Below are 45204 nucleotides of genomic sequence, written 5' to 3' on the forward strand. Positions count from 1 at the left end.
AGACTGTTGGAGGGAGGGGGTCCGGTGGGGGAGGGAGGGGACAGAGAACAGGACGTGCGAGCACTACACACGAACACGACGCACAGATACTCATTGATGCAGCCTGCTCAGTGGGAGGGATGCCGATTCAAGTCGAGGAACCAAGCATCGACCTACTGACCGTTGCCAGACACGAGATCTACCCTTTGAAAGGATGGTTGCTCGTCGTCCCTGCGGACGGGATGAACAGTGCTTCCCTCATCCGCACCCCACTCGTGGTCAAGAACGACCTGCCAGTGAAGACAAGCTCAGGGTGCTCTCTCACGACCATTATTCTCAGAGGACAGGAATACTCGGATCTCAGCATATGCAGAACCTCTGCTACCACTTCAGTCGACTCCTCTTCGACCTCGCTCGGAGGTAGAGTAACAGTCTTCAACAGTCGTTTCCTGTTCCTCGCGTACTGGTAGAGTATCGGGGGCAGCATGAGAGCGAACAACAGGAGAAACAGCACTCCGAAAGGAAAAAGGCCCGATACAAGCGACGAAGAGGCACCCATGAATCCGATCACTAGTAGGAGAAAAGGAAAGAATGCCCGCACCATGCTGTTCTCCAACTCCAGATACTGCCGCTCGATGCTTGGGGAAGGCCGCAGTGTCGTCGCTCTCTGCAGCTTCCGGAGGAGGGCTCTCGACGCGGAGATTCCACCCCACGAAAGAAGGGCGAACTGCCCGGGAGGCCTTGGGACTGGCACGAATGGGCCGAGGTTGCTGTGTCCAGATTCCACTGCATCCAGATACGACAGAGCAAGAGAGAGCCGGCTCCGCCATACTCCCCGGAACATCGCCCGCCTAACCAACGAGTACGACCACCACGCACCGGCTATGACGAATGATACCACTCCAAGGACAGACAGCAAGAGGAACACATCAAGAACATTCTGATGGTGGAGCGCAGACAGGACCATCGCCGGAAAACTGAGCCCGAGAATTACCACCAACGCGGCATACAGGAACCGCTCGGGGCGCACACTCTCCTCGTAGACCTCGTCCTCTCCTTTAGCAACGCGGGTCAGGAAGAAGCGCAATGAGTGGGGCTGCCGCTCGATGGAGTCCGGAGAGAGCAGTGTAGGTGCCCACGAGTCTTCAAGAACCCCCTCGGTTGCATCCGCTGGGGAGACGGGTGAAACAGGTTCCCTCTCAGTCAGGACTGACACGTCTGTTTCAAATCCCTCCAGCGGAGCCAAGAGCAGGAGCGTGGCGGTTGTCGCATCCATACGTTGTCCACTAAACAGGGGGTCGAATGGCGCGAGGAGCACTGCGACCAAGAGTAGTCCTGACAGGAGAGTGAGGCTCCACTGGCTCGCGTATGACAGGGGGGCAGAGGAGATGAGGAGGCACGACACAGCGAGCAGGAGTCCCGAGATGAGGAATAGAACCCGATTCACCAATACCCGTCTGCGGAACTGCCCCTCTTTCATCCTCCAGTCACCATCAGGCAGGAGCTGCCTCATCTCGGATGGAGAAGCACGGAGTCGTCTGCTGTCGGACGATAATCCTGTCCGCGACCTCGCCTCCGTGGCCCTGATAAACTCGCCAATCGGTCCGCTCGCGCCCAGGAACCCCTCGAGGGTCTTTTCAGCCAGCGCATCACTCCCTGATGTGCTCCTAGACCTGAGCGTGTGAATGACCTCGATGACGTAGATGGAGGCAACCTGCCAGAGGAACTCGGACTTGGTCTGATCTGAGGGCTCCTCCACTCGGAATACCCTCTGCATAAACTGCCCCTGACACCCGGACCAGAAGAGCACAGGGAAGAGAATGAAGCCATCTGAAGAGTCCAGCATGGTACCGAGTGCAGAGGCCGAAACGCCGAACTGCAGGGTGAGAAGAGAGGGGATGCACATAAGGGAGGCCAAGACCATCAAGGTGGACACGTTATAGTAGCCATAAGCAACAGCGAGTAGAACGCCGGCCACAATACCGACGAGCAGACACATGACGCCATGGAGTACGTACTTGAAGAAGAAGAACCAGTAACCAGCAACCACCTCGTTCGCCAAGAAGACGAGCAGGACACTCCCAAACATGCAGAGGTAGGGGACGACCACGGCGAGCTGGATGCACCTTACGACCTGCTTGCGAGTTATGGGCAGGGGTATTGGATTGGGCTTCATCCGGCGATGTCTGAGGACCAGCAGAATGACGAAGGTGAGTGCTGCTGGGATGAGCACTAGGAGCGGGAACAACCCCACGATAAGAGGATGTGTATCAGTGGACTGGATGGCAGAATCCCCCTGTTGCTGAGTGTAGGCGTGGTCCATGACAGATAAATGTTTTTCAGAGTCCAAGGGTTGACGTTCAGGCACCGTCAATCGGACAGGTATCGCCGCTTGAGGTCAGCTGCACCTGCGGCTTATTATGGCAGGTCCACCAGTGGCTTCAAGGTGAGATTGGGCTTCCTGCATAGGTAGGTCATATTCATAGAGGGGTCGTCGATACTGTGCCCTATCACCTTGTCATCGTAGTCCCTGATCTTGCGGCATATGTCGAGCACATCGGCCGCTGTAAGGCACAGGGTCTCTGACAAGAGCCTGAGGTCGGTCCGTGGTCTGCCTCTTACGATGTCGGTCACCAGCTGTTCCCATCGCTTCTTGAACGACAGTCGAAGGCTGGACAATGCCACGAAGTCAAGCAGCCACCTGTTGGCAGGCTGTCCAATCGGGGTTGGTCTTCCGTCCCGTGCCCCATTCACAGTCGGCACGTTCAACTGGCGCGAAGAGGCGACCCGGTCCACAAACGTAGAGGTGTCAGTCCTCTTCGAATACCAGTCCGCATTTATCACCTTCCGAATCCTGCTGTCGTATCCCGGGTAGCCCTCGTCCTTCCAGAACGGCACGGAGAACTCTGGACTGGTCGCCCAACGACCCCACTTGATATACTTCGACTCGTCAAGCTTCAACATCCTCTCCCGAGCCAACTCCGCATCGGGGGCCAGTGGTCCGTCCTGCAGTCCAGCCAACAACACTTCTGCCAGGTTCTCCGCTCCTGCCACCAAGTCTTCCTCTGCCCTCTTGACAAGACTCTCTGCATACCTCAGTGATTCTACGTAGTCCATCAAAACCACCATCATCTGTAACCCTGTAATGGGCACGCAGAATCACATAAGACTACTGCTTGAGGGGCGCTATCAGCTCACAACGTAGCACCGGTCAGTCCACAGAACGCCAAGTGATAAGCACTGTGGGCAGCACCTGACAATTCCGTCAGCACCTTCCAGAGAGTAAATGATTTGCAGTACCTGCCCAAATACCGAGATGCTTGGACTCTTGCACAAGGATTCAGCCTCAACCGACAGAGTAATCGTACGGGTCCTTCGCAGTGCCATGCAGACACGGCTGGGTGAGGTGGAACTCGACAGGGGAGTGGTACCAAATCAACAGATTGACTTATGTTAGAGCCGCTAGTGTTTCATAAGAAGAACATGGACGTATCTACCATGCCGCGACCCATTGTCAAGTGGGCCGGAGGAAAAGGTCAGCTGTTGCAGGATATAGACAGCGTCCTGCCACCCTCCTTCAGAGATTACTACGAGCCATTTGTTGGTGGAGGCGCCCTGTTCTTTCACCTGTACCGCAAGGGACTCATAAGGAAGGCAGTACTATCCGATGCAAACGCCGAGCTGATATCGCTTTACGTGACAGTGCGCGACAGGGTCGAGGACATCGTCGATGAGCTTCAAAGCGGAAGATATGTCAATGACAGCCAGACCTACTACTCAATCCGCAAGATGGTACCATCGGACCCGGTCATCCGGGCGGCCAGACTCATATACCTCAATCGGACTTGTTTCAATGGCCTATATCGAGTGAACTCCAGAGGCCAATTCAACGTCCCCTTCGGCAGGTATGAGAACCCTATGATTCTTGACGAGGCCAACCTCAGAGCAGCAAGCACTGCTTTCTCAGGAGTGGAGTTTCGCGTCGGGGACTTTGAAGAGGCCGTGAGAGATGCTGAAACAGGCGACTTTGTGTATATGGACCCGCCATATGTGCCCATAAGCGACACCGCTGCCTTCACGTCGTACACAAAGGACGGGTTTGGACCCGAAGAGCAAGAACGGCTCGCCCATGTCTTTTCGGAACTGGACGAGAGAGGATGCTACGTCCTTGAGAGCAATTCAGCGACAAGCGTGATTAGGAATCTCTACACCAGATTCACAGTGACAGAAGTCTATGCAGCGAGGGCAATCAGTTCAGACGGTTCTACGCGAGGAAGAATACCGGAGCTCCTCATTAGGAATTACGAACCGAAGTCCTTGCAACTTCGCTTGGACCAGTTCTAGACATGCCGGCAGAACCAGAGGTACTCGTGAGCGGCTTTCGGGACGTTTCTATCTTTCCACGTAGTGGTCTGCTGTGGCCTATATGGACAACCAGCCACATTCTCGAATACTGAACTGCTTGCTGGCCATGAACGAATTGTAGTGAAGCTGCGGCGCCGGGTCATTCTGTGTGTTCTGTCCGTAGGCCCCGAATGGTCTACCTTAGCAATGGTGCCCCAACAACGTAAAAGCAGCGTGGTAATTGCTACTTCCGTCGAGTCATGCCCAATACCCTGCTTGCACAAACAAGCGGCTTCAAAGTGAGTGTTCATACTGTCCTGAACACTAATCGGAGTCTGTCATGGTGGTCACTCCAGTGTTGCGAACTCGGTACCGCTCATCTACACGTGGCTAGATCGAACGACCCGGTGGCAACAGCCTCAAGACTCGATGTACTGCTGCCTGTCCACCTGCGTTGTTCTCCTGCACGCGATTTCCATCTCGAACCCAAGCGGTTTGCTGCATAGCTTGACCGGCAGCAATACAGCAATTCTGTCCCTGCCGCCACGAGGCTTCCTTCGTCCTTTCGAAAGGGAGGTTGGCATTCCTCAGTGCCTTCGCAGAACTTATGAATCCACGTCAATCCATTGTGATCTCGGCTCATGTGGCACTCTTGAGTGGTGTTCACGGGTAAGAGAACATGATACTGCAGGACTCGGTCACAGTTCTGGGCCAGTAAGACAAGGACATAAGTGCCAAGAGCCTTGGTCAGTTCCTTGTGAGATTATGCCCAACTCTGGAGTATTCGTCACACTCTATGACACTGATACTTTGTCACTCTATCTTAGCAGGGGTGTATACGGAACTCTCATGCATCCCGCTGAAGATCTCAGGCGTAGCATGCATTTCCATACACTGGGCGATTACGCCTGCACGAGAGGGGAAACTCATGTGTTCTTCTTCCTCAAACGGTACATTGTCTATGGAGGACAGGTAGTCGGTCCGAAGAATCAAGGAGCATTCTTTCTTAACGGAACAACCAGCCCGATGGGCGAAAAGCAACGCGCACCACTTGTCTGGGATGAGTCAAAAAGGACACCGCGGTACAGTCCATGTGCTGAACCGGGAGTATTCCAAGTGGGCGATAAGGGAAGATACAGCCAACCATATCTGATTCTATTCGAGGACTCAAGCGGCCTGAAGGGGAGGGCGATAGCGTCAGACCAGCTGTACTTCAGACTGGGAAGGTACCCATATCCTCTGCCGACAAACTCAATTCAGGACATGAGCTTCTGTACGATGACACCGGGAGAGGTGTCTGTTGCCCTAGAACTGCTGAAGAGGGACTGCAAGAAACAGTATCCAGTTGAGTCGAAGGAATCTGTTGAGCTGGATGGGCACCCCATGCCGTTCAAACCTGATTATGGTATCGGAAGTGTGTGTGAGGCGTACAGAAAGTCGGAGCTACTCAATGAGGCACATCTTGAAGCAAGCGTGTTATCGAATCCGGAGCTGCTACCCAAATCCATGAGACCAGGGACGGCAACGGTATGCCGACAGGTGCCCATATCACCCTTCAAGCCCTACCAGATGGACAGGGCTGACATCTGCTACTATTCAGACCCATTGATCAGAGATGGAACACTCCCATCGAAGGTGATAGAGCTCAAGAACAAACCTGCAGGTACTCGTGAGATCGAACAAGTCACACGTTACTTTGACTGGCTGCAGCTTGTTGGCGAGAATGCTGTGAAAGACACCGAGCTGATTCTCTACGCACCTTCATTCCGAAGGACAGCAAGACTCGGGCAGGAATACAGGGACAACATCCATTTGGTATCGTTTGACTCCAGTAGCCATGAACAAGAACAGCTCTGATTATGAGATCCAGTATAGCTGACATGCTGCAAGATCCCGAAACTCACTTGGGCATATCCTTCTGGAAGACCAAGAGATACTCGTGTGCAATGGCCAACTCTTCAGGTCTTGTAGACGACAGGTCGGGATCGCTACAAACCACAACAATCAGCTCTCGTATTCTGAACGTGGGACCCAGAAGCTGCCAGACCTCCAAAGCAGGGCACACGGTCAAGTCGCCGACTCGATAATCTGATGCCCGAATTACAACGTGGCCGAATTGCCGAACGCAGTTCTCAATACGCCTGAGAAGCTCCACGACGTATGCATCAACTTGATGCCTCACGGGAAGTCGAATGTACACCATGTCGAACTGCTCCGGATCGGCTGCATCCGCACCATGACAGGATGTGTCATAACACGAGTGTGCAGCGTCTATTGCCAGTGTGTGGAGCCCACCATATCTGGCGACGATGTTTCCAAGCAACAGGCGTTCGTAGTTGGCTGAATCGAACACCCACGTTGTCTTGCACTCTAGTGCGGCCGGGTGCTCCAGCTCATCTAGGGAGAGTCGTCTGCAGGTGCATTCAGCTGTTTCCGTAGACATCATTGGCGTTGTCTTGTCATCAGGTTTGAGGAAGATGGGGAGGTACTCCTGGGCGAGGAGAAGAAAGTTGTACCTCACACTGGATGAATACCAATACCCTGTTGTTCTGCAGTTGTGTTGACGCTTGATTATTAGGTCCCTCAGAACAAAGCCCTGTTCAAGGAACCTTTGGATAGTCATGAAGCCTAGAGGCACAACTCGCTTGTTCTTTCTCATGTCACCAATTAGAATGGCACAGTGTTTTCCGGGCTTCAGAACACGAAAACACTCCTTGGCAACGCATTCCATGTCGACTAGGAAAGAGTCCAAAGGATGGAAGGATATGTCTCCCTCGATACCATCACTATAATGGACAATGTCGGAATAGGGAGGATGGGTACACACAAGGTCGACAGAAGAGTCAGCAATTCCGGTCAGTTCTCTTGCGTCACCCACCTGTACAACTGGCTCATAGATCCGCAGTGAATCATGACCCAAAGCCATTTGGGGAGGTACACTGAAACTCAGGTTGCGTAAGGTGGTTTCCACAGCAGCGGGCACGATGTCCCGAGCTATACACCGTCGTCCCAGCAATTTGGCTTCGACGGGTGTTGTGCCTCCTCCACAGAACGGGTCCAGAACTAGGTCGCCCGGATTGCTGTATCGAAGTAACAGATTGCGAGGTATGAAGGGGGACCAGTTACCTCTGTAGTCGCCTGAGTGTGTTGCCCAACCACCTCGACTCTTGAAACTCCACACAGTCGTCCGCTCGGGAGTGAAATCTCTTGGCTCAAGTTCGAAGTTCCGCCGTACACTGGAGAAGAGATTTCGATTCGTACCTGTCTTTCTGACCACTGCTCGTTCGATGTCTCTAAGAGTAACAGAATACCGCTTCATGATTGATTCGTCCGAATCACCATTCGCCTTAGCGGCGAACAGTGCATCGAGTTCCTCTTCGTCAACCACAGAACTGACCTCTCGACAATGCAATGCGTGGACTCGATGGTTGTTGACCGTTCATTCCTGATTCGACAGGTTGGACACAGGAGTTTTGTCGCTCCCAATTAACGGCACTTGGTCACTCCTCATGGTCTGATGGGGTGTCTAACTGACCTCAGTTTCTCAGTCTCCGCAAGGGGTATATAAGCACCACTTGGTCTCTGAGGTTGTCCAACTCATGGGCAGCTGTTGGAAACCACACAAGCCAGACACATGGAAGGGCGGCCTACTGGGAAGAACGACTGGTCGTCCGTACTCATGGCTTTTGCATCACAACGATTGACTCATACCTTATGTTCCCACGAAGTGTCTTCTCCAGATACCTGTTGATTACCATGCGGGGCCTGAATCCTAACATGGCACCCAGCAGCAGTATTACTCGCTCGTTTTCCACCTCGACGTATACTCCACCATTGGAGTCATCAGCGGAACCCCCAGAGATCCATACCTTGACTGGGAGGTTCTCGGCATAGCGCAGAGCTAGTTCATCACCAGTTATGGGTGAGAGTTGCAACGCCTTCATGTTGTTTCGCACATTGTGTACTTCCACAGCACAAGTAGTGCACCCCATTGCGATGTGCCCCGGTTCCACTTCCTCAAGAGTGTCTGTCAGCTTGAAGTGATTGTTGCCAATCACAGTGGCGATCTGCGCATTTCGTTCTAACACGCGCATCTGCTCCGCAAGTGACTGCTTCATCAGGCAGTAGAAGTCGTAAAGGCGGTATGCATGGTCCTTCTTGCCATGGTACTCAAGAAGCCGAATCAGAGTGATTGCATAGCCGGGGAGACCTGCAGTGTTTTCCTTGACTCGCAGCCTCATCTCTTCATTATCATGCTTGGCCCGCGGGTTACCGCCCATCCTATCCTCAAGCTTCCTCAGCTCCTCGGGACTTCTCACCAGTCCCAATAGGGCGAGTTGAGAGATGTCATTGCCAATGTAGTCCAACGCAGTGGAATACGGAGGCGAGTTCACATTCCCGTGAATGACCCTTATGGCCTCGACGCTACTGAGATCAGCCGCATCGGCCTGATACACGACTCCTCGACCAATCTTGAGTTGCAACACCTCCTTCAATTGATTGAATAGAGCACACCTGCGGTATATGTCCTCCAGTATAGTAGCGATCCGCTCACAGAAGTCCTTGTGCTTCTTCCCCTTCAGGTCACTGATACACATGGCCAAGCCGAGCATCAACAGGTTTCGGATGTCGCCAGTGTATCGCTCTTCGACTATCCGGCGCGCAAGCACTATCTCCTCAAGGACATGATTCGGTTCGAATTCATGATATACGTCCGGAGCCACAGCGCGTATCTGCTCGTAGATGTCCGGATCTGGTGGATAGGATGAAGATTCCAGAGTGACCTGCCCTTGATGCTGCACACGTAACAGGTTTAGCTCAGAGTGAAACACCTCCAGAAACTCGGCTATGGATGCGTCCAGTTGCGCGGGGCTCACATGCATCAGTGCGCATTTTGCATTTGACATCAGCACGGACATGGGATTGATCTCTACACCACAGCTGTCAAATCCCATTAGACAAGACTCAACCAAGAGAGTCCCGCTGCCTGCGAAGTTGTCCATTATGGTTCCCTCTTCACCGGGCCAGACAATATTGACAAGCGCTCTTGCCATCTTCGGATGGAACTTGCCCTTGTAAGGATGAAGACCGTGTGACAGATAGAGCGAGTTTTCGCCTCGTTCCGCGAGGTAATCTAGGAACCTCTTTCCCACCCGGGCCTTTGCGGAAGCAGGGATTCGGTAGATGTGACGCATGAGATTGTCAAACATACTGTCCACAAACTCGTCCACCCGCTCTCTCCCAAGAGAGGGTGTAACCTTCGTGATATACTCCGAATTCTCCAAGAAGTACTGACTCGTAATGATGCGGACTGCTGCTACGCCATTGGCGAAGAAGACGTTGCAGTTCTTTCCCACGCGGCCTTGCGGAAAGACACTCCTGAGAAATGTGTCCCAGGACTCTGTCTCGTCTGCAATGTAGATCTCCCTTGTGTATCCCAGGCGATGAACCAACCTGGGTACATCGTATGGCCGCACCCTCAGGCTCTCAAACCCTTGAATCTGCCCATATGCGGTCTCATGACAAAGGTAGTCTTGGAAGCGTACGATGTCACTCTCGTCACCTCTCAGTGTTGCCTGTGTGGCATCAATGAGCAGATCCATGGGTCTGCTTCTTAGTACATCAACAGGACTGCGTACAGGCTCAACCGAACCAACCAGGCTCTCAATCTCAAGACGGGCTAATTCCACCTCATGCTCATCCTTGATGCTGTTGAATAGCTTGAAGTAGGCGTACACGGGCGCACCTGCCATCTGTCAACAGATGACAGTCATGACCAGCATTGATAAACATGCCCCAGAACCGCACCTCTTCGCCTCCGCGCTTATTCACACAACCTCATAATACTACATTCTAAAGATGTAGGTAGTCGCTCGCTTCATCATGTCGGACTTCGCCAAGGACAAGAAGACAGGAGAGCTGGCGGTCAAGAAGGTATATGCGCTCTTGAAGAAAAAGGGGTATGGACCAAGGCTGCCTTTGGAACCTCAGAAGGACCATGACATAGTACTTGGCGACGGAAGGAAAGTCGAAGTGAAGTTCGATGTGGTCATGGACACCACTCATAACCTCGGAGTGGAATGGTGGAGTGACAGAGATGAGCATCTGGAAGGATGGGGGCAGTACTGCGAGGCCGACATCCTCATACAGTTCTACAACATGGATAACGCGGTCGTAGTGGATTGGCACAAGTTCAAGGAGTGGATTCGGGAGAATATGGATGAGTTGGAAATGAAACAGTCGAACTACAGCTCTGCAGATGTCATCCTCGTTCCCATTGAGAAGATCCCTGAGCACGTCAAGATCCCAGAACTCGCTCAGATGTTCTCGCTAGAATACGACCTCGAGCAATGGGAGATAGATGCCATCACAGGTAAACGACCGAGGATAGCAGCTGCAAGAAGCGGCAGGTCGATATGCGGTTCTTGTGGAGAGGCCATACCACGGAATGAACTGAGGATTCAGACGAGTGGATACTGGATGCATCTCGAGTGTGCCATAGACAGCAGGGTAGTTTCCGTTGGATCACTCGAAAGGCTTTCGGGCTATGACATGCTTACTGAGCAGCAGGTCCAGCACATTAGAGATCTTCTGGAGCACAAGAGCAACAGGACTGGCGGTACGCGTTGTGGCAAACAGACAGACCGAACCGACAACTGAATGGCATACCAATGTGCACACATCTCGATTCGATTGTCAGAGCCGTTTCCTTGAGAGATTCGACCGGAAAAAGATAGGGCTCGCCGGCAGTGTGCAACTACGCCTTTTCTTGGGTGAATCGATCGTGGAGGATAGAGCCTTGACATGATAGAGAACATTATGCCGGTTCAGTCCGACCGACAATTCAAATCGTTTCTCGGGGGACCGGTCTTCTTTAATGTGCGTCGGGTGGGATTTCGAGGGGGTTTCCTATCGGGGTCGTGGACTTATGGTCGCGTGTGCAACGGGTCGGAGCACGGTCGAGGAAGAGATAGCGGAAACAAAGGCAGGAGTGGATGAGATGTAGAGGAAAACGCGCCATGCTGTCAAGTATGGAACAATCTGTCAAGGCACTGTACCATTAGAAGTCGAATGGTGGACCACACTCACCTTACACCTGAGCAGAACTTGCCACAATGCTTCAGGGCACGTGGCGCTTGGCTTTCGGTGAGGTATGCGGGGGTACTGGCAAGAGTCTGTTGTCAGGAAGACGGAGTAGGACGCAAGGAACTTGTCACATCTGGGAAACGGCGCGGTAGTCATTGCACATGTCGAAATCTACCAGAGTGTCAAGTTGACCTCAGTTGAGATGCTTGTGAAACGGGGCAGCAGGGTCCGATACCGTGCAGACTCACTAGCGTTCTCTCCATTGCAGTGACTCTGCTGCAGGAAACCAAACAAGCTTCGCAGACGTCCGCTTTCAGCACTCTGCTTGGCTCAGTCACCTCGAAAGGCTCCGTGCTTGTCGATTCGCTTCGGTTCAAGAGAACTATGATATGGTCCATATCTTGGTAGCAATCCTTGCGAAGGCCTTTTGGCGATCTTCTATCTGTTCGGGACCCCAGGTATCATAGGCATCAATCTCCCTTGTGATTTCAATCTTGGACTTCTGGTATGTCTTCTTCTTCAAGTCAAATCCCTTATTCTGGATAGACCTGTTGAAACCTCGGTCAATGAGGGTCAGATTCCCGATACGATAGACCCACTCCTCATAGCTCACGTCGCCTAGATTCTTCGTCCACTCCTCACTAGGATTCTTAGGCAGGACGTGCTCTAGATCAACAGATTCCTGCACATCCAGTTCCCTAGTATCACGCTTCGCCCGTTCAAGTTCCTTCAGGATATACTTCGCTGCTCTTTGTGATCTTATGGAGCATTCGGCGAAGTCCCTACGGAATGCAGCATCGTCTGGAGCGTTCTTCTTTAGTTCACTGATGACCTCAGCGATATCAGTGCGGGAAGCATTCACCTTCCTGGCAAGCTCTCCGGCCTCAGACTCAAAGGATCCCGGTCGTTCGCCGCCAATCACAAACTTGCGTATCACGAAGTCAACACTCGCCTTTGCCATTTGAGCGAACTCCTTGGACTCTCGACCGAATCTATCAGCGGTGGCAAGCAACAAGGGGTGGACTTGGGTTGCTCCGATGGACCTTAGTGCCGACAGGCATCTCCTCACTTCGTCGGTCCAGTTACCGCTCACACGGATAACATCCAGATAGGTGTTGGACAGATTATCCAATTGGTCTACGACGTCCTTTGATTTCAATCCTAAACTGATTGCCTGCTTGACCTTTCGGTATAAGTCAAACTTCCTGAGTAGTCCATGCTTGGACATCCAATAGTACCTAAAGAAGCGAAGATACTCGCCTTCTTTGAACTTACTGGACAATTCTGCCAGCTTCGATGACAGATGGGGACGGTCCGCTTCATCGGCTGCCGCTAGGAAGAAGCTCTTCAGGAGCTGCATATGCGAGAGCTCGGTTCCTCTAGCATTCACACTCTCAAACACATGATAAGCGTCCGTGTCAACCGTGGTCTTGATAGACATCATGTAGACATTCTCTGTCAGATACTTATAGAACTGAGCTAACCATTCATTTCCCTTATCTACCTCCTGAGATCTCTGGATGTGCTTACAGAAGAACAAATACGCATTGAGTATCCGTTTATTTGATTCAGTTCTTGCGTCATTCCGTTTCTGCTCATCTGTGGTGTTGCCTTTCAGTATATGACTTGAGAAAAACGGCTGATCCTCCCGTCCTAGCTTGACTCTGTCGTAACGCATTTTAGTAGCAACATCGTAGTAGCACAGACTGTCCTTTATCCTATCTAGCAGATAATCGCCATCGCCGCATCGCTTGTTGCGGCCTGTTCCTTTCTTCCATGACTGAGTAGTTACATCTCGCATTGCAGCCATCAGAATGCACAATGTTGCCAGCCTCTGCTGACCATCGACAATTTCAAAGTGCGGAAGCCTGTCAAGAGTCCTACTAATGACTATCGTTGTTCCAAGAAAGTATTGCCTGATTCCCGAGTTCTTGGCTTCAAGTATGTCTTCCCAGAACGCCTCAATCACAGCTCTGTCCCAAGAGTAGCATCGCTGATATTCGGGCACTATATAAATGTCAGGCCCATTGAAGATATCAAGTACTCTGACCATAGACCAATTCAGGTTCTGACTCAGGCTGCACCGCCTCCGCGCAATCGCAACGCTTTCGGTGCTGTTGAAACATAAAAGCATTTAGTGATTGAATACTCCTGTGAAATCACAGGAGATGGAGGACACTGTAACACCACATTTGGGACACCACCTCTCACTTGAACCTCTCTGAGTCTTCGAGGTGTCATGTACAGCTGTGCAGGAGTACTGTCCTGTCTCCAAGCGAAGCATGGGGGCGTGTGTGGTTGTAGTACTCCATGTGCTCGTCCAGTTCCAGCCCCATACGACCGCTCTCCTCGTCAATCGTGCAATGCAACCGCTCCACCTTCCCGATGGCATGGGTGGTTCCTTCTCGTACGCACATGCTGCACTCTATTCTTGATGCACCACTTCTGTCTGGAGCGCACTGACCCCTCTGCCTCTGAATGACGGGCACGAACACCGACCCGTTGATCGTCAGCACCTGCAATGGCTGTCCATACCTCGTCACAGAGGCCCGGAGCGCCTCAAGGACCACCCTCGAGGATGAGCTCTCCCACTCCACGCTTGAGATGAGGTAACGGCAGGCATCGTCTATCACGTCGAGGCGACAGATAGACGCTTCGGCCATCTCTGCCATAAGGCCACATGAAGTCGAGCTGCCACAACTCGTTGGGATGTTCTCCCGATTGACCACGGACGATAGTGCTTCTTCCTCCACCTATGAGTACGGATTAGGCCCAGTCGTCGCATCACCCTGTGGACGGTCATGTGACTGACACAGATGCCCTCTCGTCCCGTCTGACGATGGCTGCTGTCTTGACTGCGCCCATCCCTGTCACTCGCAACAGGCGCACTTTGTCAACCAGATGCTGAGTGACCACTGTATTCCGGCGCCTAGGTGCCGTCGACTTCGGCTCGAGTTTCTCAAGACAGTAGAGTTCATACGCCTTGCGCCACCTGTAGACCGTGGAGCGGGACACACCGAACACCATGGCGGCCGCCCTAACGCTGTGTTCATACGAGTACTTCACAACTCGTTCTATTTGTGTCACCGGGGAGATCATTGTCATCACCAATTACAGTGATGATCTCTCCTGTGACGCACTCATGTCTTAACGTTGTGTTAACACACAAGAACTGAACTCCAGAGGATGCATATCGCCAAAGACCCGGCAACAGCCGCTCAGAAGCTGGACACTTAGTGACATGTCATAAGAGAACCCAAAGGATGTGTACGGAAGAGCTACACCAAAAGGCAATGGGATATGTGCAATTGTGAATAGGGGGGATTTCGGGGCGATGGTCAGGCTCTTCTTCTACGAGAAGATGCACCCTATGCTTGAGTGGACACCATAGTCTACGAATTGTACCGCAGAAGAACCGTGCAAGAACGAAGGCAAGGGGCACCACAGAGCTCCCACTGAGAGAGAGAAGGGGTGGACGGCAAGATTAAGTCGGGACAACCATCGACAGTAGGGCTCAGACTATTCTACCTCTCCGAACCTGCACCTTTGAGAGGAATAGTTTCACTTAATGACACCCGTCTCACACTCTCTGGAAGGCTCCAGCAGCCGCCTCGAAGTTGCACCGTCCTGAGCATGCACGGAGTGGTGCCCATGTATGCCCATGTGAACTGGAGCATACGAGGTCAACTCGACACCTCAACTGGCCTCGAGAAGACACTCTCAAGTGCTGCTTTCTGGGAGTGACGGCACTCCGGTGTTTAACTCCGTCCGATCAAGAACAGATGGTGCGGGCAGCGTGTCTAGTGTCACACGGCCGCGCTGCACGCACGCACGCGCTGGGCACGTTGCTGTGCTAGCAGAGACTATGGAAGCACGACGAGGAAGTAATAGTAATAGAGGCCGATGAGTCCGAACCCAATCAGGGCGAGGAAAGCTGCATTACCGACCAGCCAGCCCTTGGCACGTTTCTTCGGGACTTTGAATGGTCCGAACGTCTTCAGACCCACAGGAGCCTCATCAAGTGGGCTGACCACTCGCCAGAGTATCTCCCACGGGTTTGCCTTGGAGGGGAGTACATCGAGTGCCAGATGAGATGCATAACCGAGCATGAAGAATCCCAAGATGTAGAGCTCAGTTGGCTCAATGTAGTTGACCAGCTGACCAACAGTGCTGAAGACTATCATCATCAGGATTCTGCCAAGTGTCGGGAGAAGCACGATCACAGGTAGGAGAAACGAGTGGAACACGATGTTCCGGTGCCGCTCAATGCCCAGGAAGGGGATGTCCCAGTCAGGCATCAGCGCACCGACAAGCACACTGATGGACCCAACGAAGATGGACATGTTCCCTGCGATGTGCACGTCATATATCCACTGGTGGATTACACAGCCGCCCAGGCCACCGATGAAGAACGTGATGAAGAGCAGAGCCGCTCCGGATGCCGCATTGGTGGTGGTCCGGTCGCCCATGCTCTTGTTAGGTGCTTTGTAGTAGAGTATGGGGGTTGCGACGACCGCCAGCAACAGGCCCCCACCGAGGTAGTACAGGATGAGAACATCGACAGAGAGATTCTCAAACCAGACTGTGAAGGCGTAGATTCCGGTGTACAGCGCAACGAAGAAGGAGAATGCGAATATCATGTGTGACAACTGATTCATAGAGGAGACCCCTGCATAATTGTGATAGATGTGGCCCGTTTCACTTATCTCTTTCTGAGACGTCTTATTGGGCACACGTTGTCTATGTGCAATCGAGCAACTGTTATTAGCCACCTGCAGCCAGTATTGTCTACTCCAAGGGGACCAGTTTCAGTGATGCGCTCAAGGGACGTGATATCAATTCTCATCGCTGGCGAAGGAGGAGTCGGCAAGAGCACGCTCGTGAAGAACCTCATCACTGGGAGCTACCATCCTCAGACGCTCACAGTGGGACTCAATGTGGAAACATGGACGTACGAACACGGAGGGCGGAAACGTACGGTCACCATCATGGACGCTGGCGGTGAGGAACGGTTCCAGTTTCTCCTTCCCAGCTGGGCACGAGGCACAAGTGGCTGCATTCTGGCATTCGATCTCGGGCGCTTCATCAGCTTTCTCCACTTGCCGGACTGGCTTGGAATAGTCCTTGGAGCGATGAAGCCTGACAGGGTACTGCTGGTTGGAACGAAGGCAGATCTCGGAAATGATAGAGAGGTCCCAGGAGAACACGCTGAGGCATTCGCACGCGACAACGGTCTCATCGGCTATGTCGAGACAAGTGCAAAGATGAGCATGAACGTCGTGGAGGCATTCCAGATTCTTCTCGAGCGGATCAACATTGACAACTGAGCATCAGCTGAGTCAATCCACACCCGTTCGGCACCAGTGAGCCACAAGTACGTTGATAAAGCGGAACTCCATTACTGATGACGAGTGGACTCGACCATGTCCAAAGGTGCAGTACGGGTCTTCTGTACGAGATGCCAAAAGTGGTATCCGACCCCAGTTGACTTGAGTAAGCTGAAGACCAGCCGAGCAGGTCTTTGGTCATTGGCGCTTCAGCACGGTGACCACGTTCTCACCATATACATTGACAAGGAACTGAAAGTGAGAGGAGAGGCGATTGCGGACTCCGTCTCCACAGAAAGGGAAGACAACACTTCGGACAAGGCGATCGACTTTTTCGAGAAGATGTGAGCGTGTATCCTGATGGTCCTGAACCCAAATACGACAGTCATAGCGGCATCAGCAAACGCCATAACGGCACTCCTGTTCTTGTATGTGGCATACAGGCTGCTCAAGTTCTGGCAAAAGGGCAGAGACCCGCTTAGTGCGGCTCTGGCTACTTCAATTCTCCTCCTAGGATTGGGCCTCGCCGTCGAAGTGGCATCAGAGGTGGTGACCATCACTGTTGGGGTCAACGCGCTTGGTAACGCCCTGACGTACGCCTTCTTTGCACTCTTCATACTGTCATACCCTGTCCTAGCATACTTCTCTGTGGGTCTCTTCTACCCCAGGAACAGGTGGTATCTTCCGACCATCTCGTTTTCCGGTGGCTTTGCATTGGCCATAATACTCACGCAGGACATCGGGTACGGTCCGCCCCCAATCGCAATGGCACCATTCGCAGCACTGACGCTGGGCCTATATGTCCCCCTCTACATGGCCTGCAGACGAACTGCCCCAAAGGCACCCATGAAGGTCACGCAGATGAAGTTCGTTCTCGTAGGACGTTTCGCAGTGCTGTACATAGTCACATTCATACTATTCGGCCTGACTCCATTCTTTGGCGGCGAAGGGCAGGAGTTCATCGGAAACCTCTTCTTCCTTCTTGTAGCAGCTGTCATGATGATCACCGTGATTCACGCATGGTTTGGATGGGCCATGCCGGACTTCCTTCGGAGACGGTATTCTGAGGATGTGCCAGTCGTGGCAGACCAGGAGGACAAGCAACACTCTGTACAAGACTAGGTCCTTCTGCTGCTTCAGCGCACAAGAGCGTCGTCATGGGATAGGATTGGTGAGCACGACGCATCGCGAATTCGACCTGCTCCTCAGTACGATTCGCGATATGACATCTTAGCGCTTCGACCATCAACAGATGTGGCCGCAGAAACACATCGCGATTGAGGGGCGTTGTAGTGCTCTCGCACTCCTGGATGCTTGCCTCGCATAGGACTCCTTCCTGCAGAGTAGAGCACACAAATGCGTGCGTCACATCAACACGCTTATATGAATCTGGATTCGAAAGAGTTCAGGAATCGCCATCTGGTGAGGAAGAATGACACAGAAAGCGACGGACCGAGAGAGCATGGTTCCACCTGAAGTCAGAGAGAGGATGAAGCAAGTCAAGCACAAGATAGTCGTGCTCTCGGGCAAGGGAGGAGTGGGCAAGAGTACGGTCTCAGCCAACCTGGCGATGGCATTTGCAAAGATGGGAGCAAGCGTTGGAGTGCTTGATGTCGACATATACGGCCCCACAATTCCCAAGGTACTTGGCCTTGAGGGGCAGCACCCGGAGGTGTCGGACAATTCGATCCAGCCCGTCGAGGGACCGCTCGGATCCAAGATAATGAGCATGGGCTTTCTGCTAAGGAATGCCGACGATGCTGTTGCATGGCGTGGACCGCTTGTCGCCAAGGCCATCACTCAGTTCCTCAGCGATGTCCAGTGGGGAGCTCTTGACGTCCTTGTTGTCGACCTGCCCCCTGGCACTGGTGATGAGATACTCAGTATCCTGCAGTCAATACCAGCGGTCGATGGTACGCTTATTATCTCAACCCCACAAGAAGTGGCGGTGCTCGGTGCGAGGCGGGCAATCCAGCTCACACAGAAGATGGGTGTGAACGTCTTGGGCGTGGTGGAAAACATGGGTGAATATGTCTGCCCAAAGTGCGGTGAGCGATACAGGATGATGGGTGAGGGTGCAGTGATACGGGCTGCCACTGACTACGGCGTAATGTATCTAGGCTCACTTCCAATGGACCCCGCCATAGTGAAGTTCTCTGACGAGGGCAGACCTTTCGTGATTGCAGCCCCCGAGTCCGAGTCAACCAAGGCATTCATGGCACTGGCAAAGAAGATATCCAATCTCATCGGGTTAGGCAAATGAGACGAGGGCGGCGACAACCACAATGATCCTTACCATCGCCTCTGGCAAGGGTGGTACGGGAAAGACAAGTGTGGCTGTCAACCTCGCCCTATCATTGGGAAATGTCAGGCTCCTTGACTGTGACGTTGAGGAGCCAAATGCGCATCTACTCCTCGGCCAGCCACCGACCAAGACGCAGTCGGTCACCACACCAGTACCGCAGATTGACCCCTCGAAGTGTACGTTGTGCGGTGACTGTGCCCGTTTCTGCCGCTACCACGCCCTCTTCGTGGCCCCCAAGGAGGTCCTGTTCTACAAGGACCTCTGTCACTCGTGCGGTGCGTGCTCGGTCGTGTGTCCTACCGGAGCTATAACTGAGGTCGGCCGTGAGATTGGCACACTGCACACTGCGACTGTGGGAGACCTATTCCTCGCATACGGCCTGCTTGACATCGGAGAGCCCGTAGTGAGTCGACTCATCTCAGCTGTCAAGAGGCATATCGTGAGGGACGCTCTGAACATCCTTGACGCGCCTCCCGGGACTGCGTGCCCTGTGATTGAGACGATGAGGGAGAGCGATTTCATACTGCTCGTGGCTGAGCCCACACCCTTTGGACTTCATGACCTATCACTTGCGCTAGATGTGGTCGAACAACTTGGCATCCCACGAGGGGTCGTGCTGAACCGCGCAGGCTTGGGTGATGACTCAGTGCATGAGCTATGCATTTCCAGAGATGTGCCTGTGCTTCTTGAGATTCCGTTCGACCGTAGGATAGCAGAGCTCTACTCAAGGGGTGTGCCCTTTGTCACCGTGATGCCCGAGTGGGCGCCCCGATTCCGCCGCATGTTCGAACACGTTCAGGAGATGACCAAAGGTGTACAGCCAAGTGGCAGTAGTCAGCGGTAAGGGCGGCACAGGGAAGACTACCATCTGCGCAGCCTTTGCAGCCATGGCCGACGATGCAGTATTGGTGGACTGTGATGTTGATGCACCCGACCTTCACATACTCCTGCACCCCCAGATCGTCGAGGAGTGGGACTATCAAGGTCTCCCACTGGCCGCAATCGACGCAGATGCGTGTACGATGTGTGGAATCTGTCGACAGGCCTGCCGATTCCACGCTGCCACCCCACCAACGATAGACCGAATTGCCTGTGAGGGCTGCGGTCTCTGCGCGTATCTCTGTCCCGAGCATGCAATCAAGATAGGTCCCCGAGTGTCAGGCAAGACCTACTGGTCCAACACACGTTTTGGGCCGCTCTCGCACGCGCGGCTCTTCGCAGGAGAGGGTACGTCGGGTAAGCTGGTCACCGAGGTCAGAAAGAAGGCATCTGAGATCGCATTGAGAGAGGGCCGCTCCATGATACTCATCGACGGGTCACCCGGGATAGGATGCCCTGTCATATCCACTCTGACGGGAGTTGACTTGGCCGTCATAGTGACAGAGCCAACGCTGACAGGGGCGCATGACATGGCAAGAGTGGTCGGTCTGTGTCGTGAGCTCGAGGTGCCGGCATCAGTCATTGTGAACAAGCACGATGTCAACCCAGACATGACGGAGCAGATTGAGGAAAGCTGCATGGAGTGGGGACTTGAGGTACTTGGTAGAGTCCCGTTCGATCCCGTGATGGTCCACTCTATGGTCGCAACGCAGACACTGCCTGAGTTCGCCCCCCACAGTGAAGTCACACTACTACTCGCCAGAATGTGGGAGCGAATTGTAGACACCATCAACTACTAGACCAGGGGAGGAGTGTCAGAACATGACGAAGTTTTATCTCATCAGTACGCTGAGGTTTCACTATGCCTCGAAGGAAGATGCATAGGCTCGTCGAGGGCGAACCGCCGGTCTCCATATTCAAGCCAGCAGGAGTGCCAGCAAGAGAGCTAGAGGAGATACTCCTTGAAGTGGACGAGTTCGAGGCAATAAGACTGGCCGACCACATAGGCCTCGATCAGAGAGAGGCTTGCGAGGCAATGAATGTGAGCCAACCGACCTTCAACAGGATACTCAGTTCCGCAAGGAGGAAGATTGCAACAGCTATCGTCAAGGGGTGTGTACTGAGGATCGAGGGGGGCAACTACGTACTCCGTGATGGCTCAGGGGGACTCGAGTGCGTGCAGTGTGGTCACTTTCTGGGACCGGTCTCTTGCGAGACTTCTTCTTGCCCTAAGTGCGGCTCTCAAAGTCTCAGATGGACAAGGAGGTCTCAGAGGTGTGACACCAACCCAGACTGATCAGCTACCACAGACTTTAAATTGCCTGTAATGAATCTAGATTTAGAATCTAGATTCGATTGGTTCGGGAATAACACAAAACCGACCAGACGAAACCAATCCAAGAGGAAGATGCAGATGACAAAGGTGGCTGTGAGTTCGACAGGCAGCAGTCTCAACTCGCCGATAGACCCGCGATTCGGGCGGTGTACATACTTCATAGTAGCGGATACTGACACCATGGAGTTCAAAGCAATTCCCAACCCAGCAGTCAATGCTGCGGGAGGGGCAGGAGTTCAGGCGGCGCAGACAGTGATTGCTGAGGGCGCAGAAGCCGTCATAACCGGCACTGTGGGTCCTCATGCGATGACTGCACTGCATGCAGCAAACAAGCAGATCCTGTCCTGCCCGGCCGGTACAGTGATGCAGGCCATTGAGTCGTACAAGAGGTCAGAACTGAAGACTCTGACCACCTCCGCTCCAGCTTACACAGGAGCAGGTATGGGTGGCCGTGGAAGAATGGGTCATGGTCATGGACGCGGTAGAGGAGGCTGGTGACCACGAGAAAAGTAGTGATCCCAACTGATGACGCAGAAGGCAAGAGCCTCGCAGGTCACTTCGGACGCGCGGAGTACTTTGTGGTCGTTGAGCTAGACGACGCGAATAGAGTGGTCAGGCGAGATGTCCACAACGTAAGAGGAGAACACACCGGAGGCCACGGCTATACGCACGACAACATCATGCGGATGAATCCGGATGCCGTCATCGTTGGCGGCATGGGGCCTAGGGGCATAGCATCGTTCCAGAGCCGGGGTGTGGCCGTGCTGCAGGCCAACAGTCCCTCAGTAGATGAACTCGTGGCAGCATACATCAGCGGCAGACTCGGTGTGCTCACCGAAGGATGTCATGACGCGCATCATCACTAGCCAGCAGGGCCGACGCATCCCCGTTACGACCGTTCATTTTTAGTTGGACAAAGTTTGACACAGGAGTCTTGTCACTCCCAGGAGACGGCACTGGGGTCACTCCTCGAGGTCTCATGAGGTGTCTAACCGACCTCGAGCTCTCAGCTCCCGCACGGAGGTATATATGCACCACGCAGTGATGTCCAAGATTGTCCGACTTCTGGGCAGCTGCTGCTAACCCAATGAGGCACCGGGTCCCAGAGGAGGAGGGGGCATCCACCAGCTCCCAGTGGCCGAACGGTTGATGGGGCAACATGGTATGTCGATGGACCAGCGTGGCCAATAGGAAACCGAAGCCTGCCAGGAGACACGACAGGAGAAGGCAGTCGATTGGAGAGCCCCAAGGAGTCTGAAGATGCTGAGTTCGGCAGGACTTGCCGCTGCAAAGGCGCAGTGACCGGAGTTGCTATGCACCCAACGGGCCGCGATGGCTAGGTTCCATTTCAAGTGATACGACAGATGCGTGGGAGGTCAGCGTGAACACCGATGGCGGCGCGCCGTTGACTCGGAAGCAGCGAGCCCAAGCTTCATGACTCATCACGCCGCGTTTTCTCTGAGCACAGCCAGATCATGAGAACACGCACGCCTATCACAGAACTAGTCGGGGAAGTCTCATCTTCTGTCAACCGTAGCCTGTTGATTCGCAGACTGTTCTTCGACTTGCACACCCCCTTCCGAGAGATCAGAGAACTTGCGTTCCCCGAACTGTTTAACACAGGACGGCCCAGGGTCACTGCCAGAAGAAACGCGGACATTGAGATACTCGCCGCTCTTGGTTGTGACGACTGGCTGGAGTACACCGTTCTGAGGAGTAGGACATTCCCTTCGCAGAAGCGCAGGGCGCCTCACCTCATCATCACGGAGCAGTCAACGCAGCGGTCCTCAGACAGCTTCAGGCAAGTCTGAAGCTCACTCCAGGACACTTCACTGCTGGCCGTCATAGCGCGCCGGTGATGCCGTTCATTTTTAGTTGGACATAGTTGGACACAGGAGTCTTGTCACTCCCAGGAGACGGCACTGTGGTCACTCCTCGAGGTCTCATGAGGTGTCGAACCGACCTCGAGCTCTCAGCTCCTGCACGGAGGTATACATGCACCACGCAGCGATGTCCAAGACCGTCCAGCTTCTGGGCAGCTGCTGCTAACCCATGCTGGCTGATATGGGGGAAGGGGTCGCCGCATCGAGAACTGATGAGGTATTCAGCTACTGCTGCCGGCGCTCGTATCAATGCCCTTGACGCGTACTCCTCTGGACAATGAGTCGATACCAAAGGCACCGGCGAGGACCACGATGATTACGAGCTCGACTACAATCATGAAGGGGATGGGGACAGCCGACCCCGCAGTCTGCATGAGGATTCCACCCAATGCATTGAAGCCGCCATGAAAGAGAGTCGGAGCAACGACATTCCCCTTGCCCCAGTTGTATAGCGCGCCATAGATGACCGATACGACTACGGTCTGAGAAACGAACACCACATATGAACCATAGACATCTGGCATCTGACTGCCGAACACAGCGAAGTGGGGCCAGTGCCACAACGCCCAGATGAGACCAACAATGAGGCTCGATACAAGTGCGCTGTATCTCCTCTGCAGCTCAGGTTGCGCAAACCCTCTCCAGCCAATCTCCTCCCAGACACTCACAAGTGCGGCGACGCACAGCATAGGCACGTACGGCAGCAGGTCGTCCATCGCAAGAGCATACACGCCGCCTGTCAACAGATACAGTGTGACCGCACCATAGAATACCACAAGGGGGAGCAGCAGTGACAGAGCGAGAGCGGTCTTGTCCACCTCTTGTCCCGCAGCCGCAGAGAAGAGCTTCCGCACGCCTGCACCTCTGTTCTGAGAGCGCATGGCGGCGGCAGCGGCAATTGTCGGAGACACTCCGCCAAGAATGACCAGGAGGGCTATCGGTTCGACCGGGAACAGTCCGTAAGAGGACAGGACCCAGGGAACATAGAAGATTGCGCCCAGGGCAAACACAACAGCAATGTACACTACGATTGAGTGCCAGGAAGACGATGACTGAGTTCTCGTACTACCATCCATGAGGCTCATCCTCCGGTCTGCGGTGTGTCCGTGTTTGCAGTGATATCAACGTTTCGTGCGGTCAAGTGGCATCCGAGGTCCGAGCCAAGCGCTTTGCAAGTGCCTTCTTCTGTTCAACGTCGCTTAAGCGCGCAATCATGATGCGCTGTGCCTGCGGAGAGCCAGCGCCGTGCATCGACTCGGCGAGATACCCCACCGCAGCTCGTCCTAGTGTCAGGTTCTCAATCAGACGCAGCATCCTGATGCGGTCGGCGGTCTTCACTCCGTCGGCACCTGCAAGGTACTTCTGGAGGACTGGGCCGGTCTCAGGATCAGTGAGGTCACTTGCACTGGGACAGGTGACGAAGAGCCCCCCCGCAATGTCCTGAAGCAGTCGGGCAATCTCGTACGGGAACCTAGTGACATTCTGCTTGCACACATTGGCGAGCAAGATGTCAACAAGGAAGTTGCCAGCGGGAGTCTTCTGGCCTGCCGCCGAGCAGGCAATGCCACAAGCATAGAGGGTCTCGTTCAAATGTGTCATCTCAGTCAGCTTGTCTTGAATATGGGATGCCTTCGCAACACCATTGTATTCTGCAATGCATGCCGCAGCCCCGACGAGGACATCACCTACCCCAACCTTACAACCACCGTAGCTCTGCCGGTGATACGCAGCAAAGGACTCAACAAGACGACCGCGGAACTCGGTCTCTCCATTCATGAAGACACGCTCGTTCGGCACAAACACATCGTCGAAGACCACCATGCACTCCTGTCCGCCATACATGGGGTTGCCGCAGTCAAGGTCCCCTTCAGGACTCGTGTCAAGCCTCCGCAGGTCGCACGATTGCCTGCCATAGTAGTACTCGATGCCATCTGCATCTGAAGGCACGGCACAACACACGGCATAGTCCGTGTCCTCAGGTCGCATGGCCAAGGTAGGCATGACCAAGTGCTCGTGGGAGTTGATGGCCCCTGTCTGATGCATCTTCGCACCACGTATTACTATGCCATCTGAGTCCCGTGCTGCGACATGGACATAGAGGTCAGGGTCTCTCTGAGCAGAGGGTCGCTTGCCACGGTCTCCTTTGGGGTCCGTCATGGAGCCTGCAATGGTCCAGTCCTCGCTCTCGGCCTTCATGACGAATTCTCTGAACCGCTGATGGTAGTCCGTTCCGAGCTTCGCATCAATCTCGTAGGTGGTCAGAAAGACGGCGTTCATCGCATCCATGCCAACACACCTTTGAAAACATGTGCCGCACTTCTGACCGAGTATGCGCAGCATCTTGACCTTTGACAGGAGGTCCTCGGTGCTACAGTGCAAGTGACAGAACCTGTTCACCGTCGCTCCGGTGAGGAGGGACTTGGCTGTGGCAACGGTCCTGTACTCCGGTGCATGCGCAAGGTCGTAGGTAAGAGCAACGGAGTTCACAGAGGCCCGGACCAGAGGATGCTCGAGAGGACTACGCACCTTCTCGCCAAGCAGATGGACTCTCAGAGGCCGACGCCTCTTGAGGCTCTCAATATACTCGGCACCAGTCATTAGGACCACTGATATCAGACTCCAAGGGCAATCAACGTTACGCAAGAGAAACACATCGACGCATATGAGCTATACCATCAACCGCTTATTGTCAGTCAGACTACGCAGTCACGTTCGGGCAAGGAATGCACCTAATAGGTATGACACAGAATCATTCAATAGACTGGTTCCCATGACCACTCGCGGAGCGCCATGCCATTCTTTGACTTCTCTGGCACAAGGATTCACTACGTCGACATCCAGCCGAAAGAGAGCACCTCCGTAGGCATGCCGATTGTCTTCGTTCATGGAGCCGGCTCATCGCACATATCGTGGAGTCTGCAACTCAGGGAGTTCTCCAAGACCAACAGGTCCATAGCTCTTGACCTCTCAGGCCACGGAGAGTCTGACGATGGCAAACCTGCTGTGTCAATAGAAGACGACTACACATCTGAGCTGAAGGGTCTGATCACTCACCTTGGTCTACAGGACTTCATCCTTGTCGGTCACTCAATGGGAGGCGCCGTGGCAATGAGCTACGTGCTTCGTGAAGACACAGTAAGACCCAGAGGACTGGTACTAGTCGACACATCAAGCTCACTCGACTTGTCGAAGCTTGCACTCGGGCTGGCAATTGAAGCAGTGGAGGACAGACTGCTTCTTTTCAGGAACAGGTCACTGGAGGAGTTCACCGACACTTACAAGATAAAGAGGATTGAAGAACAGACACGTCTGTCGAATCCGGAGGTGCTTCGCAGAGACCTTGCTGCCTGTGACCGCTTCGACATCACGAGCAGGCTCAGTCAGATTGAGGTGCCCACCTTTGTCCTTGTTGGCGACGATGATGACATAGTCCCCCCACGCATTGCCAAGTCACTGCAGAAGTCGATACCGCGCTCCGACATTGCCGTGGTCCGCAAGGCCGATCATGCACCAATGATAGAGAACCCAGAGGAGTTCAACAGACTGCTTCGTCGATTCGTCAAGTGGGTTGAGTCACATGAGGCATGATGAGCCTGAAGCAGAAGTGCAGTTCAGATACCCTAGAGGAAATCATCCTTGAATGTCATGCTTCCTCGATATCATCATCACCGCATGGGCACCAAGACCAGACTACGCTTTAGGAGTTATGGTCGTGTAATACCGCCTCCGTCATAGGTGGTCAGGCTCTGACGAAATGGTAGAAGCAGGGCCTCTTGACCCGAAGAAGGCCTATTATCGACGTGATGACTGAGTCAGCAGATGGTTGCAGAAGGTGTATCCAATGACGACAGCGGAAACATCACAGAAGAGACACCTCGGCATCTTTGCCGCACTGGTGATACCATTGTATCTCACCGCATGGTATGCGTTCAGACCGGTGGAGCCTGAGACCTCACGGATAGTCGAGTCAACGGGCTTCGTCTTGTGGTCACTGATTGCCATGCTACTGTTCCTGACGGTGGCAAGACAGTTCGCGTTCCTTCAGTCCAAGCCCGGGACGGTAATGACCTCCTTGTGCGTCGGTATGCTTCTATGGTGTGCAGCGGAGTCGACTTGGTTGTACTTCACTGTCATCGGTGTGGAACCATTCCCGTCGGTCGCAGATCTGTTCTGGATCGCAGGTTACGTGCCCATGCTGATTGGATTGGGAGTGAACGCACGAGGAATACCTGTCAAGTTCAAGCCCCTGACACTCGTGGTCTGGCTTACAGCCTCGACTGCAATTGTGCTGTTGACATCCATACTAGAGATAGTACCCATCCTCTATGGAGGCGCGGATGTCAGCACTCTGATAACAGTCATCTACCCAGCCTTCGACTCTTTGGTGATATCGCTTGTTCTAGTAATCCTGTTCAAGTTCAAGGCAGGGCAGGTATCAAGACCATGGGCTGCAATTGCAGTAGGATTCATCCTCAACGCAGTCGGAGACATACTGTTCACATATGCAGACTGGCTTGGTCTTTATCAGGGCGCCTATGAACCAGTAGACTATCTTCTGGCAATGGGCTATGCTGCATTCATACTGGGCGGTCTTCTGTTCAGGAGAATCTATGCGACCGAAGGATAGGCGGCCGGCATGATCAAAGGTCTGATGGTCTTCCAATCTGATGGAACCCCTGTCTATTCGTATCCCGACGAGATGACCTCAGCCGACAGCCAGACCGTGGTCACCGGTCTAGTCCATGCAATACAGGTGTTTGCCAAGGACATGTTCGACAAGAAGACCGGGGCCATAAGCTCAGCAACCGTCTCCAACACGATGTTCACGTTTCGTACTCTGACACTGCGAGGTGAGGACGGCAAGCCCCTAGAGTACTGCTTCGTGGTCATGACTGAGGCAGGAAACAGGGAAGACGAAGCGAATGAGGTCTTGGAGTACTTGATGGTGACGTTTCTGGGTTACGAGTCGGGCCGATTCGAGCGTATCCTACGGCAGGGCGTCACTAGCCAAGAGAGCTTCAAGTCGTTTGACAGTTACGCCATCAAGGTCATGACATCAGACTGGCATGCGATCAGGAAGAAAGTCATACCCGTCGCCGCTAGCATCCTGCAGGGAGTGCTGAACGGACTGCGAGGGTATCTCTCTGTGGACCAGATACTCGCGTTCAGCCCGAAGCTGCAACGAATAGGGTCCACCTATGTATGGCTCTCGGACAGGCTTGACGAACACGGAGAACAGGAACTGCTAAGCAAAATTGAACAGACCCTGAGAAGACTCTATGGACCAGGCGTCTTCGAATCAGTGTTGGAACAGGCGAAGAAAGATATGCTGACCGAATAGAGTAGGCCCGGCATCGAAACCGGGTCTACTCACCACCTGCGGCATCCGCAGCCGCAGACCTAGACTAGCAACCTGACCAACCCAAGTTGAGAGCGTCGTCAATCAGAGCCGGAGTCTTGTTGACTCTCTTTCGAGTGTCGCGCTCCCTGCGCTTATGAACACTGGAGTGATTATGTCTTGCCACCATATCACCTCCTGACGCAGATACTCGGCGCTTGCCATTCACCACTGACTCGTCCGAAAGACCAAACAGGGCAAGTGACAGACACAACCAGTGATGCAGTGGTGACACAAGAAGTAGGGCTCTCTCGACAGACGTCCACAACCAGTGGGATTACCAAGCTATCGTTCGAACCAATCATTTCTAGGCGGCATCGCCTGATACGGATTCCTGCAAGAATGCTAATAAGCTTTGATATGGCCAGAATTGGGCTCTATGAGCACTCTGTGGCCCCAGATGATAGTCACCCGACAAGAGAGTCAGTTCAGCCCAGTCACAGAGGAGCGGATGTCGTATTGGCGTTGTTGGAAGCGCTTATAGCATCTAGAGACACGAAGCTCACAAGGTTGACTCACCATGTACTCGAGCCCCGAGAGGTCCTTTACAACCATGACCACCAGGGAGATGGTATCACTCTGGTGGAGGGAGAGATGGGTCAGATACATGGTCTTCTCGCTGACACCCATTGGGTTTGTGGATGCCATCTACACCGTGCTTCTCTGGAACAGCAAAGGAGCGGAGTATGAGATCAATCCGATTGTGCGGCTGGCTCTCTCGACGGAGTGGTGGTACATCTGGTTTGTAACTGATGTCGTCTCATTCTCGTTGTTTGCTATGGTCGCTGGTTCATACTACCTTCACACACGGTCGAGGATATTTGGTACCAAGACAAAGTGGCTGGCAGTACTCGTGGCATTCAGAGTGGCTGCTGCAACTCACAATATCCTGCTGTTCTACTCAGTATCCTATCCAGTCTTTGGGACTGCCCTCGCTGCACTTGTTTCATACCTCTTGCTCAAGCATCTGCTTGGCAGGACCGAGGACATATCGCGGAGAGGTCTCACGGACTACGTCAGATGGAAGTACTATCGTCTAAGGGACCACCTTGTTAGCAGGGGGCTGAAGATGACGCAGACGGAACCAAAGGAAGTCATGGTGCCAGCAGTCAAGGACTCAGTATCATCTACACTGAAAAGGGCAGGATACATCTCCGCCGGGGTGCTTGTGTTCGTCTCCACACCTTTCATACTTGCACTGGTTGGGGATCTGACAGGGCTCACGAGCTGGAGCGAGGTCTTCGGACCCTACGTCTTCTTCAACGAGATATCCGGGCCTGCCTTCATTGTCGGCTTCGTGGTCATACTTGTCCTCACGGCTGCAATACTCCGTCTCTTGCTGGAAGCATTTGGCGACGAGGGTGGTGCGTGGTAGTTCACAGGAGGCCTCAGAATGACTGAAACAGATACAGTAGTCCATTCAACTCGCAAAGCGTGGCTGCTCAGGTCAATCTACATTCTTGTGTCAGTCGGAGTGTTCATCTTCATGCCATTCTTCTTGATTTGGCTGGGCTACGCAACGGGAGTCACATGGTGGAAGGAGACGTTCGGACCGTATGTCTTTTTCGACACGACAACGGGTCCCGCTTTTGTCATAGGCTTTGTTTCCGTGCTGTTCATGGTCGCCCTCATGATCTTCTTCATCATGAAGGCATTCGACACTACAGAAGGAGCATGGTAGGAGTAGCACATGGTGCGAGAGTGTCACAGTGGCATGACTCGCAGATGACCTGTGTTCTGCTTCCGCGAGTCATTGCCAACGTGCCGTGTCTGTGAGTCAGGGGGGGAGTCAGATGTGTGCCATCGTCAGTGCCATGATAGCCTTCTGAACATGAAGTCGATTCTCTGCGATGTCATACACGATAGACCTAGGACCATCGCATACCTCGTCAGTGACCTCCGAGCCCCTATCGACAGGCCCACAGTGGATAAAGTATGCATTGTGGGTCTTTGCCATCCATTCGCGGGTTGTAATCCAGTCTTCGTACTTCATGGCCTTTGCAATCTCCCTCTTCTTGGCCTCATCGTAGCCGTGCCTTAGCGCATCCTCATAGAAGTGACCTGTCATCCAGTTTCGGGAGTAGACAAAGTCCGCGTTCTTGTATCCCTCTTCCAAGTCGTGGACAATCTCAAAGCGGCTGTTGGAGGCTGCTGCGTTATCTTCGCACCACTGGATGACCTGCGGATCAAGGTCATACCCCTCCGGGTAGCAGAGTGTCACATCCGTACCCAGATGCGTGTTTATCAGAATGCTCTCCTGCACGGATGACCAAGAGCGTACCAGGCCACCCTTTGCCCAGACCTGCAGGAGTTTCTTCCCTTTCAGATTCTTACCAGCATGCATTCTCATTCCCATCACATCGGCAAGACCCTGACATGGATGGAATCGGTCGTGTGCCATACTTATGATTGGGACGCTCGCGTGCTGTGCATACTCCCGCAGAAGCTCGTCACCCTGACCATATCTCTCAATGGCTGTTTCAAGCACTCTGATGCCAATGCCGCAAGCATACCTGCTCATGACGTTCGCCGCGTCTTGAACAGTCTCGCCGGCGGTCTTTGCAGACTTCAAACGCATCGTCCCAGGTTCTAGGAACTGCGCATGTCCACCCAGCTCTGTGGCCGCACACTCGAATGACTGTCTCGTGCGGACGCTCGGATTGTAGAAGAACATGAAGAATGTCTTGCGATCAAGACAGTTCCGCAGCGGGTGGTCAAACCTGTGCTCTTTGAACTCAAATGCAAGCGACAGAGCACGTTCTATTTCCTCGGCTGACCACTCCTGCGTTGTGATTAGATCCCGTCCATACAGCTCATTCATTCTGGAACACCGCATGGACGAGAGCGAAGCCGCCTTTAAGACATGTCGCCATGCCATCGGATACCAGAGGCAGCTTCACCAGCTCATGCCGCTCTCAGCTTCGCCTCTAGCTCCTTGATACTATTCTGAATCTGCGTGCCTCTGACAAGTGTCTTCATCAATCGGGTCTGATACTCCTCCTTGCTGATTCGCCCGCTCTGAAAGTCTTGATGCAACGTCTGACGTTCAGCACGCAACTGGTCAGCCGCTTTCCCCAGCGCCGCTTGTCGTATTCGCAACAGTGCTTTTGACTCACCCATTACACTTACATCTGTAGCCATTTGACCAGCTCCTGCATTGTATGTTAGTAGATAATATCGCCTATGTGTTACTCATACATATAAGGGTTGTCATTCGTCACGGCGCTTGGCGCGAACGAGAAGGCCATACGCATGTCCCCTTCACGAGCTATATAGCCACCACACAATTGCCAGTGGTCGGCAGTTCTATATTCATGGAAGAAGGATAGGTAAGCCAAGCGAACAGGAAGAGATAGTCATGAGAATGGTCAGGATTGGACTAGTCCAAGCGTGCTGGGAAGGCAATGTCACCAACGACGAGGAGATAAGAAGAGGCATCGAGAAGATGCTCAAGAAGCACGAGGGGTTCGTCGAAGAGGCTGCAAAGAAGCAGGTTAACATTCTGTGTTTCCAAGAACTGTTCAATGGCCCATACTTCGCTGCCGAGCAGGACCCACGATGGTTCAGGTTTACCGAGAGGATTCCCGGGCCCACATTCGACAGATTCGCACCTCTTGCAGAGAAGCATGGCATGGTCATCATCGCACCGATATATGAGGAGGAGTCACCCGGCTTCTACTACAACACATCCATGATTATCAACTGTGATGGATCGCTTCTTGGAATCTACAGAAAGAGCCACATACCGCACCAGCCACCGGGATACTGGGAGAAGTTCTACTTTAGGCCCGGGAATCTGGGCTACCCAGTGTTCGAGACGCGTTTTGGCAGAATAGGAGTTTACACATGTTACGATCGCCACTTTCCTGAGGGCGCGAGGATACTGGGGCTAAACAACGCGGAGATAGTCTTCACACCGTCAGCAACGACCAGAGGTCATTCGGACCACCTCTGGACACTTGAGCAGTCCGCGCATGCCGTGGCAAATGGGTATTTCGTGGCCGCAATAAACAGGGTGGGCGATGAACCGTGGGGCATTGGACACTTCTACGGCACATCCTACGTTGTCAACCCGAAGGGAGAGGTCTTGGTCAAGGGCTCGGACGACAAAGATGAGCTAGTAATCGCCGACATAGACTTGGACATGACTCGCGAGGTGCGCAACTACTGGCCCTTCTTCAGAGACCGAAGACCGGAAACCTATGAGGACATACTTGGTCTCTAGTCAGCCATACGTTGCAGAGTGGTGTAGCAGTTGTTTGAAAGCCGGGCAGTCGTGGACTTGTGTTTCGAATCGGCACATTCCGATGCCGAGTCACGGGACTGAGGTTATCCCAACGACAGACGAGCTGACCTCAAGAAACGGAGAAGCCTCGCTACATGCACATGGGAGTGAGAAGGCATCCACGTCCTGCTCAGCCCAACAATGAGCGATTCTCGTGAGTACAAAAGGCTATAACGACTGCATGAACGCTCTCAAACAAGGGGTCTTCGACATGGGAGATACCAACAATGACGTCTGGCTGGACATACAGAGGATGCGCACTCGTGCAATCAGACGGGCGATCTGCGGCGCAGCAATGCTGATGTCCTTACTACTGCTGCAGCTTGCCCTCTTCTTTCTTCAGGACGCTGTCTCTGCCCAGGTAATCATTGTCATCATGGTAAATCACTTGATCACTGGGATGGCAGGAATCTTCTTACTGGTATACTATGGCACGGGGTGGATAATGCTCCTTCACAACATGAAAGAGCTGGCCCTACTCGCACCGCCTTCTCCGGTCTTGGTCGGACGTCGCGCGGTACTCCGGAAGGGACCGGTCTACGGTGTCGGCGGCATGGCAGACTTCCTTATGTTTGTTGGCTTTTGTGATTCAAGAGAACTGCAGGGTGGCAAGACGAGACTACCACGGGTCGTACCAATATGGCAATACAGCCATGTGATTGGAGGGCTGCGTGTGACGCGTCGGGAGGGCTTCTATTCCGTACCCACCGCCGAAGGGCGTCATGTCACTGGTGACGGGGTCTTGTACGGACTACTCAGTTTCACTCTAGGACGCATATCGATACCGATTGTTCACACGAGAGAGCAGCTGGACGCGGTGGTGAGCGCACTTGCTGCTGAAGTCACATCTTACGGTGCAGGACGCCTCCAGTGAGCTTCAGAAGTCCCTTGAAGCGCACTCGCGATTGCTCTCATAAGAAACGGCAGTGACAATAAGGAATCTCTTATATCGCTCTAGGCCGCATCTGTGTTGATGACCGACTATGCACAGAGAGATTGCTAAGGGCGTATACTATGTTGGTGTAGACGACCACCACACCCAGCTGTTTGAGAACCTCTGGGCTCTGCCGTTCGGGGTCTCCTACAACGCCTATCTGATAGTGGACGAGAAGATAGCCCTCGTTGAGACCGTGAAGGGGCCGTGGGCCAAGGAATGGATGGACAACATCTCAGAGCTTGTCGACCCCGCCAAAATAGACTACATAATACTCAATCACATGGAGCCGGATCACACAGGATCGCTGCCGGATATTGCTGCAGTGGCAAAGAACGCCACTCTGGTCTATACGCCAAAGGCCTCGTCGATGCAGAAGAGCTTCTACGACGTGCCACTGCGTGAGAAGACAGTCGAGGACCTCGAGGAGATCTCACTGGGCTCGAAGACTCTCAAGTTCGTCCACGCGCAGTTCTTGCACTGGCCGGAGACGATGATGACATACATCATGGAGGACCAGATTCTCTTCTCGTGTGATGCGTTCGGGGCGTTTGGTGCACTGAATGGAAAGCACTTCGACGACGAAATAGACCTGCGGATGGTCGAGTCGGAGAGTCGAAGGTACCTGTCGGCCATAATCACCTCATATCTCAAGTTCATTCAGCAGGGCATAGCCAAGGTCAAAGGACTCGGGATTGGCATCAAGGTCATCGCTCCAAGTCACGGACCCATATATCGAAAGGACCCGATGTGGATAGTGACGAGATATGACGCATGGAGCAGGCCAGAGATGGAGAAGTACTGCACCATAGTCTACGGGACAATGTACGGCTTCAACCACAGGGTGGCAATGAAGCTGAAGAAGGCGCTGATGGAGCTCGGAGTGGAAACGAGAGTCCACAATGTGTCCTACAGCGAAATGAGCAGAGTAGTCACGGACTCTGTGAGAGCCGGGGTGCTCGTCATAGGCACGCCCACCTACGATGCATTCCCGTTCCCCAAGGTGTGGGCGTTTGTCAACGAAGTTGAAGGTAAGAGATTCCCCAAGAGACCGATAGCGCTGTTCGGTAACTATGGCTGGGGAGGCGGGGGTCTGAAGAAACTCCGAGCGCAGCTTGAGGGAGCCAAGTTCGAGGTAATAGAGCCAGTGATTGAGGTCCATGGGAGAGATACTGCATCTGAGGAGGAGAACATCCGAGTACTCGCCAACAAGATTGCAGCGTTGCTGAAGTGAACTGAGAATCCCCAACTCTAGCCTTATATCGTAAGTGGCAGACCAAAGCACATTCCGATAGGAGAACGGGACCTCTAACTGGAGGTCCAGTCCTGTGCGGAGGAAGAAAGATGAACCTAAGAGGAACACAGACCGAGAAGAACCTGCTAATCAGTTTCGCTGGCGAGTCCCAGGCGCGAAACCGATACACCTACTATGCGAGCATAGCTCGCGATGAGGGGTACATACAGATAATGCAGGTCTTTCAGGAGACCGCTGACCAGGAGAAGGAGCATGCAAAACGCTTCTTCAAGATGCTGAAAGAAGGTGGTGCCACGCCCGAGCTCGAGGTGGGCTACAAGTTTCCGACAGGTCCAATGGGCACTACCGAGGAGAACCTGCGCGCTGCTGCGGCAGGGGAGAAGCATGAGTTCAGCACTATGTATCCCGGCTTTGCGGCTGTAGCTGAGAAGGAAGGATTCCCAAAGATAGCAGCCCTGTGGAGGATGGTGGCAAAGGCTGAAACATGGCATCACGAGAGGTATGTCATGCTGGCAGAGAACATAGCCAAGGGACGCGTCTTCAAGCGAGAGAACAAGGTGAAGTGGCGATGCATCAACTGTGGATACGTGCATGAGGGAGAGGCTCCGCCCGAGAGATGTCCCGCATGCGACCACCCAAAGTCGTACTTCATGATCCACGATGCCAATTACTAATCATGAGAGAACATACCTGAACGCAAAAACAGAAACAATCAATTCTGTGCGACTCGGCTCAGACAGGCACGTTCCAACTGTGGCGTTGCGCGGCGGCCTGTGATGCCACCACAACCCGCGTACCATAGGGTCCTGCCTCGCCTCCCGTTCATTCTCAGCCGGACGGGGCTGGACACAGGACCCTCTCCTCAGCTGTGGTGCCTGTGTGTCTGGGTATGTCAGCCGCCAGGCACGACAGGTTCAGAAACACCTGACGTCGTACACGAGTCCCAGACACCAAGACAGGAGAGATGAAACATGCCAAGGGCTTTGCTATTTGATCTTCACCACACGCTGACCAAGACATGCGAGTCCCAAGGAGGACTCTTCCGAACGGTCTGCAGCAGATTCGGAATCGATCTCACTAGACATTCAGTTCATGTGCTCGACAAGGCACTGAGCGAGTCACTCAGCTCGATTCACGAGTATCAGCTGGCACACAATGTGGAGTATACGTGGTTTCCGCAACCGGAGGACTGGCTGAAGGCAGACAGAGAGCTGTTCAGGAATCTGGGTTATGAGGACATGAGCGACACAACGCTCATGTCACTGAGGAGGGAATACATACACGAGTTCGGAAACGGCTGGGAGACACTTCACGAACAGGCAGAGCCTACACTGAGGGAGCTACGCAGGAGGGGGTATGTATTGGGTCTCTGCACCAGAAGGGGCCTTGACCCACGGCACCTTCTTCAAAAGTGGGGTGTGGATGATGTCTTCTCTGTAGTAGAATACTCAGCCGTTGTTGGATATCAGAAACCAAGCCCATTCACTCTTCTCAGAGCTGCAGAAGCGCTCGGCCTGAACCCCAGACTCTGTGCATACGTGGGAAATGCAGTGGACGCTGATGTGGCTGCAGCAGTCCGTGCAGAGATGGTACCGGTGCTGCTGACTTGGGCGGGCCCAGAGAGTGACACCGTTGTCCCAGAGGGGACACTCGTACTGAACGAGATTAGAGACCTCCTGAAGCACTTCTGACCAACCATCTCGTAAGACTTGGTAGTTCAGGCTACGCTTCATATGGTGGTGGTCTGCCGAAGGTGCACACACACCATACCTCTAAATACCGCTGAATAGCTCGTAATAAGGAGAGTCATGCACCACCACCACGAGGAATGATGATGACTCTGACCCACCGGACTAAGCAGGACACACTCATAGAACGCCTCTTTCTCTCAGTCAACGTGGCGTCCATAGTCGCCATCCTGACATGGGGAGTGTTCTATGCAGGATACCTACTCACAAACGAGGCGATTCTTCAGTCCATACTGGATGCCCTGGCGAACTGGGACTTTCTTGCCTTCCAAGCGGCCATTGAGAGCGTGACCTCAGGGATAATCTCCAGTGACGGATGGGTCAGTGTGGCGATAGGTCTTGGGTTGCTCTTCATGTCCATCCTCTTCGTACTGAACACAGGAGGCATTGTCTTCTCGGTCTTCATCCACAGGTCGTTCAGTGCCGGAGGAACCCCGACCCTGAGGTGGTGGCGTCTCAGCATCTCGCGCTTGTATCTAACAGTGAGGCTTGTGTTCTTCATTGCGTTGTACAAAGCCAGCAGCGCCACTGGTTTCGACATTCTTCTCAAGCGCTTTCCGGACAACACAGTGCTGAATCTCTCGTTCTTCTTCAGTAGTGCGCTGAGTCTGGGGACAATCATCGTGTTGGCGAGCGTCATCAAAGTGGTTGTGTATGAGCTGGCCAGATACGAGACCATGATTGAGTCGAATAGGACCAGAATCTCTAGGGCACTGAAGGAGTACCTTGACCGATGGAGAAACCAGATGATACTCATAGAGGAGGCGCTGTTTTCTGACGATGTTGGCTACGTCAGGGCCAAGCTGGAGGACGCGACTCGCGACATGAAGTCCGATGTAAGACTCCTCGAACGCTCACGATCGGACTTGGACCGGATTGCATCGCCGCAGGAGATAATCCGCAAGCTCTTGCTGACGTTCATAGGAGTGGTGATCATCCAGATGGCTGCGGACATAGTCCTGTATGTCGGATGGGGACGTGTATTAGACCTCATTATGGGGTGGATTCTGTGAGCACACTGGAGGTTGAAACCAGATGAGAGAACCCATGACTATTGTGGTCACCTCTAACAAGGGAGGTAGCGGCAAGACACCTATAGGAATCAGCACCGTCATTTGGGCATTGTCAAAGCAGCAACCGTGGAGAGTACTGGCAATTGACATCAACCACACAAACCAAGACCTCTTTCAAGCCCTATCTCATCTCTCCCCCGATGGTGAAGGGAGATTTGAGACCGCTTTCACCCTCCCAAAGACTGGGACCGCGTACTATCTCCCCTTGAGCGACCGGCTTCACCTCGTCCGTTCCCGAGCGTTCCAGCCGCTGTCACCACCCCAGGTTTTTGAGATGATTGGCTCCGCTTCCGCCGAGTATGCGAAACAGAAGGGGCAACCGCGATTTGAACCGGACTTGATAGTGCTCGACGCGAACTACTGCTTCCCCAGCTACAGAATGACCGAGGCGCCAACGGGCAAATACCCTGCCATGTACTTCTTCAACATCTGGAGCATAACCAGCCCGCATGAACTCAGAACGCCTGTCGACTATCGTACGGCCATCAGCGAGTTTAGAGATGCCTCTGGAAACCAGACATGGGACTCGACCAATTTCATACACATATTTACCCTTCTCGAGAAGGAGCGGAAGATATCGTCTGAGGTGACGAGACTAGTGAAGATGCAACGAGCTATCTACTCGGTCGCTGGCTCGGATGACCTCGCGGACCTCTATAGGCGAACAGTGCTGGATACCACGACGAAAAGCACGGGATTCTCGTTCGACCAGATACAGAAGGATGTGTTCACACCAATACTTGCCGAGATCGAGTCGCTGACGGTTGAGGACCCGTCCGCATACTCTGAAGATGTCATGAACGCCAGATGGATTGAGCGACTCAACATCTTTCTGTCGACTCACAGAGTCTATCCACTCAACGTGCTCCCTCTTCCTCACCACTATCCCCACCTGAGAAGGAATGTTGTCGACATGATACTTCGAGAGCGGCTGAGTCTGGACCTAGTAAAGCGCATGTTCGGGGACTTCTTCACATGGATGAGCATGTTCATGGAAAGACGCTTTGCAGAGACCGGTCAGTAGAGCATACGCCACATTCATGCTCCACAATCCCATCCCACTTCCTCATGGGACGTAATATGTCACACGGGCTTGCTCTGAACCACCTTGACCAGTGACGCGATGGGTGGCCGCATACAGAGACGCAATCACTTGATATACCCGGACTCTCCTACGTATGTCAACGGGCAACGGGAAGTTGTAAGCACGGCCCTGCGGCGATGAGGGAAATGGTCCGAGTAGTACACATCTCTGACTCCCATCTGGGATGCTCCATGTTCCAACTGGCCGAGAGAAGAGAAGACTCACGTCGATGCTTTAGAAAGGCAATCGACATGGCCATGCGCCACAAACCTGACGTGATTGTGCACACAGGAGATCTCTTCGACTCGCCAGACCCTGCTCCTGAAGACCTCAACACAGCTCTTGAGGCATTCAGGGGAATCAAAGACCAAGTTGAGGTGTTTGTCCTACAGGGCAACCACGACCTCCACTACGGATTCAGAAGGGGAATCAGTCCAATACGCACTCTTGAGGCGGCAGGCGTCGTGAAGGGCACGGGAGACAAGGTCTACGCGAGACATGTGATCGACGTTGACGGAGAGTCTGTAGAGATTCATCTCATATCCTGGACGAGAATGGAAGAGGTCACCCGGCTGGCTCACTCAATCAGGCCTTCAGAAGAGACTGCTCTGCTCTTCTGTCACGACATACCAGATGACAGAGAGAAGATGCCCCCTGACTTCGACTACATAGGCTTTGGACACGGACACAACTTCTGGCTGGATGAAGAGCTCCGGATGGGCAGACCGGGCTCGACGTGTGTTGTAGACTGGAAGAAGGAACTCGAAGGAAAGAAGAAGCTGATAGTCATCGACATCTCAGACGCAGGAAACAAGTACCTCACAGAGACACTGAATGATGTTCGCGAGTTTAAGCTTGTGAGAGGGCTTAACATCACGGGCATGGGACCCGATGAGGCCAACGGCTTCCTCCGAAAGAAGATAGCCGAGCTCTCGGTCAGGAAGATGACCAGTCCAATCGTAATAATCGAAGTCAATGGCATGGTTGACGCGGAGACTGACAATTCAATCAGACGGGCTGAACTGCTGGAGCACGGTCTCAAGACTCTCGACCCGCTGTTCCTGCATATCGAGCCGAACTGGAGGTGTCTGGGCGCCCGACCGGTCGTGCTCAGGGAACCACTGAACGTTGAGAGGTCCGTCGCAGACTACATGGAACAGACCGGCGAAACAGACTCACAAAGCTTGCTTTCACTATTGAGAGAGATAGAGGAGGGGTCTGCAAATTGATCAACAAGATCAGACTGAGAGACTTCAAGGTGTTCTCAGACCAAGAGCTCAGCTTCGGCGAAGGAATCACATCGATAGTTGGTCCAAACGGAACAGGAAAGACAACAGTCCTTGAGGCCATTGAGTTTGCACTGTTCAAACAAGTGAGAAGAAAGGACAAGCAGGTCCGACGAGTGGAGGACTTCATCCGACACGGGCAGAACAACGCAAATGTGGACCTATGGTTCACAGCACCCGTCAATGGCAGAGAATACAAGGTCTCGAGGTCAATCCATAAGGGGCAGACAAGTGCGGACCTGTATCAGGCGGGCGACAAGAGCCCGCTGGTGTCGGGTCCCGAGAAGGTGGACGCGGAGATTGTGAAACTACTGGGCGTAAACCGGGACGCCTTCTCCGCTCTCACATATGTTCGGCAGGGAGAGATAGACCAACTATCAAGGAAGACCCCCAAGGAGAGGAAGGAATACCTCTTCGACATGATGGGACTCGGGATGTACACTGCTGTGGCTGGTAGGGTCCAGAAGAGAGCTGCAGAGATAGCGAAGGAAGTCAAGGGATTGGAAGAGTCCAAACAGAAGCTCTTGGAACTGAGGGGACACTTTCCGGCTCAAGATGACGTGCTAGCTGCAGTTCAAGCAGTGAAGCGCCTTGAGGGGTCGCTTGGAAGCAGTCCGGACATCGATGTGATAAGTAGGGTACTGGAAGCGGTGGAGTCTGCACTAGTAAGGATCTCAACGGACATAGACTCCTTGGACCTGTCGAAGAGCCAGGATACACTGAAGAAACGGTCAGAGCTTGCCAAGCGGCTCAGGCAGATAGTAGAGGCCATCCCGCAAGTGGCAGAAGAACAGCTCAGACCACTAGTGAGAGAAGAGGCAAAGGCCATCTTCCTGAACATCTTCGGCGACAGATACAGTGACCTCGTCCTAGACGATGACTACAAGGTCTCACTCTACAATGTTCAGGGACATCCGGTTCCTCTTGTTGCAGCCTCCGGTGGAGAAGACGTGTGTGTCAACTTCGCGCTCAGAGTGGGAGTCAACACCGCTCTCCAGAAGTATGCTGCATCGAATCAGGCCTTCAAGGGGAGCGCGCTCAAGCTCATAATCCTCGATGAACCGGGTGCGGGTCTGGATGCTCAACGCAGGAGATGGCTACCCGAAGCAGTGAGAGCACTGGAGTCAGTCAGACAGGTGATTGTTGTCACGCACATGGACGAGTTGCGCGAAGCCGCTGACACTGTCATCTCACTCACACCCCAGGGCAAGGGAAGGCAGCCGGCAGTGGAAGTCCAGCACTAGAACACTAGGTCTCAAAGATGCTCTCCCGCATATCGGTGACGTCTGTTCCGGATGTGACAAGCTGTCTGAGCTTGAGTGCGACCTTCTTGTCCCCAAGTGCGATGCCTCCCACCACAACATGATCCTTCAGGACGGCCTTGAAGTAGGTCCCGGCATCAGCATCGGAAGACACGATGGACTCGTATTCTGTCGACAGGGGGTTGATGACCCCCAGCGAAGTCAGGTCAATCCCTGCCACCTGAAGCGTGTTTGACGGCACGATGCCATCAAAGGCCGCGGAGCCATGCTGCACAATGTTCTGCGCGGCAACCCGGCCCGTTTCAAGTGCGGCCGGAATGATCCCCCAAGTCTGTCCGTTCCACTCGATACAGTCGCCCGCCGCATAGACGCCATCTGCAGATGTCTTCATCGTTGAATCGACCTTGACCCCCCTTCCGCACAGCAGTCCGGACTCCTGGGCCACCGTCTTGTTTGGCCTGACACCCGCCGCAATCACTACCATGTCCCCCTTCACCTTGTCGCCTCCTGAAGACATGACCCCAGTGACACTCTCATGGCCGATGATCTGTTCACAGTTGAAACCCAGAAGAAGCTCGAGACCCGTGGCCTTCAGACGTTCGGCCAGCATGCTGCTTGCGCCGTCGTCCAGCTGCTGTGGAAGTAGTCGCGCAATGTTGTTGATAACGACTAGCTCTCTACCCCTGGCCTTCATTGCAGCTGCAAGCTCTATTCCGAGTATTCCACCGCCGATGACAATGGCGCGTCTGGCAGTCGCAATCGCTTCCTTGATGCTGATGGCGTCATCCAGCGTACGAAGCACATACACATTCTTCTTCTCCGTCCCGTGTATGGGGGGCACAAGCGGAATACTACCTGGCACGACCAATAGCCGGTCATATGAGAAGTGCGTGGACTTGCGAGTCAACAGGCTCCTAGAAGAGAGCTCGATACGAACCACGGTCTCATCCAGATGAAGCGAGATGTCTTGCTTCCTGTACCAATCCACATCATACTGAATGACCTTCTCTTGTGGGATTCGTCCAGCAATGAACTCGATGAGTTTGGGTTTCGGATAGTATGCGTACTTTTCGTCCGAGAACACATCGATGGTAACCGAAGACTCCAGCTTACGAATCTCTCGAATCGCGGTCACAGCAGCGACTCCATTGCCCATGATTCCGATGCGCGTCATTGTGCGACTCACCAGGGGACGAACTGAGACAGCAAAGAGACGACTCGGCCTTTTGAGTTCGACGGAGCCATCGGTTGACAAAGGTTTTATCCTGTTGACTGTATGGTTTGAGTCTGGTGATTCACACGATATCGCAGGTTAGGGGTGGCCTAGTCCTCACGGCCACTACAATAGTTGTCTTGCTTATCTGCAGCAATGCACTACCAGTGCATGCTGCCGTGGCAACACTATGGGACATGGAATACACACAGGTTCTGACAGAAGATACTAACGGCCATTCCTACGTGGTCGACGATGACCCGTACGATTGGGCCACCTTTCCAAACTATCTGCTGCATAGGCAGGACGTTGGCATAAACGCTACGTATTACTATCGGACGGAATGGGATAGAGAAGAAGAAGTGCTGGCAGGTCCGTCTGAGACGCTCATATACCTCGACGAGCCTTCCGAGTCGTGGGGGTGGCTGTCCAACACCACGGTTCTGACCAGATTCTTGGAACTGTCTAACATGACCAATGAGGACCTGAGTCTCACTGTCCGTATGCACAGGATGGAGTATGGGTTGAATGTCGGGGCACCCAACACCATACTTCTGAGGTCAGGCTACGCAGCTGTGGGCACCTTCAACCTCACGAACGAGGAATTCATTCATGTGGCACTCTCGTCCAACCAGGACGACATTGCGATCATGGCTGTGGTGTTCGGTCCAGACCATCGTGGCCTCGGGGAAGCACAGCTGACAGAAGGCGAATCGACAGTCATGCCCTTCAGGACTTCGGGTCCCGGAATGTATTATATGTTATTCATCAGCGAAGGATTCAACAGCGCCTACATGTCCGTCGACGTCACAATCACTCCCATCACCCCGACTGCACTGTCTGCCGGATCGTATGTGGAGGGCACTCTTGAAGGTGGTGAGATTGTGTTGAATGATGATGGATCAGTCACACACAGGGAGAGAGTCCCGCAGGCACACACCTACAAGTTCGCCACTAACTCTACTCATCCGGGGCTGATTCACCTCCGAGTGAACTATCCTGAAATGGTCCTGTATCCCGCTTTCAGTCCCTACGCAATCATCACTAGCACAGCGAATACAGAGACCGGAATACCAGCGGTCTTCCTCGATGCCATGGACATAAACTATGGAGTGTATCCCTATCAATCGTTCCAAGGTGAGGTGTACTATCTCACGGTGATTGGTCAGGATGGTGCCACGTACACAATATACAACGAGGTCCCATCGCTCAACTTACTGCCAGTCAACAGTGAGTTCTACATCGACAATATACTGCAGCAGAGGAGGACAGTTGCCTACTCACTTCCGCTTGCTACAGACAGTGTCTTGAAGGTCAATTCCTCACTTACGGTTGGCGGATTCGAATGGAGGGTCTTCCGAGTGTTCGAAGACATGAACTACAGGGTCCTATCCGTGTCAGCTTCAGACAACTTTGACCTTGCTCAGACCTACTACCTGCCAGCCGGCAACTACCTCGTCGTCGGAAGGAGCAGCACCGAAACTAGAGGACTCTATGAGTTCAATCTCGGTCCAGTGGTCAGCGGCGCTGGCGGCGTAGCCGTAGACAATGGGAGACTGATAGGGCTCAAGGTTCCCACACAGGTCTATGACCTCTACACCATGAATGTCACCTTGACCACACACGATAACATCACAGTGAGCACGGGCATCAGCATGATCACCAACCTCGGAATGGAGATGGTATCGTCATCTGCAACGCTGGGCAATAGACAGAACGGATTGAGGTGGGAGGCACATGGTGCGAACCGAACTACCCTCAATACCGGTGCGGTCTTCAATGATGGCTTTGGGGTCATCGTGCTTTCTCCGTACAGCGTCGTTAACAACACAGGTGGGTTGGGCGGCAATCATTACTATCACTATACGGTCGACTACTTCGTGACATTCGAAGAATGGGACTACTTCAATGGTTCATCAACGTTCTCAGTAGCAGCAAGCCCGGTCTGGCATAACATAACACTCGGAGACCCCGGCGATGCCGAAGAGAACTACAAGATCACGATGGGATGCACACCTGATACATGGTTCACAGTTGAGGTGTTCACAGACGATGTGAGCGACTGGGAAGTGTCAGTGTACCAGAGCATAGACGGAAAGAGTCAGTTCATACCTTGGTATGACATTGAGAACGATGTACTCGAAGGCACTGTCGAGAAAGCCAAGTTCCAAGTGGGATCTTTGACGGACGAGCTCGTATTCTTCTTCAGTATCGACAGAAGTCTGGTCGATGAGGGAAGACTAGACATCAGAGTCACCCCTCATGTCATGAACTACATGGCAGCTCCACCAATCGTATACAGAGCTGGCTCAGCTGTGCAACCAACCGGCGAGTTCCCGGTACTGGCCCTTGCGGGCGTGAGTGTGGCTGCTGCTGTTGTGGTCATTGCAGTTGTAGTCTACTTGAAGAAGAAGAAGTAGACCGACAGGCAGAGGCCTTGCCGCCTCTGCCACTCCTTTTGTTGTGACTTCCAGCCCCATCACTCACTGCTAGCAGACACTTCATCGCTGGACGAGCAGAGCTGTAC

41 protein-coding genes are annotated in these 45204 nt (G+C 53.4%); 28 read left to right on the forward strand and 13 right to left on the reverse strand.

Annotation, left to right across the window (positions count from 1 at the left end; all coding sequences use genetic code 11):
- Window positions 1–178 precede the first annotated feature (178 nt).
- Both HXY34_09870 and HXY34_09875 read right to left on the reverse strand, forming a co-directional pair.
- Window positions 179–2302 (reverse strand): hypothetical protein, encoded by a 2124-nt coding sequence (locus HXY34_09870; protein NWF96432.1) that lies wholly within the window; start codon window positions 2300–2302, stop codon window positions 179–181.
- 95 nt (window positions 2303–2397) lie between these two features.
- On the reverse strand, window positions 2398–3096 hold the full coding sequence (locus HXY34_09875; GenBank protein ID NWF96433.1) for a hypothetical protein: 699 nt from the start codon (window positions 3094–3096) through the stop codon (window positions 2398–2400).
- 381 nt (window positions 3097–3477) lie between these two features.
- On the opposite strand from HXY34_09875, the gene HXY34_09880 reads away from it, so the two are divergent.
- Together HXY34_09880 and HXY34_09885 are read left to right on the forward strand one after the other, a co-directional pair.
- Window positions 3478–4323, forward strand: a complete 846-nt coding sequence (locus tag HXY34_09880; protein NWF96434.1) for a DNA adenine methylase — start codon at window positions 3478–3480, stop codon at window positions 4321–4323.
- 765 nt (window positions 4324–5088) lie between these two features.
- Window positions 5089–6180 (forward strand): hypothetical protein, encoded by a 1092-nt coding sequence (locus HXY34_09885; protein NWF96435.1) that lies wholly within the window; start codon window positions 5089–5091, stop codon window positions 6178–6180.
- Window positions 6181–6223: 43 nt separating this feature from the next.
- On the opposite strand, the gene HXY34_09890 is transcribed toward HXY34_09885, so the two are convergent.
- Window positions 6224–7642, reverse strand: a complete 1419-nt coding sequence (locus tag HXY34_09890) for a methyltransferase domain-containing protein (GenBank protein NWF96436.1) — start codon at window positions 7640–7642, stop codon at window positions 6224–6226.
- A 358-nt stretch (window positions 7643–8000) separates the two neighbouring features.
- On the reverse strand, window positions 8001–10076 hold the full coding sequence (locus HXY34_09895; protein ID NWF96437.1) for a hypothetical protein: 2076 nt from the start codon (window positions 10074–10076) through the stop codon (window positions 8001–8003).
- Window positions 10077–10206: 130 nt separating this feature from the next.
- On the opposite strand from HXY34_09895, the gene HXY34_09900 reads away from it, so the two are divergent.
- Window positions 10207–10983, forward strand: a complete 777-nt coding sequence (locus tag HXY34_09900; protein ID NWF96438.1) for a hypothetical protein — start codon at window positions 10207–10209, stop codon at window positions 10981–10983.
- Window positions 10984–11791: 808 nt separating this feature from the next.
- Here the strand turns inward: HXY34_09900 and HXY34_09905 are convergent.
- The 4 genes from HXY34_09905 to HXY34_09920 form a co-directional block, all read right to left on the reverse strand.
- On the reverse strand, window positions 11792–13417 hold the full coding sequence (locus HXY34_09905; GenBank protein ID NWF96439.1) for a DUF262 domain-containing protein: 1626 nt from the start codon (window positions 13415–13417) through the stop codon (window positions 11792–11794).
- A gap of 229 nt (window positions 13418–13646) precedes the next feature.
- The gene (locus tag HXY34_09910) at window positions 13647–14081 is read right to left on the reverse strand and encodes a hypothetical protein (protein NWF96440.1); all 435 of its coding nucleotides are present in this window, start codon (window positions 14079–14081) and stop codon (window positions 13647–13649) included.
- 127 nt (window positions 14082–14208) lie between these two features.
- Entirely contained in the window at window positions 14209–14508 is a 300-nt protein-coding gene (locus HXY34_09915; protein ID NWF96441.1) for a helix-turn-helix domain-containing protein, read from the reverse strand.
- 764 nt (window positions 14509–15272) lie between these two features.
- Window positions 15273–16067, reverse strand: coding sequence for a hypothetical protein (locus tag HXY34_09920; protein NWF96442.1), 795 nt, complete (start codon window positions 16065–16067; stop codon window positions 15273–15275).
- A 126-nt stretch (window positions 16068–16193) separates the two neighbouring features.
- Between HXY34_09920 and HXY34_09925 the strand changes: the two genes are divergently transcribed.
- From HXY34_09925 to HXY34_09970, 10 genes are all read left to right on the forward strand, one after another.
- Window positions 16194–16736, forward strand: coding sequence for a GTP-binding protein (locus HXY34_09925; protein NWF96443.1), 543 nt, complete (start codon window positions 16194–16196; stop codon window positions 16734–16736).
- 96 nt (window positions 16737–16832) lie between these two features.
- Entirely contained in the window at window positions 16833–17084 is a 252-nt protein-coding gene (locus HXY34_09930; protein NWF96444.1) for a hypothetical protein, read from the forward strand.
- A 12-nt stretch (window positions 17085–17096) separates the two neighbouring features.
- Window positions 17097–17858: a hypothetical protein gene (locus HXY34_09935; protein NWF96445.1), complete on the forward strand. Its 762-nt coding sequence runs from the start codon at window positions 17097–17099 to the stop codon at window positions 17856–17858.
- A gap of 310 nt (window positions 17859–18168) precedes the next feature.
- Window positions 18169–18999, forward strand: a complete 831-nt coding sequence (locus HXY34_09940; GenBank protein ID NWF96446.1) for an Mrp/NBP35 family ATP-binding protein — start codon at window positions 18169–18171, stop codon at window positions 18997–18999.
- Window positions 19000–19021: 22 nt separating this feature from the next.
- Entirely contained in the window at window positions 19022–19885 is an 864-nt protein-coding gene (locus HXY34_09945) for a P-loop NTPase (protein NWF96447.1), read from the forward strand.
- Window positions 19854–20720: a 4Fe-4S binding protein gene (locus HXY34_09950; protein NWF96448.1), complete on the forward strand. Its 867-nt coding sequence runs from the start codon at window positions 19854–19856 to the stop codon at window positions 20718–20720. The genes HXY34_09945 and HXY34_09950 overlap by 32 nt, the downstream gene beginning before the upstream one ends.
- A 62-nt stretch (window positions 20721–20782) precedes the next feature.
- Window positions 20783–21217: a DUF134 domain-containing protein gene (locus HXY34_09955; protein NWF96449.1), complete on the forward strand. Its 435-nt coding sequence runs from the start codon at window positions 20783–20785 to the stop codon at window positions 21215–21217.
- Window positions 21218–21334: 117 nt separating this feature from the next.
- Window positions 21335–21754, forward strand: coding sequence for a dinitrogenase iron-molybdenum cofactor biosynthesis protein (locus HXY34_09960; GenBank protein ID NWF96450.1), 420 nt, complete (start codon window positions 21335–21337; stop codon window positions 21752–21754).
- Window positions 21751–22122, forward strand: a complete 372-nt coding sequence (locus tag HXY34_09965) for a NifB/NifX family molybdenum-iron cluster-binding protein (protein NWF96451.1) — start codon at window positions 21751–21753, stop codon at window positions 22120–22122. Before HXY34_09960 ends, HXY34_09965 begins: the two co-directional genes overlap by 4 nt.
- Window positions 22123–22731: 609 nt before the next feature.
- Complete coding sequence (locus HXY34_09970; protein ID NWF96452.1) at window positions 22732–23067, forward strand: hypothetical protein; 336 nt, start codon at window positions 22732–22734, stop codon at window positions 23065–23067.
- 293 nt (window positions 23068–23360) lie between these two features.
- On the opposite strand, the gene HXY34_09975 is transcribed toward HXY34_09970, so the two are convergent.
- Both HXY34_09975 and HXY34_09980 read right to left on the reverse strand, forming a co-directional pair.
- Window positions 23361–24215: a CPBP family intramembrane metalloprotease gene (locus HXY34_09975; GenBank protein NWF96453.1), complete on the reverse strand. Its 855-nt coding sequence runs from the start codon at window positions 24213–24215 to the stop codon at window positions 23361–23363.
- Window positions 24216–24276: 61 nt separating this feature from the next.
- Window positions 24277–25737: a 4-hydroxybutyryl-CoA dehydratase gene (locus tag HXY34_09980; protein ID NWF96454.1), complete on the reverse strand. Its 1461-nt coding sequence runs from the start codon at window positions 25735–25737 to the stop codon at window positions 24277–24279.
- A 192-nt stretch (window positions 25738–25929) separates the two neighbouring features.
- On the opposite strand from HXY34_09980, the gene HXY34_09985 reads away from it, so the two are divergent.
- The 5 genes from HXY34_09985 (at window position 25930) to HXY34_10005 (ending at window position 30218) form a co-directional block, all read left to right on the forward strand.
- Window positions 25930–26727 (forward strand): alpha/beta hydrolase, encoded by a 798-nt coding sequence (locus tag HXY34_09985; GenBank protein NWF96455.1) that lies wholly within the window; start codon window positions 25930–25932, stop codon window positions 26725–26727.
- A gap of 253 nt (window positions 26728–26980) precedes the next feature.
- Complete coding sequence (locus HXY34_09990; GenBank protein NWF96456.1) at window positions 26981–27766, forward strand: hypothetical protein; 786 nt, start codon at window positions 26981–26983, stop codon at window positions 27764–27766.
- A 9-nt stretch (window positions 27767–27775) separates the two neighbouring features.
- The gene (locus HXY34_09995; protein NWF96457.1) at window positions 27776–28480 is read left to right on the forward strand and encodes a hypothetical protein; all 705 of its coding nucleotides are present in this window, start codon (window positions 27776–27778) and stop codon (window positions 28478–28480) included.
- A 610-nt stretch (window positions 28481–29090) separates the two neighbouring features.
- Window positions 29091–29912: a hypothetical protein gene (locus HXY34_10000; GenBank protein NWF96458.1), complete on the forward strand. Its 822-nt coding sequence runs from the start codon at window positions 29091–29093 to the stop codon at window positions 29910–29912.
- An 18-nt stretch (window positions 29913–29930) separates the two neighbouring features.
- Complete coding sequence (locus HXY34_10005; GenBank protein NWF96459.1) at window positions 29931–30218, forward strand: hypothetical protein; 288 nt, start codon at window positions 29931–29933, stop codon at window positions 30216–30218.
- A gap of 108 nt (window positions 30219–30326) precedes the next feature.
- On the opposite strand, the gene HXY34_10010 is transcribed toward HXY34_10005, so the two are convergent.
- Both HXY34_10010 and HXY34_10015 read right to left on the reverse strand, forming a co-directional pair.
- A complete protein-coding gene (locus HXY34_10010; protein ID NWF96460.1) occupies window positions 30327–31358 on the reverse strand; it encodes an ornithine carbamoyltransferase in 1032 nt (343 codons plus the stop codon).
- Window positions 31359–31441: 83 nt separating this feature from the next.
- Window positions 31442–31678 (reverse strand): hypothetical protein, encoded by a 237-nt coding sequence (locus tag HXY34_10015; GenBank protein NWF96461.1) that lies wholly within the window; start codon window positions 31676–31678, stop codon window positions 31442–31444.
- Window positions 31679–31895: 217 nt separating this feature from the next.
- On the opposite strand from HXY34_10015, the gene HXY34_10020 reads away from it, so the two are divergent.
- The 9 genes from HXY34_10020 (at window position 31896) to HXY34_10060 (ending at window position 41446) form a co-directional block, all read left to right on the forward strand.
- Window positions 31896–32762, forward strand: coding sequence for an acyltransferase (locus HXY34_10020; protein NWF96462.1), 867 nt, complete (start codon window positions 31896–31898; stop codon window positions 32760–32762).
- A gap of 214 nt (window positions 32763–32976) precedes the next feature.
- On the forward strand, window positions 32977–33696 hold the full coding sequence (locus HXY34_10025; GenBank protein NWF96463.1) for a hypothetical protein: 720 nt from the start codon (window positions 32977–32979) through the stop codon (window positions 33694–33696).
- Between the two features lie 109 nt (window positions 33697–33805).
- Window positions 33806–34990, forward strand: a complete 1185-nt coding sequence (locus HXY34_10030; GenBank protein ID NWF96464.1) for an FprA family A-type flavoprotein — start codon at window positions 33806–33808, stop codon at window positions 34988–34990.
- Between the two features lie 110 nt (window positions 34991–35100).
- Window positions 35101–35685 carry a rubrerythrin family protein gene (locus tag HXY34_10035; protein NWF96465.1) on the forward strand — a complete coding sequence of 195 codons (585 nt, stop codon included), beginning with the start codon at window positions 35101–35103 and terminating at the stop codon, window positions 35683–35685.
- Window positions 35686–35982: 297 nt separating this feature from the next.
- Window positions 35983–36702 (forward strand): HAD family hydrolase, encoded by a 720-nt coding sequence (locus tag HXY34_10040; protein NWF96466.1) that lies wholly within the window; start codon window positions 35983–35985, stop codon window positions 36700–36702.
- 143 nt (window positions 36703–36845) lie between these two features.
- Complete coding sequence (locus HXY34_10045) at window positions 36846–37772, forward strand: hypothetical protein (protein ID NWF96467.1); 927 nt, start codon at window positions 36846–36848, stop codon at window positions 37770–37772.
- Window positions 37773–37794: 22 nt separating this feature from the next.
- Window positions 37795–38856, forward strand: a complete 1062-nt coding sequence (locus HXY34_10050) for a hypothetical protein (protein ID NWF96468.1) — start codon at window positions 37795–37797, stop codon at window positions 38854–38856.
- Between the two features lie 206 nt (window positions 38857–39062).
- Entirely contained in the window at window positions 39063–40145 is a 1083-nt protein-coding gene (locus HXY34_10055) for a metallophosphoesterase (protein NWF96469.1), read from the forward strand.
- On the forward strand, window positions 40142–41446 hold the full coding sequence (locus HXY34_10060) for an AAA family ATPase (protein NWF96470.1): 1305 nt from the start codon (window positions 40142–40144) through the stop codon (window positions 41444–41446). The genes HXY34_10055 and HXY34_10060 overlap by 4 nt, the downstream gene beginning before the upstream one ends.
- Window positions 41447–41450: 4 nt before the next feature.
- On the opposite strand, the gene HXY34_10065 is transcribed toward HXY34_10060, so the two are convergent.
- On the reverse strand, window positions 41451–42638 hold the full coding sequence (locus HXY34_10065) for an NAD(P)/FAD-dependent oxidoreductase (GenBank protein NWF96471.1): 1188 nt from the start codon (window positions 42636–42638) through the stop codon (window positions 41451–41453).
- Window positions 42639–42745: 107 nt separating this feature from the next.
- On the opposite strand from HXY34_10065, the gene HXY34_10070 reads away from it, so the two are divergent.
- A complete protein-coding gene (locus HXY34_10070; GenBank protein NWF96472.1) occupies window positions 42746–45097 on the forward strand; it encodes a hypothetical protein in 2352 nt (783 codons plus the stop codon).
- Window positions 45098–45204: the final 107 nt, after the last annotated feature.

Source organism: Candidatus Thorarchaeota archaeon (assembly GCA_013388835.1).
Classification (GTDB): domain Archaea; phylum Asgardarchaeota; class Thorarchaeia; order Thorarchaeales; family Thorarchaeaceae; genus JACAEL01.

Coding starts and splice junctions, on each gene's coding strand:
- HXY34_09910 (NWF96440.1), bottom strand. CDS start 14,081: ATGGCAGAGATGGCCGAAGCGTCTATCTGTCGCCTCGACGTGATAGAC.
- HXY34_10045 (NWF96467.1), top strand. CDS start 36,846: ATGACTCTGACCCACCGGACTAAGCAGGACACACTCATAGAACGCCTC.
- HXY34_10005 (NWF96459.1), top strand. CDS start 29,931: ATGACTGAAACAGATACAGTAGTCCATTCAACTCGCAAAGCGTGGCTG.
- HXY34_09930 (NWF96444.1), top strand. CDS start 16,833: ATGTCCAAAGGTGCAGTACGGGTCTTCTGTACGAGATGCCAAAAGTGG.
- HXY34_10020 (NWF96462.1), top strand. CDS start 31,896: ATGAGAATGGTCAGGATTGGACTAGTCCAAGCGTGCTGGGAAGGCAAT.
- HXY34_09955 (NWF96449.1), top strand. CDS start 20,783: ATGCCTCGAAGGAAGATGCATAGGCTCGTCGAGGGCGAACCGCCGGTC.
- HXY34_10035 (NWF96465.1), top strand. CDS start 35,101: ATGAACCTAAGAGGAACACAGACCGAGAAGAACCTGCTAATCAGTTTC.
- HXY34_09975 (NWF96453.1), bottom strand. CDS start 24,215: ATGGATGGTAGTACGAGAACTCAGTCATCGTCTTCCTGGCACTCAATC.
- HXY34_10040 (NWF96466.1), top strand. CDS start 35,983: ATGCCAAGGGCTTTGCTATTTGATCTTCACCACACGCTGACCAAGACA.
- HXY34_09895 (NWF96437.1), bottom strand. CDS start 10,076: ATGGCAGGTGCGCCCGTGTACGCCTACTTCAAGCTATTCAACAGCATC.
- HXY34_09900 (NWF96438.1), top strand. CDS start 10,207: ATGTCGGACTTCGCCAAGGACAAGAAGACAGGAGAGCTGGCGGTCAAG.
- HXY34_10055 (NWF96469.1), top strand. CDS start 39,063: ATGGTCCGAGTAGTACACATCTCTGACTCCCATCTGGGATGCTCCATG.
- HXY34_09945 (NWF96447.1), top strand. CDS start 19,022: ATGATCCTTACCATCGCCTCTGGCAAGGGTGGTACGGGAAAGACAAGT.
- HXY34_10030 (NWF96464.1), top strand. CDS start 33,806: ATGCACAGAGAGATTGCTAAGGGCGTATACTATGTTGGTGTAGACGAC.
- HXY34_09995 (NWF96457.1), top strand. CDS start 27,776: ATGATCAAAGGTCTGATGGTCTTCCAATCTGATGGAACCCCTGTCTAT.
- HXY34_09915 (NWF96441.1), bottom strand. CDS start 14,508: ATGATCTCCCCGGTGACACAAATAGAACGAGTTGTGAAGTACTCGTAT.
- HXY34_09870 (NWF96432.1), bottom strand. CDS start 2,302: ATGGACCACGCCTACACTCAGCAACAGGGGGATTCTGCCATCCAGTCC.
- HXY34_10010 (NWF96460.1), bottom strand. CDS start 31,358: ATGAATGAGCTGTATGGACGGGATCTAATCACAACGCAGGAGTGGTCA.
- HXY34_10065 (NWF96471.1), bottom strand. CDS start 42,638: ATGACGCGCATCGGAATCATGGGCAATGGAGTCGCTGCTGTGACCGCG.
- HXY34_09880 (NWF96434.1), top strand. CDS start 3,478: ATGCCGCGACCCATTGTCAAGTGGGCCGGAGGAAAAGGTCAGCTGTTG.
- HXY34_09980 (NWF96454.1), bottom strand. CDS start 25,737: ATGACTGGTGCCGAGTATATTGAGAGCCTCAAGAGGCGTCGGCCTCTG.
- HXY34_10000 (NWF96458.1), top strand. CDS start 29,091: ATGACCACCAGGGAGATGGTATCACTCTGGTGGAGGGAGAGATGGGTC.
- HXY34_09990 (NWF96456.1), top strand. CDS start 26,981: ATGACGACAGCGGAAACATCACAGAAGAGACACCTCGGCATCTTTGCC.
- HXY34_09970 (NWF96452.1), top strand. CDS start 22,732: ATGAGAACACGCACGCCTATCACAGAACTAGTCGGGGAAGTCTCATCT.
- HXY34_09935 (NWF96445.1), top strand. CDS start 17,097: ATGGTCCTGAACCCAAATACGACAGTCATAGCGGCATCAGCAAACGCC.
- HXY34_10050 (NWF96468.1), top strand. CDS start 37,795: ATGAGAGAACCCATGACTATTGTGGTCACCTCTAACAAGGGAGGTAGC.
- HXY34_09985 (NWF96455.1), top strand. CDS start 25,930: ATGCCATTCTTTGACTTCTCTGGCACAAGGATTCACTACGTCGACATC.
- HXY34_09920 (NWF96442.1), bottom strand. CDS start 16,067: ATGAATCAGTTGTCACACATGATATTCGCATTCTCCTTCTTCGTTGCG.
- HXY34_09875 (NWF96433.1), bottom strand. CDS start 3,096: ATGGACTACGTAGAATCACTGAGGTATGCAGAGAGTCTTGTCAAGAGG.
- HXY34_09940 (NWF96446.1), top strand. CDS start 18,169: ATGACACAGAAAGCGACGGACCGAGAGAGCATGGTTCCACCTGAAGTC.
- HXY34_09960 (NWF96450.1), top strand. CDS start 21,335: ATGACAAAGGTGGCTGTGAGTTCGACAGGCAGCAGTCTCAACTCGCCG.
- HXY34_09890 (NWF96436.1), bottom strand. CDS start 7,642: ATGAAGCGGTATTCTGTTACTCTTAGAGACATCGAACGAGCAGTGGTC.
- HXY34_10015 (NWF96461.1), bottom strand. CDS start 31,678: ATGGCTACAGATGTAAGTGTAATGGGTGAGTCAAAAGCACTGTTGCGA.
- HXY34_09885 (NWF96435.1), top strand. CDS start 5,089: ATGCCCAACTCTGGAGTATTCGTCACACTCTATGACACTGATACTTTG.